General features: G+C 72.9%; 57 protein-coding genes (1 of these 57 only partly in view). 37 read left to right on the forward strand and 20 right to left on the reverse strand.

All coding sequences use genetic code 11. The annotated features are described in order from the left end of the window. The first annotated feature begins 118 nt into the window (after positions 1-118). From mshD to pstB, 8 genes are all read left to right on the forward strand, one after another. A complete protein-coding gene (gene mshD / locus ACFC0B_RS36525) occupies positions 119-1,123 on the forward strand; it encodes a mycothiol synthase (RefSeq protein ID WP_376096306.1) in 1,005 nt (334 codons plus the stop codon). Positions 1,124-1,459: 336 nt separating this feature from the next. Continuing rightward, the gene (locus ACFC0B_RS36530) at positions 1,460-3,637 is read left to right on the forward strand and encodes an RNA degradosome polyphosphate kinase (RefSeq protein ID WP_376096309.1); all 2,178 of its coding nucleotides are present in this window, start codon (positions 1,460-1,462) and stop codon (positions 3,635-3,637) included. Positions 3,638-3,877: 240 nt separating this feature from the next. Then, positions 3,878-4,963, forward strand: coding sequence for a CHAD domain-containing protein (locus ACFC0B_RS36535; RefSeq protein ID WP_376096312.1), 1,086 nt, complete (start codon positions 3,878-3,880; stop codon positions 4,961-4,963). 79 nt (positions 4,964-5,042) lie between these two features. Continuing rightward, positions 5,043-5,516 carry an NUDIX hydrolase gene (locus tag ACFC0B_RS36540; protein ID WP_376096315.1) on the forward strand — a complete coding sequence of 158 codons (474 nt, stop codon included), beginning with the start codon at positions 5,043-5,045 and terminating at the stop codon, positions 5,514-5,516. A gap of 244 nt (positions 5,517-5,760) precedes the next feature. Continuing rightward, entirely contained in the window at positions 5,761-6,900 is a 1,140-nt protein-coding gene (gene pstS, locus ACFC0B_RS36545) for a phosphate ABC transporter substrate-binding protein PstS (protein WP_376096318.1), read from the forward strand. A 148-nt stretch (positions 6,901-7,048) separates the two neighbouring features. Further along, on the forward strand, positions 7,049-8,029 hold the full coding sequence (gene pstC / locus ACFC0B_RS36550) for a phosphate ABC transporter permease subunit PstC (RefSeq protein WP_376096321.1): 981 nt from the start codon (positions 7,049-7,051) through the stop codon (positions 8,027-8,029). After that, the gene (gene pstA / locus ACFC0B_RS36555; protein ID WP_376096324.1) at positions 8,026-9,102 is read left to right on the forward strand and encodes a phosphate ABC transporter permease PstA; all 1,077 of its coding nucleotides are present in this window, start codon (positions 8,026-8,028) and stop codon (positions 9,100-9,102) included. The genes pstC and pstA overlap by 4 nt, the downstream gene beginning before the upstream one ends. Positions 9,103-9,147: 45 nt before the next feature. Then, a complete protein-coding gene (gene pstB / locus ACFC0B_RS36560; protein ID WP_376096327.1) occupies positions 9,148-9,924 on the forward strand; it encodes a phosphate ABC transporter ATP-binding protein PstB in 777 nt (258 codons plus the stop codon). Between the two features lie 135 nt (positions 9,925-10,059). Here pstB and ACFC0B_RS36565 read toward each other — a convergent pair whose 3' ends face one another. Then, the gene (locus ACFC0B_RS36565; protein WP_376096330.1) at positions 10,060-11,058 is read right to left on the reverse strand and encodes an anion permease; all 999 of its coding nucleotides are present in this window, start codon (positions 11,056-11,058) and stop codon (positions 10,060-10,062) included. Positions 11,059-11,063: 5 nt separating this feature from the next. Next, the gene (locus ACFC0B_RS36570) at positions 11,064-11,684 is read right to left on the reverse strand and encodes a DUF47 domain-containing protein (RefSeq protein ID WP_030312623.1); all 621 of its coding nucleotides are present in this window, start codon (positions 11,682-11,684) and stop codon (positions 11,064-11,066) included. A 348-nt stretch (positions 11,685-12,032) separates the two neighbouring features. Between ACFC0B_RS36570 and ACFC0B_RS36575 the strand changes: the two genes are divergently transcribed. Further along, positions 12,033-12,431, forward strand: coding sequence for a metal-sensitive transcriptional regulator (locus ACFC0B_RS36575; RefSeq protein WP_376096333.1), 399 nt, complete (start codon positions 12,033-12,035; stop codon positions 12,429-12,431). Between the two features lie 37 nt (positions 12,432-12,468). Here the strand turns inward: ACFC0B_RS36575 and ACFC0B_RS36580 are convergent, their stop codons facing one another. Next, on the reverse strand, positions 12,469-12,720 hold the full coding sequence (locus ACFC0B_RS36580; protein WP_376096336.1) for a hypothetical protein: 252 nt from the start codon (positions 12,718-12,720) through the stop codon (positions 12,469-12,471). A gap of 209 nt (positions 12,721-12,929) precedes the next feature. Next, complete coding sequence (locus ACFC0B_RS36585) at positions 12,930-13,850, reverse strand: hypothetical protein (protein ID WP_376096339.1); 921 nt, start codon at positions 13,848-13,850, stop codon at positions 12,930-12,932. Between the two features lie 166 nt (positions 13,851-14,016). Between ACFC0B_RS36585 and ACFC0B_RS36590 the strand changes: the two genes are divergently transcribed. Further along, positions 14,017-14,208: a hypothetical protein gene (locus ACFC0B_RS36590; protein WP_376096342.1), complete on the forward strand. Its 192-nt coding sequence runs from the start codon at positions 14,017-14,019 to the stop codon at positions 14,206-14,208. Between the two features lie 22 nt (positions 14,209-14,230). On the opposite strand, the gene ACFC0B_RS36595 is transcribed toward ACFC0B_RS36590, so the two are convergent. Together ACFC0B_RS36595 and ACFC0B_RS36600 are read right to left on the reverse strand one after the other, a co-directional pair. Beyond that, a complete protein-coding gene (locus ACFC0B_RS36595) occupies positions 14,231-14,968 on the reverse strand; it encodes a phosphatase PAP2 family protein (RefSeq protein WP_376096345.1) in 738 nt (245 codons plus the stop codon). A gap of 196 nt (positions 14,969-15,164) precedes the next feature. Beyond that, entirely contained in the window at positions 15,165-16,361 is a 1,197-nt protein-coding gene (locus ACFC0B_RS36600; protein WP_376096348.1) for an NlpC/P60 family protein, read from the reverse strand. 248 nt (positions 16,362-16,609) lie between these two features. Here ACFC0B_RS36600 and ACFC0B_RS36605 point away from each other — a divergent pair, with 248 nt between their 5' ends. From ACFC0B_RS36605 to ACFC0B_RS36630, 6 genes are all read left to right on the forward strand, one after another. Continuing rightward, the gene (locus tag ACFC0B_RS36605) at positions 16,610-16,960 is read left to right on the forward strand and encodes a hypothetical protein (RefSeq protein ID WP_376096351.1); all 351 of its coding nucleotides are present in this window, start codon (positions 16,610-16,612) and stop codon (positions 16,958-16,960) included. 277 nt (positions 16,961-17,237) lie between these two features. Further along, positions 17,238-18,059, forward strand: a complete 822-nt coding sequence (locus tag ACFC0B_RS36610) for a hypothetical protein (RefSeq protein ID WP_376096354.1) — start codon at positions 17,238-17,240, stop codon at positions 18,057-18,059. A gap of 13 nt (positions 18,060-18,072) precedes the next feature. Next, positions 18,073-19,350, forward strand: a complete 1,278-nt coding sequence (locus tag ACFC0B_RS36615; protein WP_376096537.1) for a hypothetical protein — start codon at positions 18,073-18,075, stop codon at positions 19,348-19,350. Between the two features lie 7 nt (positions 19,351-19,357). After that, positions 19,358-20,932 (forward strand): SCO6880 family protein, encoded by a 1,575-nt coding sequence (locus tag ACFC0B_RS36620; protein ID WP_376096357.1) that lies wholly within the window; start codon positions 19,358-19,360, stop codon positions 20,930-20,932. A gap of 38 nt (positions 20,933-20,970) precedes the next feature. After that, on the forward strand, positions 20,971-22,320 hold the full coding sequence (locus tag ACFC0B_RS36625) for an ATP-binding protein (RefSeq protein ID WP_037849452.1): 1,350 nt from the start codon (positions 20,971-20,973) through the stop codon (positions 22,318-22,320). A 178-nt stretch (positions 22,321-22,498) separates the two neighbouring features. Further along, the gene (locus ACFC0B_RS36630) at positions 22,499-24,292 is read left to right on the forward strand and encodes a bifunctional metallophosphatase/5'-nucleotidase (RefSeq protein ID WP_376096360.1); all 1,794 of its coding nucleotides are present in this window, start codon (positions 22,499-22,501) and stop codon (positions 24,290-24,292) included. Between the two features lie 84 nt (positions 24,293-24,376). Here the strand turns inward: ACFC0B_RS36630 and ACFC0B_RS36635 are convergent, their stop codons facing one another. From ACFC0B_RS36635 to ACFC0B_RS36655, 5 genes are all read right to left on the reverse strand, one after another. Then, the gene (locus ACFC0B_RS36635; RefSeq protein WP_376096363.1) at positions 24,377-25,873 is read right to left on the reverse strand and encodes a sensor histidine kinase; all 1,497 of its coding nucleotides are present in this window, start codon (positions 25,871-25,873) and stop codon (positions 24,377-24,379) included. Then, a complete protein-coding gene (locus tag ACFC0B_RS36640; protein WP_376096366.1) occupies positions 25,870-26,646 on the reverse strand; it encodes a response regulator transcription factor in 777 nt (258 codons plus the stop codon). Before ACFC0B_RS36640 ends, ACFC0B_RS36635 begins: the two co-directional genes overlap by 4 nt. 57 nt (positions 26,647-26,703) lie before the next feature. Further along, entirely contained in the window at positions 26,704-27,888 is a 1,185-nt protein-coding gene (locus ACFC0B_RS36645) for a S1C family serine protease (protein WP_376096369.1), read from the reverse strand. Between the two features lie 94 nt (positions 27,889-27,982). Next, complete coding sequence (locus ACFC0B_RS36650; RefSeq protein WP_376096372.1) at positions 27,983-29,029, reverse strand: LacI family DNA-binding transcriptional regulator; 1,047 nt, start codon at positions 29,027-29,029, stop codon at positions 27,983-27,985. A 146-nt stretch (positions 29,030-29,175) separates the two neighbouring features. Continuing rightward, positions 29,176-29,919 carry a response regulator transcription factor gene (locus ACFC0B_RS36655; RefSeq protein ID WP_376096375.1) on the reverse strand — a complete coding sequence of 248 codons (744 nt, stop codon included), beginning with the start codon at positions 29,917-29,919 and terminating at the stop codon, positions 29,176-29,178. A 675-nt stretch (positions 29,920-30,594) separates the two neighbouring features. Here ACFC0B_RS36655 and ACFC0B_RS36660 point away from each other — a divergent pair. The 7 genes from ACFC0B_RS36660 (at position 30,595) to ACFC0B_RS36690 (ending at position 35,500) form a co-directional block, all read left to right on the forward strand. Beyond that, positions 30,595-30,894 carry a MoaD/ThiS family protein gene (locus tag ACFC0B_RS36660; RefSeq protein WP_376096378.1) on the forward strand — a complete coding sequence of 100 codons (300 nt, stop codon included), beginning with the start codon at positions 30,595-30,597 and terminating at the stop codon, positions 30,892-30,894. A 5-nt stretch (positions 30,895-30,899) separates the two neighbouring features. After that, positions 30,900-32,534, forward strand: coding sequence for a hypothetical protein (locus ACFC0B_RS36665; RefSeq protein WP_376096381.1), 1,635 nt, complete (start codon positions 30,900-30,902; stop codon positions 32,532-32,534). Positions 32,535-32,689: 155 nt separating this feature from the next. Next, a complete protein-coding gene (locus ACFC0B_RS36670) occupies positions 32,690-33,406 on the forward strand; it encodes a DUF2993 domain-containing protein (protein WP_376096384.1) in 717 nt (238 codons plus the stop codon). A gap of 260 nt (positions 33,407-33,666) precedes the next feature. Next, positions 33,667-33,747, forward strand: coding sequence for an Ms5788A family Cys-rich leader peptide (locus ACFC0B_RS36675; protein ID WP_353652343.1), 81 nt, complete (start codon positions 33,667-33,669; stop codon positions 33,745-33,747). A 248-nt stretch (positions 33,748-33,995) separates the two neighbouring features. Beyond that, entirely contained in the window at positions 33,996-34,829 is an 834-nt protein-coding gene (locus tag ACFC0B_RS36680) for a sulfurtransferase (RefSeq protein WP_376096386.1), read from the forward strand. A gap of 39 nt (positions 34,830-34,868) precedes the next feature. Further along, positions 34,869-35,159 (forward strand): DUF1416 domain-containing protein, encoded by a 291-nt coding sequence (locus tag ACFC0B_RS36685; protein ID WP_344343425.1) that lies wholly within the window; start codon positions 34,869-34,871, stop codon positions 35,157-35,159. Positions 35,160-35,227: 68 nt separating this feature from the next. Beyond that, positions 35,228-35,500 carry a DUF3099 domain-containing protein gene (locus tag ACFC0B_RS36690; protein WP_376096389.1) on the forward strand — a complete coding sequence of 91 codons (273 nt, stop codon included), beginning with the start codon at positions 35,228-35,230 and terminating at the stop codon, positions 35,498-35,500. On the opposite strand, the gene ACFC0B_RS36695 is transcribed toward ACFC0B_RS36690, so the two are convergent. After that, entirely contained in the window at positions 35,494-35,862 is a 369-nt protein-coding gene (locus ACFC0B_RS36695; protein WP_376096392.1) for a DsrE family protein, read from the reverse strand. The two genes, ACFC0B_RS36690 and ACFC0B_RS36695, sit on opposite strands and share 7 nt — an antisense overlap. A gap of 272 nt (positions 35,863-36,134) precedes the next feature. Here ACFC0B_RS36695 and ACFC0B_RS36700 point away from each other — a divergent pair, with 272 nt between their 5' ends. The 3 genes from ACFC0B_RS36700 (at position 36,135) to ACFC0B_RS36710 (ending at position 38,295) form a co-directional block, all read left to right on the forward strand. Continuing rightward, the gene (locus ACFC0B_RS36700) at positions 36,135-36,737 is read left to right on the forward strand and encodes an FABP family protein (protein WP_376096395.1); all 603 of its coding nucleotides are present in this window, start codon (positions 36,135-36,137) and stop codon (positions 36,735-36,737) included. Positions 36,738-36,848: 111 nt separating this feature from the next. Further along, positions 36,849-37,313 (forward strand): Fur family transcriptional regulator, encoded by a 465-nt coding sequence (locus ACFC0B_RS36705; RefSeq protein ID WP_376096398.1) that lies wholly within the window; start codon positions 36,849-36,851, stop codon positions 37,311-37,313. A gap of 19 nt (positions 37,314-37,332) precedes the next feature. Next, entirely contained in the window at positions 37,333-38,295 is a 963-nt protein-coding gene (locus ACFC0B_RS36710) for a YgfZ/GcvT domain-containing protein (RefSeq protein WP_376096540.1), read from the forward strand. 13 nt (positions 38,296-38,308) lie between these two features. On the opposite strand, the gene dtd is transcribed toward ACFC0B_RS36710, so the two are convergent. Then, positions 38,309-38,749: a D-aminoacyl-tRNA deacylase gene (gene dtd / locus ACFC0B_RS36715; RefSeq protein ID WP_376096401.1), complete on the reverse strand. Its 441-nt coding sequence runs from the start codon at positions 38,747-38,749 to the stop codon at positions 38,309-38,311. A 523-nt stretch (positions 38,750-39,272) separates the two neighbouring features. Between dtd and ACFC0B_RS36720 the strand changes: the two genes are divergently transcribed. The 3 genes from ACFC0B_RS36720 (at position 39,273) to ACFC0B_RS36730 (ending at position 41,220) form a co-directional block, all read left to right on the forward strand. Beyond that, positions 39,273-39,860: an ABC transporter substrate-binding protein gene (locus ACFC0B_RS36720; protein WP_376096404.1), complete on the forward strand. Its 588-nt coding sequence runs from the start codon at positions 39,273-39,275 to the stop codon at positions 39,858-39,860. A 77-nt stretch (positions 39,861-39,937) separates the two neighbouring features. Next, positions 39,938-40,897 carry an asparaginase gene (locus ACFC0B_RS36725; protein WP_376096406.1) on the forward strand — a complete coding sequence of 320 codons (960 nt, stop codon included), beginning with the start codon at positions 39,938-39,940 and terminating at the stop codon, positions 40,895-40,897. Positions 40,898-41,004: 107 nt separating this feature from the next. Continuing rightward, positions 41,005-41,220: a dodecin gene (locus tag ACFC0B_RS36730; RefSeq protein WP_376096409.1), complete on the forward strand. Its 216-nt coding sequence runs from the start codon at positions 41,005-41,007 to the stop codon at positions 41,218-41,220. Here ACFC0B_RS36730 and ACFC0B_RS36735 read toward each other — a convergent pair. Genes ACFC0B_RS36735 through ACFC0B_RS36745 form a run of 3 tightly spaced genes read right to left on the reverse strand, consistent with a single transcriptional unit; the run spans position 41,165 to position 44,159 of the window. After that, on the reverse strand, positions 41,165-42,052 hold the full coding sequence (locus ACFC0B_RS36735) for a heme ABC transporter ATP-binding protein (RefSeq protein WP_376096412.1): 888 nt from the start codon (positions 42,050-42,052) through the stop codon (positions 41,165-41,167). The genes ACFC0B_RS36730 and ACFC0B_RS36735 overlap by 56 nt on opposite strands. Next, the gene (locus ACFC0B_RS36740; protein ID WP_376096415.1) at positions 42,049-43,119 is read right to left on the reverse strand and encodes a FecCD family ABC transporter permease; all 1,071 of its coding nucleotides are present in this window, start codon (positions 43,117-43,119) and stop codon (positions 42,049-42,051) included. Before ACFC0B_RS36740 ends, ACFC0B_RS36735 begins: the two co-directional genes overlap by 4 nt. After that, a complete protein-coding gene (locus tag ACFC0B_RS36745; protein WP_376096418.1) occupies positions 43,116-44,159 on the reverse strand; it encodes a hemin ABC transporter substrate-binding protein in 1,044 nt (347 codons plus the stop codon). Before ACFC0B_RS36745 ends, ACFC0B_RS36740 begins: the two co-directional genes overlap by 4 nt. 148 nt (positions 44,160-44,307) lie before the next feature. Here ACFC0B_RS36745 and ACFC0B_RS36750 point away from each other — a divergent pair, with 148 nt between their 5' ends. Both ACFC0B_RS36750 and ACFC0B_RS36755 read left to right on the forward strand, forming a co-directional pair. Then, on the forward strand, positions 44,308-45,852 hold the full coding sequence (locus ACFC0B_RS36750) for an HtaA domain-containing protein (RefSeq protein WP_376096421.1): 1,545 nt from the start codon (positions 44,308-44,310) through the stop codon (positions 45,850-45,852). A gap of 41 nt (positions 45,853-45,893) precedes the next feature. Continuing rightward, complete coding sequence (locus ACFC0B_RS36755; RefSeq protein WP_376096424.1) at positions 45,894-47,552, forward strand: HtaA domain-containing protein; 1,659 nt, start codon at positions 45,894-45,896, stop codon at positions 47,550-47,552. A gap of 57 nt (positions 47,553-47,609) precedes the next feature. On the opposite strand, the gene ACFC0B_RS36760 is transcribed toward ACFC0B_RS36755, so the two are convergent. Together ACFC0B_RS36760 and ACFC0B_RS36765 are read right to left on the reverse strand one after the other, a co-directional pair. After that, positions 47,610-47,801, reverse strand: coding sequence for a DUF397 domain-containing protein (locus ACFC0B_RS36760; RefSeq protein ID WP_376096427.1), 192 nt, complete (start codon positions 47,799-47,801; stop codon positions 47,610-47,612). Between the two features lie 11 nt (positions 47,802-47,812). Further along, complete coding sequence (locus tag ACFC0B_RS36765) at positions 47,813-48,673, reverse strand: helix-turn-helix domain-containing protein (RefSeq protein WP_376096430.1); 861 nt, start codon at positions 48,671-48,673, stop codon at positions 47,813-47,815. 292 nt (positions 48,674-48,965) lie between these two features. Here ACFC0B_RS36765 and ACFC0B_RS36770 point away from each other — a divergent pair, with 292 nt between their 5' ends. The 4 genes from ACFC0B_RS36770 to ACFC0B_RS36785 all read left to right on the forward strand — a co-directional run bounded on the left by ACFC0B_RS36770 (position 48,966) and on the right by ACFC0B_RS36785 (position 50,551). Further along, a complete protein-coding gene (locus tag ACFC0B_RS36770) occupies positions 48,966-49,331 on the forward strand; it encodes an ATP-binding protein (protein ID WP_376096433.1) in 366 nt (121 codons plus the stop codon). Continuing rightward, a complete protein-coding gene (locus tag ACFC0B_RS36775; RefSeq protein ID WP_376096436.1) occupies positions 49,328-49,558 on the forward strand; it encodes a hypothetical protein in 231 nt (76 codons plus the stop codon). Before ACFC0B_RS36770 ends, ACFC0B_RS36775 begins: the two co-directional genes overlap by 4 nt. After that, positions 49,558-49,794, forward strand: a complete 237-nt coding sequence (locus ACFC0B_RS36780; protein WP_376096439.1) for a hypothetical protein — start codon at positions 49,558-49,560, stop codon at positions 49,792-49,794. Before ACFC0B_RS36775 ends, ACFC0B_RS36780 begins: the two co-directional genes overlap by 1 nt. Before the next feature lie 109 nt (positions 49,795-49,903). After that, entirely contained in the window at positions 49,904-50,551 is a 648-nt protein-coding gene (locus ACFC0B_RS36785; protein ID WP_376096442.1) for a GNAT family N-acetyltransferase, read from the forward strand. Positions 50,552-50,605: 54 nt separating this feature from the next. Here the strand turns inward: ACFC0B_RS36785 and ACFC0B_RS36790 are convergent, their stop codons facing one another. Next, the gene (locus ACFC0B_RS36790) at positions 50,606-51,280 is read right to left on the reverse strand and encodes a heme oxygenase (biliverdin-producing) (protein WP_376096445.1); all 675 of its coding nucleotides are present in this window, start codon (positions 51,278-51,280) and stop codon (positions 50,606-50,608) included. A 219-nt stretch (positions 51,281-51,499) separates the two neighbouring features. Further along, on the reverse strand, positions 51,500-51,991 hold the full coding sequence (locus ACFC0B_RS36795; protein WP_344344657.1) for an inorganic diphosphatase: 492 nt from the start codon (positions 51,989-51,991) through the stop codon (positions 51,500-51,502). A 143-nt stretch (positions 51,992-52,134) separates the two neighbouring features. Here ACFC0B_RS36795 and dacB point away from each other — a divergent pair, with 143 nt between their 5' ends. Both dacB and ACFC0B_RS36805 read left to right on the forward strand, forming a co-directional pair. Continuing rightward, entirely contained in the window at positions 52,135-53,733 is a 1,599-nt protein-coding gene (gene dacB / locus ACFC0B_RS36800; protein WP_376096448.1) for a D-alanyl-D-alanine carboxypeptidase/D-alanyl-D-alanine-endopeptidase, read from the forward strand. 753 nt (positions 53,734-54,486) lie between these two features. Continuing rightward, on the forward strand, positions 54,487-55,470 hold the 5' portion of the coding sequence (locus ACFC0B_RS36805; RefSeq protein ID WP_376096451.1) for a zinc-dependent metalloprotease. The gene runs 201 nt beyond the window's last position; the window shows 984 of its 1,185 coding nt (coding positions 1-984); it begins with the start codon at positions 54,487-54,489; the stop codon falls past the right edge of the window.

Below are 55,470 nucleotides of genomic sequence, written 5' to 3' on the forward strand. Positions count from 1 at the left end.
GTACTGCAGGGGGGACCCTGTGGGAGAGTAGGACGCCGCCGAACAATCATTGTGAAGAACCCCCGCCGGGTTATCCGGCGGGGGTTCTTTGCGTTTGCCGTTGACGTATCGTCGGGTCATGGACGATGGAACGGCAACAACGGGCGACGCGGCCACGGTCCTCGCCTCCGACGTACTGCGGCCGGCACAGCGGGACGCGGCCCTGCGGATCCTGGCGGAAGCCCAGGGCGCGGACGGCCGGGAGGCCGTGTCCGAGCAGGGGCGTCTGCGCCTGCGCTCCTCCGGGACGGCGCGGACCGGTGTGACCCACTTCCTGGAGACCGCCGGACAGGACGTGGAGGCCGGCGGGGCCGTCGGCTACGGCCAGCTGGAGGTGCCCGGGAGCGGCAGTGCCAACCCGGCGGCCGAGCTCGTGGTGGCGCCGGCCGCCCGCGGGCGGGGCCACGGGCGGCCCCTGGTGGACGCGGTGCTGGCCGAAGCGGGGCGCGCGGGCCGGGACCACGTCGACTTCTGGGTGCACGGCGGACACCCGGCGGCCCGGCACCTGGCCGAGGGATACGGCGCCGAGCTGGTCCGCGAGCTGCGGCAGATGCGCCGCACCGGGCCGCAGACCGAGGCCGTCCCGCTCCCGGACGGCATCGAGCTGCGGACCTTCCGGCCCGGTGAGGACGACGCCGAGTGGCTCCGCCTGAACGCCCTCGCCTTCGCGCACCACCCGGAGCAGGGCTCCTGGACCGAGCGCGACCTCGCCGACCGGCTGGGCGAGCCGTGGTTCGACCCGGCCGGCTTCTTCCTCGCCACCCGGGACGGCAAGCCGGTCGGCTTCCACTGGACGAAGGTGCACCCGGCGACCGCGACGGAGCCGGCGCTCGGCGAGGTGTACGTGGTGGGCGTCGATCCGGCGGAGCAGGGCAGCGGCCTCGGCCGGGCGCTGACCGCGGCCGGTCTGCGCCACCTGACGGGCAGTGACGCCTCGGCCGGCGAGCGCGGTCTGGAGACCGTGCTGCTGTACGTCGACGCGGACAATCCGGCGGCGGTGCGGGTGTACGAAAGGCTCGGATTCAGCGTCCACGAAGTCGATCTGATGTATCGCGCCGGGGTCCCCCACCCGAATTTCCGGTGACCGCCTCCCGGTAACCGAGAGTGACTACGCGATCAGGGCGCCCCGGCGGTGCCTAGCGGAGAAAACGGGGCTGCGGCAACGGGCGTGCGCCCGTCGCCGCAGCCCTGACCGCCTCAGCTTTCCTCCTGGCCATGCGGTGTTTACCGTGGATTCAATTAATGCCGTGAAGATCACAGGATGAAGTCCGTAGTGTCTCGCTCGTGCAGCATCGGTCGGCACGTGTCGACCGGTTCTGTGACGACCGCGCCGGGTGAGTGGGCGTCGGTGACGGGCGAGGGCGACGGCCCGAAAAGCATTTCGCGTCCGGACGCCGTCCTGCTGGAGGAGCTGGAGCCCATGAGCATCCCCCGCCCCGTCCCTGCCCCGCTGTCCCCGCCCGCGCGGATGTCCAGCGCGCTCGGGATACCGCCGGAACTGACGGTCGCCGACGAGCAGGACCTCGAGGAACTGCCGCAGGGCCGCTTCCTGGACCGTGAGCGCAGCTGGCTCGCGTTCAACGAACGCGTGCTGGAACTCGCCGAGGACCCGGGGATCCCGTTGCTGGAGCGCGCCAAGTTCCTGGCGATCTTTGCGAGCAACCTCGACGAGTTCTTCATGGTCCGGGTGGCCGGCCTCAAGCGCCGGATCGCCACCGGCGTCGCCCAGCGCAGCGCGTCCGGGCTCCAGCCGCGCGAGGTGCTGGACCTCATCTGGACCCGCTCGCGCGAGCTGATGGCCCGCCACGCCGCCGCGTTCCAGCAGGAGGTGCTGCCGGACCTCGCCGCCGAGGGGATCGAGGTGGTCCGCTGGTCCGAGCTGGCGGAGAAGGAGCAGGCGCGGCTGCACTCCCTGTTCCGGCAGAAGATCTTCCCGGTCCTCACCCCGCTGGCGGTGGACCCGGCGCACCCTTTCCCCTACATATCGGGGCTCTCCCTCAACCTGGCGGTCGTCGTGCGCAACCCGGTCTCCGGGCACAAGCACTTCGCCCGGGTGAAGGTGCCGCAGTCGCTCGCGCGCTTCCTGGAGGCCTCCCCGCAGCGGTTCGTTCCGCTGGAGGACGTCATGGGGGCGCACCTGGAGGAGCTCTTCCCGGGCATGGAGGTGCTCGCCCACCACGCCTTCCGGGTCACGCGCAACGAGGACCTGGAGGTGGAGGAGGACGACACCGAGAACATCCTCAAGGCGCTGGAGAAGGAGCTGATGCGGCGGCGCTTCGGCCCGCCGGTGCGGCTGGAGGTCGAGGAGTCGATCGACCCCTACATCCTGGACCTGCTGGTGCGGGAGCTGAACATCACCGAGGCGGAGGTCTTCCCGCTGCCCGGGCCGCTGGACCTGACCGGGCTGTTCGGCATCGCCGATCTGGACCGGCCGGAGCTGAGGTACCCGAAGTTCGTGGCGGGCACCGCGCGCGGCCTGACCGACGTCGAGTCGGCCTCGCAGCCGGACATCTTCGCCGCGATGCGCGAGCGGGACGTGCTGCTGCACCACCCGTACGACAGCTTCTCCACCTCGGTGCAGGCCTTCCTGGAGCAGGCCGCGGCCGACCCGGACGTGCTGGCGATCAAGCAGACGCTGTACCGGACCTCGGGCGACTCGCCGATCGTCGACGCGCTGATCGACGCGGCGGAGTCCGGCAAGCAGGTGCTGGTGCTGGTCGAGATCAAGGCGCGCTTCGACGAGCAGGCCAACATCAAGTGGGCCCGCAAGCTGGAGGAGGCCGGCTGCCACGTGGTCTACGGCCTGGTCGGGCTGAAGACGCACTGCAAGCTGTCGCTGGTGGTCCGGCAGGAGGGCGACACCCTGCGCCGGTACTCGCACGTCGGCACCGGCAACTACCACCCGAAGACGGCCCGGCTGTACGAGGACCTCGGCCTGCTGACCTCGGACCCGCAGGTCGGCGCGGACCTCTCGGACCTCTTCAACCGGCTCTCCGGCTACTCGCGCCGCGAGTCGTACCGCCGGCTGCTGACCGCCCCGCGCGGGCTGCGCGACGGCCTGGTGGCGCGGATCCACAACGAGATCGCCAACCACCGGGCCGGGCGTCCGGCGCACGTGAAGCTCAAGGTCAACTCGATCGTCGACGAGGTCGTGATCGACGCGCTGTACCGGGCCTCGCAGGCCGGCGTGCCGGTGGACGTGTGGGTGCGCGGCATCTGCGCGATCCGGCCGGGCGTGCCGGGGCTCAGCGAGAACGTCCGGGTGCGCAGCATCCTGGGGCGCTTCCTGGAGCACTCCCGGATCTTCGTCTTCGGCAACAACGGCGATCCGGAGGTGTGGATCGGCAGCGCCGACATGATGCACCGCAACCTGGACCGCCGGATCGAGGCGCTGCTGCGGATCACCGACCCGGCGCACCGGGCCGAGCTGTCCGGGCTGCTCGACCTCGGGATGTCGGACGAGACGGAGTCCTGGCACCTCGGGGCGGACGGGGCCTGGTCCCGGCACGCCCAGGACGACGACGGCAAGCCGCTGCGACACGTCCAGGACCTGCTCATCGACTCGCGTCAGCGTCGTCGGGCCGTCGTCGCCCGATGACCGCCGGTCGCCGCCACGACCCCGCTGACGCCAGACGTGACGACGTGAGCCGCGACACCGCGCGGCGGGCCCGCACCGGACCGACCGGTGCGGGCCCCGCCGCCGGGGGGCACGACCGCACGAGACTCGACGACGAGACCGCGCGACCCACCGACGCGAGCCGCTGAGCGGTAGGGACCCGCTGAGCGGTCGGCCACCAGCCCCGGGGACGGCCCCGGGGGAACGGGGATCTACCTAGCCATGACCGATGCGCCGATGACGGCCCGGGCGGCCTCCACCGCGACCGCCGGGGACATCCTCTCCAGCCATCTCACCGCCCTGGCGGGCGCGTTCCTGCGTGCCCTGCCGCTGGCGGTGGGCGAGGTCGGTGCCAGACCGGGTGCGTCCGTGGTCCCGTCGGAGGGGACGGCCGACCTGCTGCGGGCGGTGCGGCGGATCAGCGGGCTGCTGAACACCTTCTCCGCCTCCTTCGAGCCGGTCTGGGCGCAGGAGTCGCGGACCGAGCTGGCCTGGCTGCTGAACCTGCTGGCGCTGGAGCCGGGGTACGTGCGGCGGTCGGCCCGGCTGCTGGGCGCGCTGGACGGGCTGAGCGGGAGCGAGGCGGAGGGGCCGGGGATGCTGGCCGGCCACGCGGGGGCGCCGAAGGCGCGGGCGCTGCTGGACCGGCAGCTGACCCTGGCCCGGACCAGGGCGCACTCCACGGTGCTGCAGGAGCTGCGCTCGGCGCGGTTGCACGCCCTGGCGGACCGGATGACCCTGCTGGTGGCGGACGCGCCGCTGCTGGAGTCGGCGCACGACCGGGCGGGCGCGGTACTGGTGCCGCAGGCGGCGGCCGTGTTCGGGGCGCTGGCGGCGAGCGCCCAGCAGCTGCCGTTGCAGCGGACGGCGACGCCGTACGGCGGGGACGGGCTGCGCCGGCTGGGGTCGGTGCCGGGTGCGCGGGGCGCGCTGGACGCGGACGCGGCGCTGGCGGCGGACGACGCGCCGTGGCACCGGACGGGGGTGCTGGTGAAGCGGGCCCGGTACGCGCTGGAGGTGTGCGGGCGGCCGTCGGCGGTGCTGGACGAGCTGGACCGGGTGCTGCTGCGGCACCAGGAGGCCTCGGAGGCGGCGGTGACGGCCGCGACGGCGGCGCGCACGCCGCGGATCACCCCGGCGACGGCGTACGTGCTGGGCGTGGTGCACGCCGACCAGCGGCTGGAGGTGGAGGCGGCGCGGTACGCCTTCGGGCGGCGGTGGCCGGAGCTGCCGCCGGGCTCGGAGGCGTGGCTGGAGCTGCCGCCGGCCGAGGGCTGGGGGGCGGCGGCGGAATCGCGGACGGCCTGAGGTGGGCGGGCGGCGGGGGCCGGAGGACGGCCGGCGGGGCGGATCGAGACCGGTCGACCGGACGTCGTCCGGGCGGGCGGTGTCCGGCCGGGCGGGTTCCGACGGGCCGGTGGTGCTGGCGGCGGGGGCGGTGCTCTGGCTGCCGGGCCGCCCGAAGAAGAGCGGCCGGCTGGGCCGGCCGCGGATCGCGGTGATCCACCGGCCGAAGTACGACGACTGGAGCCTGCCGAAGGGGAAGCTGCACCCGGGCGAGGGCGTGGTGGAGGCGGCGCTGCGCGAGGTGCGGGAGGAGACGGGGTTCTGCTGCGTGCTCGGGGCGGAGCTGCCGACCCAGCACTACGTGGCGCAGGGCCGTCCGAAGGAGGTCCGGTACTGGGCGGCGGTGCCGACGGTGGGGGAGTTCCGGCCCAACCGGGAGGTGGACCTCCTGGAGTGGCTGCCGGCGGGGAAGGCGCGGGCGCGGTTGACCCGGGAGCAGGACCGGCGGTTGGTCGACGCCCTGCTGGAGCTGCTGGAGGCCAGGCCAGTGCGGTTGCGGGACGCGCAGGCGTGAAGGAACAGTGGAAGTGATCTCCCCGCGCCCTCGCCGTGACGCAACCGTTACTACCTGACGTAGTTTCCTGTCATCCGTTCGAGGTTCACTCGCCGTTCACTTACGACCGGCTGACGTGTCACCTACCCGGCCTAACTTCGGTACCACCGGCGGGCCGAACGGGCCCCGGACCTCAGCAAAACCCGTGCACCGCCCTGCTCGGCAGGGCCCGCGTGCCGGGCAATGCCACAGAAAGGGACACCCTGTGAAGCTCCAGCGGAACGGCCGCTCCAAGGCCCTCGCGATCGGTGCCATGGCGCTCGTCAGCTCGCTGTCGCTCGCCGCCTGCGGCTCGGACGATAACAACAACAATGCCGCCGCTCCGTCGGGCAGCGGCTCCGCCGCCGCCCCCGCCGCGATCAACTGCGGCTCGAAGCCCACCGCGCTGGTCGCCGCCGGTTCCACCGCTCAGGGCAACGCGATCGACATCCTGAAGAACAACTTCGAGGCGGCCTGCAAGGGCGCCACCGTCAACTACGGTGGCGGCGGCTCCGGCGCCGGTGTCCAGCAGTTCAACCAGGGCAAGATCCAGTTCGCGGGCTCGGACTCGGCGCTGAAGCCGGCCGAGGTCGAGGCCAGCAAGGCCGTCTGCACCGGCGGCCAGGGCATCAACCTGCCGATCGTCGCGGGCCTGATCTCGATCGTCTTCAACGTGGACGGCGTGGACAACCTGGTCCTGGACGCCCCGACCATCGCGAAGATCTTCGACTCGCAGATCACCAAGTGGAACGACCCGGCCATCGTCGCGCTGAACCCGAGCGCCAAGCTGCCGGACGCCGACATCCAGGCCTTCCACCGCACCGACGACTCGGGCACCACCGAGAACCTGACCAAGTACTTCGCCAAGACCTCGGGCGGCGCCTGGTCCTACCCGGCCAGCAAGGCCTGGGCGGGCAAGGGCGGCCAGGGCGCCAACGGCTCGGCCGGCGTCTCGGCCCAGGTGAAGCAGGTCAAGAACTCGATCAGCTACGCCGAGCTCTCCTTCGCGCAGACCAACAACCTGAAGAGCGCCGCCATCAACACCGGTGCCGCCAAGCCGGTCGAGGCCACCGCCGCCAACGCCGCCAACACCTTCGCCAAGGCGCAGATGGCCGGCACCGGCAGCGACCTGGCGCTGACCCTCGACTACGCGACCAAGGACGAGGGCTCCTACCCGCTGGTCCTGGTGACCTACGAGATCGCCTGCGACAAGGGCAACAAGGCCGACACCCTCGACACCCTGAAGGCCTTCCTGGCCTACAGCGCCAGCGACGCGGGCCAGAAGGCGATCGGCGACGCGGGCTACGTCCCGCTGCCGAAGTCGCTGACCGACAAGGTGAACGGCGTCATCGGCTCCCTCGCCTGACCCAGGAGAACCTCCGCTGGGGCGGCCCCGTGAACGAGGGGGGCCGGGGCCGCCCCCGCGGGAAGTACCGACGAAACGCACCACGTCCGGGGCACCGCCGCCAGGGTGCCGCCCCCTCGGGGCCGCACCACCAGACCGGAGAAGACCAATGACTTCATCCACCCCTGCCGCCCCGCGGGGCAGGGAACGCCGCCAGCGCGACAGCCGGGTCGGCGACAAGATCTTCATGAACCTGTCCCGCGGGTCGGGCATCCTGCTGCTGGTGGTCATGGCCGCCATCGCGGGCTTCCTGACCTGGCGCTCGGGCGTCGCCCTGAGCAAGAACGAGGGCAACTTCCTCACCACCTTCGAGTGGACGCCGGACGCCCCGAAGCCGGTCTTCGGCATCGCGGTCCTGGCGTTCGGCACCATCGTCAGCGCGCTGATCGCGATGGTGATCGCCGTCCCGGTGGCCATCGGGATCGCGCTGTTCATCTCGCACTACGCGCCGCGCCGGATCGCCCAGCCGTTCGCCTACCTGGTGGACCTGCTGGCGGCCGTGCCCAGCATCATCTACGGCCTGTGGGGCGCGCTCTTCCTGGTGCCGCACCTCAGCGGCCTGAACAGCTGGCTGGACGAGTACCTCGGCTGGACGTACATCTTCGACCAGTCCAGGGCCGGCACCACCCCGCGCAACCTGTTCACGGTCGGCATCCTGCTGGCGATCATGGTCCTGCCGATCATCACCGCGGTCAGCCGTGAGGTCTTCCGGCAGGTCCCCCGGATGCACGAGGAGGCGGCGCTCGCGCTCGGCGCGACCCGCTGGGAGATGATCCGCACCGCGGTGCTGCCGTTCGGCCGCCCCGGCATCATCTCGGCCTCGATGCTCGGCCTCGGCCGCGCGCTCGGCGAGACCATCGCGGTCGCCGTCGTGCTCTCCTCCAGCAACGTGCTCTCGCTGCACCTGCTCGACCCGGGCGGCGGCACCTTCGCGCAGAACATCGCCCTGAAGTTCAACGAGGCCCAGCCCTTCGGCCGGGACGCGCTGATGGCCTCCGGCCTCGTCCTGTTCGTGATCACCCTGCTGGTGAACGGTGCCGCGCGGCTGATCGTCGCCCGCCGCAAGGAGTACTCGGGGGCCAACGCATGAGTGCCGCTACGACCTCGGTTCCGGCGGACGCCCGCCCGGTGGGCCGCCCGCTGACCGCCAACCGGCTGCCCAAGTGGGCCCCGGCCGGCGTGGCCGTCGGCGCGATCGCCCTCGGCTGCGGCATCGGCCTGGTCGCCGGCCTGGAGAGCAAGCTCCAGTGGGGCCTGATCTCCGCGGCCCTGTTCCTGCTCATCAGCTACGTGCTCGCCGCCCAGGTCGAGGGCCGCCGGCAGGCCAAGGACCGGTTCGCCACCTCGGCGGTCTGGGTCGCCTTCATCCTGGCCGTCGTCCCGCTGCTCTCGCTGACCGTCTACACGGTCCAGAAGGGCATCGGCGTCGTGGACGGCAACTTCCTGACGCACTCCATGATGGGCGTGCGCTCGGCCGGTCCCGGCGGCGGTATCTACCACGCGCTGATCGGCACCCTGGAGCAGGTCCTGCTGGCCACCCTGATGGCCGCCCCGATCGGTCTGCTGACCGCCGTCTACCTGGTCGAGTACGGCCGCGGCACGCTCGCCAAGGCGGTCACCTTCTTCGTCGACGTCATGACGGGTGTCCCGTCGATCGTCGCCGGTCTGTTCATCCTGTCCTTGTGGAACATCGCCCTCGGCTTCAACTACTCCGGATTCTCGGGCAGCCTCGCGCTGGCGATCCTGATGATGCCGGTCGTGGTCCGCTCCACCGAGGAGATGCTCAAGCTCGTCCCGAACGAGCTGCGCGAGGCGTCGTACGCGCTCGGCGTGCCGAAGTGGAAGACCATCCTGAGGATCGTCCTCCCCACCGCCATCGGCGGCATCACCACCGGTGTGATGCTCGCGGTCGCCCGCATCACGGGTGAGACCGCCCCGGTCATGATGCTGGTCTTCGGCGCCGCCTACATCAACAACAACCCGTTCGACGGACCGCAGCAGTCGCTGCCGATGTACATCTGGCAGCAGTACGCCGTGGTGAACAACGACTACGGCTATGCCCGCGCCTGGGGTGCCGCGCTCGTGCTGATCGCCTTCGTGATGGGGCTCAACCTCATCGCCCGGGGCATCGCCCGCTGGCGCTCGCCCAAGGCCGGACACTGAGCGACCGACTGACGTACGACGAAGACTGAGAGAAGACGAACGATCATGGCCAAGCGCATCGACGTCAGCGGACTGTCCGCCTACTACGGCTCCACCAAGGCCATCGAGGACATCTCGATGTCCGTCGAGCCCCGCTCGGTGACGGCCTTCATCGGCCCCTCCGGCTGCGGCAAGTCCACCTTCCTGCGGACCCTCAACCGGATGCACGAGGTGATCCCCGGCGCCCGCGTCGAGGGCAAGGTGCTCCTGGACGACGAGAACCTGTACGGCTCCGCCGTCGACCCGGTCGCCGTCCGCCGCTCGGTCGGCATGGTCTTCCAGCGCCCGAACCCGTTCCCGACCATGTCGATCTACGACAACGTGGTCGCCGGGCTGAAGCTCGCGGGTGTGCGCAAGAAGTCCGTGCTGGACGACGTGGTGGAGAAGTCGCTCAAGGGCGCCAACCTCTGGAACGAGGTCAAGGACCGGCTGAACAAGCCGGGCGCCGGCCTCTCCGGCGGCCAGCAGCAGCGCCTCTGCATCGCCCGCGCCATCGCGGTCGAGCCGCAGGTCCTGCTGATGGACGAGCCCTGCTCCGCCCTCGACCCGATCTCCACCCTCGCCATCGAGGACCTGATCGGCGAGCTGAAGGCCCAGTTCACCATCGTCATCGTGACGCACAACATGCAGCAGGCGGCCCGCGTCAGCGACCGCACCGCCTTCTTCAACCTGGCCGGCGTCGGCCAGCCGGGCAAGCTGATCGAGCTGGACGACACCCAGCGGATCTTCTCCAACCCGTCCGTGCAGGCGACCGAGGACTACATCTCCGGCCGCTTCGGCTGATCGGTCCGCCCGACCCGCGGGCGGCGCTTCACAAGCTGCTTCGCGGTGCTGCATGGCGGTGCCGCCGCGGAGCAAAAGGGCCCGCCCCCCGAGATGTGGGGGGGCGGGCCCTGCCGCGTCCGGACGGTCCGGGCGTCAGCCCCAGAACAGGTGGACGAACCAGTACACCAGCGCCGCGACGAGGGCGGCCGCCGGCATCGTGATGAACCAGCCGAGCACGATGTTCTTGGCGACGCCCCAGCGCACCGCGCGGATCCGCTTGGTGGCCCCGGCGCCCATGATCGCCGAGGTGATCACGTGGGTGGTGGAGATCGGCGCCTTGAAGACGAACGAGGTGATGTACATGACCGTCGAGGCGGTGGCCTCGGCGGCGAAGCCCTGCGGCGGGTCCAGCTCGATGATCTTCCGGCCCAGGGTCCGCATGATCCGCCAGCCGCCCGCGTAGGTGCCCAGCGACAGCATGGTCGCGCAGGAGATCTTCACCCAGACCGGGATCGGGTCCCCCTGGCTCTGGTGGCCCGAGATGACCAGGGCCATCACCACGATGCCCATGGTCTTCTGCGCGTCCTGCAGGCCGTGGGCGAGCGCCATCGCGGCGGCCGAGGCCGTCTGGGCGACCCGGAAGTTGCGCTTGGCCCGGTGCGGGTTGGCCCGCCGGAAGAGCCAGAGGATCGCCAGCATCACCAGGAAGCCGCCGATCAGGCCGACCACCGGAGAGACGATCATCGGGATGATGATCTTGTCGATGACGCCGCTCCAGATCACCTCGGTGCCGCCGGCCAGCGCCGCTCCCACCATGCCGCCGAACAGCGCGTGCGAGGAGGAGGACGGCAGGCCGAAGTACCAGGTGACCAGGTTCCAGGCGATGGCGCCGACCAGCGCGGCGAACAGGATGACCATGCCCTGGTCGCCGGTCGGGGTCTCGATGATGCCCTGCGAGACGGTGTGCGCCACCCCGCTGCCCAGGAAGGCGCCCGCCAGGTTCATCACCGCGGCCATCGCCAGCGCCGCCCGGGGAGTCAGCGCCCGGGTGGAGACCGAGGTGGCGATCGCGTTGGCCGAGTCGTGGAAGCCGTTGGTGTACGTGAAGAAGAAGGCAACGCCGACGACGGCGATGAGTGCTGCCATGTCCACGGGGGTCAGGACTCCTTGACCGCGATGGTCTCCACCGTGTTGGCGACGTGCTCGAAGGCGTCCGCGGCCTGTTCGAGGACGTCCACGACCTGCTTCAGCTTGAGCACCTCGATGGCCTCGTACTGGCCGGAGAAGAGGTGGGCGAGCAGCTTGCGGTGGATCTGGTCGGCCTGGTTCTCCAGCCGGTTGACCTCGATCCAGTACTCGGTGAGGTTGGACATGCTCCGCAGGTTCGGCATCGCCTCGGCGGTCAGCTCGGCGGCGCGGGCCAGGACCTCGATCTGCTGCTCGATGCCCTTCGGCAGGGTCTGGATGTCGTAGAGGACGACCAGGTCGACGGCCTCCTCCATGAAGTCCATGATGTCGTCCAGCGACGAGGCGAGGTTGTAGATGTCCTCGCGGTCGAAGGGCGTGATGAAGGACGAGTTCAGCTGGTGGAAGATCGCATGGGTGGTGTCGTCTCCGGCGTGCTCGGCGGCGCGCATGCGCTCGACGATCTCCGCGCGGGCCGACACGTCTGATCCCAGCAGTTCCAGCAGGAGCTTCGAGCCGACGACCAGGTTCTCCGCGGCTGCGGCGAACATGTCGTAGAAGCTCGTCTCCTTCGGGGTCAGGCTAAAACGCACGGAAATCTCCGATGTGCGGGGTAGGGGACTGAACGATGCTAGGTCCAACCGAGCACCGGGGCGCAAACGGGGTACTCGAAGAGGAGTCGGAACCTCCCCTTCCGTTCGGTTGCCGCAGCAGTGGATCCGATCCGCACCGCAGGTGCGGGCACGAGCCCCCAGTCTGACGGAACCTCGCCCGGATTGCCCCTGTCGTGCGGCGGGAAGAGCGGGGTGTTCCCCGGACGGGGGAACCGCGCCGGACGCGGCCGCTGCCGGTCGGCCCTGCCGGAGGAACACCACGACGGGCCCGGGTGTTGGACACTGGAAGCCGACGCAGCCAGCAGGCACTCAGACGAAGGCGGGCCGATGACCACCACGCAAGCGCGCACCGGGCCGGAGCAGGCGCCCGGCGCGGAACCGCACGGCGAGCACGTTGCACCCGGGACGGCGCCGGTCGCCGAGACCGCCCACGCCGCCCACGGTCCGCACGGGTACAGCGCCCAGAAGGACGCGCACCTCAAGCGGCTGCGCCGGATCGAGGGCCAGATCCGCGGACTCCAGCGGATGGTCGACGAGGACGTCTACTGCATCGACGTGCTCACCCAGGTCTCGGCCGGCACCAAGGCCCTGCAGTCCTTCGCGCTCTCACTGCTGGAGGAGCACCTGCGGCACTGCGTCGCGCTCGCCGCCGAGGAGGGCGGCACCGAGCTGGACGCCAAGGTCGCCGAGGCCACCGCGGCGATCGGCCGGCTGCTGCGCAGCTGACCCCGCCACCGGCCCGTCGGCCCGCCCGTCCGGGGGGCTAGTCCTCCCGGTCCTGCCGGTGCTTCCGGTCCTGCGGGTCCCGTTCCCGGGGGGCCCGGTCCTGCGGGTCCCGGGCGGGACCGGCGGCCGGACCGCCGTCGGTCCGGTCGAGCAGTACCTCGTCGATCCGCTCGGTCGGCAGCCGGTCGCCGCTGCTGGCCGTGGCGGCGATCATCAGCTCGCCGGCCAGCTCGATCTCGTCGAGGGCCGCGTCGTCGTGCCCGCCGCTGCGGCCGCCCGTGGACGCCATCACCTGCACCACCCCTTCAGCGCCTCGCCAGCCCGGGCGGCAGCCACCCGACGTCCAGCCTAGGCACTTCGGAGCCCGTCCACATGGCACGGACGGGCCATCTCGGCGCCGCCGAAACGGGTGGGCCCGGGGGCGTCCGGGCCCACCCGGACCGGCGGCCTCCCCGCGGGTCCGCGCCCGTCGCGCCCGGGCCGGATCGCCGTGGCGGGCTACTTCGGGCTCTCGGAGGGCTTCATCGCGAAGATGTCCGCGGCCGGCGGCTCGGCGGCCTCCACCGGCGCGCCGAAGTCGCTCAGGGTGGTGGTCGAGACCACCTTGACCTGGTCCTTCGCCTCCTTGGAGCCGGCCACCCCGGCGAAGGTGAACACCTCGACCACCTTGTGCAGCCGGCCCTGGTCGTCCAGCCAGACGTCGTAGGGGACCTCCTTCACCGTGAAGGTCTGCGCCCCCATCCGCAGGCCGTCCCCGCCGCGCCCGCCGGTGGCGTCGGCCGCCTTGGCGAGGTCCAGGGTGCCGCGGTAGTGCTTCAGCGCCACCCCGTCGAGCGTCTCCGCGCCGACGAGCTCGGCCTTCTGCGCGCCGCGCAGCGCGCCCGCGGCGGAGGACGGGTCGGTGGCGCCGCCGCTGACCAGGTTGCCGTCCGGCAGTTGGCGGACGTCCAGCTTGACCCACTTGCCCTCGGGCACCTTGGCGCCGCTGTTCTGCAGGTAGACCGTGCCGGGCAGGAGCACCTCGACGATCTTGCCGGTGGTCGCGGCGCCCGGTGGCACCTGCACCTCCAGCCGGCCGATCCGCTTCACGTAGTCGTAGCCGCCGGTGCCGGTGAAGACCGCCTTCTTCTCGGCGGACTCGGTCACCAGTTCGGTGACGGCGTGCGCCGAGCCGGACCGGCCGGTGATGTCGGCGGCGCCGCGGACCGCGGTCAGCGGGTCGGCGGAGAGCTGCTCGGGGGCGCTGCTCGCCTGCTGGTCGGCCGAGGCGGCGTCCACGCCGCCCGCGGCGTCCGGCGAGCAGCCGGCCAGGGCGGCCGCCCCGGCGAGCACGGCGGCGAGCAGGGCGGCTCCGGCCGCCGGACGCGTCCGCCGCTCGGCGCGGCCGCCCGTCCGTCCGGTGCGCTGCTGGTCGGTCATCTTCATCCTCGCGACAACCCCCTCGGGCCCGACTGCCCCGCCGGCCACCACCAGCGGGCGGGCAGAGCTCTTGACGGGCAAACGAGTTGGGGCGCCGGGAGTTACGCGCAGTCCCGCGCGTCACAGGCGTCGCGCACCGGTGCCCCGGCGCGTTACGGTGAAGCACGTGCACAGTGAGCTGCCGGCCGTTCCCGGCACCACCCCGATGCCCGAGCACCGCGTCGCGATCAGCGAACGCGGTTCCTTCTGCTACGCGACCTGCGTCTGCGGCTGGTACTCCCCGGCCCGGCGCTCGCGCGACCTCACCCGGCGCGAGGCGGACGACCACCTCGCCGGCGAAGGGGCGGACCCGGGGTAGGCCCCCGCGCCGGACGCCCGCCTCACGCGGCCAGGTCGGACTCCCGCGGCTGTTCCTCGGCGCGGACCGCGCCCCGGCCGCCGCCGCGCCGACCCCGCCGGCCGGAGCGGCCCCCGCCCGGTCCGGAACCCCGCTCGGCGCCCCGTCCGGCGCGGATCAGCGGGGCCAGCGGCGTACGGGCGATCGCGTGGCAGAGCGGCACCAGCACGGCCATCGCGATCGGCGCCAGCAGCAGCACCACCGCGGTGGCGAGCGCGAAGCCGCCGATCACGTCGGTCGGGTAGTGGACGCCCATGTACATCCGGCAGAAGCCCTGCAGCAGGGCCAGCCCGCCGGCGATCCAGCCGAGCCGCCGGTTGACCAGGAAGAGCGCCACCGCGATGCCCATCGACATCGTGGAGTGGTCGCTGACGAAGGAGTGCGTGCCGGCCTTGCCCTCGACCAGCACCTCCAGGCCGGAGTGGTCCACGAAGGGCCGCGGGCGGTCCACGATCGCCGAGATCGGCAGGTTGGCCAGCTCGGCGATGGCGACCGCGAGCGGGGCCCAGAGCAGCCCGGCGACCGCCACCGGGGCGTCCGGGCGCCGCCGGGCCTGCAGCCAGCCCGCCAGGCCCAGCAGGGCGAGGCCGATCAGGATGCCGTACTCGCCGGTCCAGGAGACCAGCCGGTCCAGCGAGGCCGGGGCGTGCCGGGCCAGGCCGTTGACGGCGTAGAGCAGGCCGAGGTCGGGGTTGGTCGTGTCGGCAAGCGGCGTCGACACGCCGCACCTCCTTCTGGGTCCGCTGCACCTGGTCGTTGCGCCGTGGCCCCGCGTGCCGCCGCCCGGCGCGGGGCGGTTGACGGGGGACCAACGGACACAACGTCATCACCGGTGTACAGCGTTCCACGGAAACGCGCGGTTATCGAAACTTGACTCAGCGTCCACACCGCGCGCACACCCGGCGGGCGGGCGGGGCTCAGTTCTTTGCGGGGAGTTGACCTGAACCTGCCGTCCCGGCGCCGGTCGCGGTGGCCGCGGCGGCGGCGGTGGGGCGGCCGGGCGGGGCGGCCTGGACCGCCGCCTGCGCCGCCGGGGCGGGCGGGGCCGGGGTGGGCGTCGGGGCCGGTTCGCCGGGGCGGCTCGGGGCGATCACCGTGCCGTTGTCGTTGCGGTCCGGCAGGGCCTGGGCGCCGTCCGAGGTGACCCGGGTGGCGCCGATGTACTCCCGGGTGTCGATCTTGTCGTAGCGGATCACCGCGCCGGTGTGCGGCGCGTTGATCATGTATCCGCCGCCCACGTAGATGCCGACGTGGTGGATGCTGCGCGGATCGGTCAGGTCGGTCGCCCAGAACACCAGGTCCCCCGGGCGCAGCTGGTCGCGCGACGGGTGCGGCCCGGCGTACCACTGGTCGTTGGCGACCCGCGGCAGGATGATGCCCACGCTCTCGAACGCGGCCCTGGTGAGCCCGGAGCAGTCGAAGCGCCCGTTCTGCCACGGCTTCCCGTCGCCGCCCCACAGGTACGGGGTGCCGAGCTTGGTCTGGGCGAAGTAGATCGCGGCCGCCGACTGCGCCGAGACCTCCACCGGGGCGGCCGGATTGGCCGGGGCGGCGAAACTGCGGGCCGTCGCCAGGATGTTCCGCACGTACCCCTGGGTCTCCCGGTACGGCGGCACGCCCTGGTACTTCGCCACCGCGCCCGGCCCGGCGTTGTAGGCGGCCAGCATGTTGGACTGGCGGTCGCCCGGGACCTTGGCGACGTCCCTGGCGAGCGCGCAGTCGAAGGTGGCCGCCGAGGCGATGGCGTCCAGCGGGTCCCAGGGGTCCCGCCGGCCGTCGTTGTTGCCGTCCGTGCCGTACGACGCCCAGGTGCCCGGCATGAACTGCGCCAGGCCCTCCGCCCCGACACCGGAACGGGCTCGCGGGTCGAAACCGCTTTCCTGGTACAACTGCGCGGCGAGCAACGGGGGGGAGAGATCGGGGCAGAGCCGACCCCACTGTTCGATCGGCCCCTGGTACGCGGCCGGAACGGTTCCCGGCGAGAGTCCGGCGGCATTGCCCTGCTGCTGTGGCGTCCCGCTCGCCGCATACGTCCCGAGGGTCACCAGGCCGACGAAGCCGGCGAGGACAACTCCCGCAGCAGCGGCGGCCGTACCGCCCTTCCGGAGTACCATCAGCACCATCCCGACGAATCGTCAGTCGAAGTGTCCCGGAAGGCGTTGCTCACCGCAATCATCAGAGATACAAAGAGTGAGCGCTATCCTTCGTACGGTGGACATCCTCGCGTACGTGTCCGATGCCTCACGACCAATCCGCGAGAAGTAGCCAAGTCGACATCAGATCTGGCCAAGAATAGGTATCGACCCTTCGCGCGGGCGGGGTCTGGGCCCTTGAATTTGCCTGATCGGGCGGTGAGATGGAAATGAACCAGAGCAGCGTGCACAGCATCGCGATCGGCCACCTGGCCGAGGACCCTCCAAAGAAGCCGAATATCGACACCATCATCGGCGGGATCGCCCCGGACTGGGGCCCGTTCGCGAGCCTCGGGTCGGAGGCCCGGGTGATGATCGAGGTCGTCATGGCCGTGGCCATCCTGGGCTGCCTCGGCATCGCCGTCTGGGGTGCGGCCAAGCAGCGGATCGGCGCCACCGCGATGCGCGACAGCTTCGGCGCCGAACAGGGCAAGGGGCTGATCATCGCCGGGCTGACCGGCGTGTTCATCATTGGATCACTCGGCACTCTGTTCACCATTGTGTACGGCATGGCGATCTGACGGTCGAACAGTTCAGGCAGATCTGGCAGATCTGGCAGATCGGGCGGACAGGGCGGATCGGACATTCGGGCGCCGTGACGTGACGTTGCGGTGGACGGCGGGATGTTCGTGCCCGCGGGCCTGTCCGATCGTCTGACCGTCCGACCTCCTGTCCGGGCACGTGTGAATGTCCGGAGCCCCGCCGGGAATCCATCCATCACCCCTTCCCTCCGCGCCCGCCCACGGCCGGAGGGGCCCCCGGAGCCGCCAGCCGGCTCCCCGCACCAGGAGGGCCGCCGTGCCGTTGTCCGACGACCAGCCGCACACCCGTACGCGGCTGCCGGTCGGCGAACAGCCCTCCTCCCAGCCGAGCCCCCGTCAGGCGCGCCCGCTGCGGACCCTGCTGACCGTCGTGCTGGTCATCGCCCTGCTCGTGCTGGCCATCTCGATCGCCAACCGGGGCAAGCCCGACCCGGGCAACGGCAGCGCCGGTCGCTCCGCCGACCGGGCCGCCGCCACCGCCGCCTCCGGCGCGGGCCCCGCCCCCAGCGGCGACCAGCCCGTCGCCACCACCGTGAACGGCATCGCCTCCGGCTTCCCGCACACCGACCAGGGCGCCCAGTCCGCCGCCGCCAACTACGCGGTCGCCATCGGCTCCGCCGACATGTTCCGCACCGACACCCGCCACACCATCGTCACCACCATCGCCGACCCCGCCGCCGCCCCGACCCTGCAGTCCCGCTTGGACCAGGGGTTCTCGCCGGAGACGGCGGCCAGGTTCGGAGTGGACGCGCAGGGGCGCGCTCCGAAGGGGATGACCTTCGTCAGCCGGACCGTGCCGGTGGGGACGAAGAGCAGTGCCTACTCGGCCGAGAACGTGAAGGTGGAGGTCTGGTGCACGGGCCTCTACGGGATCGCCGGTGAGCGCTCGGTCCGCCCCGTCTCGGAGGAGTGGTTCACGCTCACCCTCAGCCTGCGGTGGGTGGGCGAGGACTGGAAACTCACCGACTACAGCCGGGCCTCGGGCCCGGCACCTGTCCCGCCGGACCAGCAGGCCGCGACCGCTGAGGAGATCACAGGTGCCGTCGAGCAGTTCGGAGGCTTCCGCTATGCGCGCTGACGGTGGCCGGACGATGATTCCGCGTGCGCTGGCGAGGGTCTCCGGTGGGGCGGCCTTGGGCCTGCTGACGGTCGTCCTGACGGCACAGCAGGCGTTTGGCGAGCCCTCACCCACGGCGACCCCGACCCCGACTCCCAGTACCCCGAACTCGAACTGCCCCGGGATCCCCCTCCCCGGCAACGACGTCTACTGCTCCCCTGGTGGCGGTGGGGCGTCGCTCCCCGGGAGTGGGACAGTGGGGACGGTGGCGGATCCGCTGGGGGCGCTGGCGAAGGGGTGTGCGCAGGCGGCGTCGTGGGTGGTGCGGAAGTTGTCGGGGGCGATCGACGGGACGACGGAGGTGGACTTCACCAATGCGTCGTTCCTGCAGCAGTACGCGGTGGTGTTCGCCGCGTCGACGATCGTCACGCTGGTGCTCTGGCTGCTCGCGGTGACCAAGCGGGCGGTGCGCGGGGCGCCGTTGACGACGGCGATCTCGGAGGCGATCGGGTTCCTGTGGCTGACGGTGATCGCGTCGGCGTTCACGCCGTTGATCCTGTACACGGTGGTGAGCGCGACCGACGGGCTGACCAAGGCGATCGCGGTGGGGACGAAGTCGGACACCGGGACGTACCTGGGCGGGTTCGCGGACACCCTGGAGAAGGGCGACATCGGCGGCGGGCCGCTGATCCTGATCATCACCTCGCTGGTGGCCGTGCTGGCGGCGGCGGTGCTCTGGATCGAGCTGTTGATCCGGGCGGCGATGCTGTACGTGGGCGCGCTGCTGGGGACGGCGGTGTACGCGGGGCTGGTGGACAAGCAGTTGTGGAAGCACGTGCGCCGCTGGGCGGGGGTGATGGTGGCGGTGGACCTGGCGAAGCCGATCATCGTGATCATCCTCGGGCTGGCCGGCGCGGTGTCGGCCGGGGCGGGGGCGGGCGACGACTTCGCCCGGGTGCTCTCGGGGCTGGCGATCCTCTTCCTGTCGATCTTCGCGAGCGCTGCCGTGTACCGGTTCGTGCCGGGCTTCGGCGACGAGATCATGAACATGCGCAGTGCCCGGGCGAGCGCGGTCTCGGCCGGATCGGCGATGATCAACGGGACCGCGAACTTCATGCGGCAGGGCATCAGCACGCACGGCGACCGCGGCCCGCAACCGGGCGGCGGGGGCGGGGGCGGTGCGGGCGGCGGCTCGGTCGCCCCGGGCATCGCCGCCCACGCGGCGCGCACGCCCGCGCCGCCGCCGCAGGCCGGGCCGCCGGCCCAGGCCGCGGCTCCGATCCGCGACAGCAATCCAGCGAAGGGAGGGTGACGGGTAAGTGAGCAGCGAACCACTCGGCCAGTACGGCGGCCCGTACGCCCAGCCGTACGTGCACCAGCGCCGTACCTACCTGATCGGCAAGGCCCGCCCGAACGCGCCGATCGGCCGGAACCGGGAGTCCGGCGAGATCGTGCTGATCATCTTCGGGGCCTTCCTCGGCATGGTCTGGGGCCTGATGATGCCGATCCTGCCGTTGCGCATCGCCGGCCTGGTCGGTCTGCCCGCGCTGGCGATCGCGGCGGTGTACGTGCCGTACCGGCGCCGGACGTTCTACAAGTGGGTGGAGATCAACCGGACCTACCGCCGGACGGTCCGCAGCGGCCGGGCGGTGTGGAAGTCGGACGCGATGGACGCCGGGACGCGGTTGGACGGCCGCGAGGTGGAGATCGGGCCGCCGCCCGGGGTGGGGCGGCTGCGCTGGCTGTCCGCGCCGTTCGGGCCGGACGAGGTCGGGGTGCTGATGCACCTGGAGCGGCGCACGGTGACGGCGGCGATCGAGATCGAGGGGCCGGGCGTCGGGCTGCGCGACTCGGAGGACCAGGAGGCGCTGGTCGACCGGTTCGGGACGCTGCTGAAGCACGTCGCGAACGGGGACGGCTTCGTGACCCGGCTGCAGATCCTGGCCCGCACCCTGCCGGCCGACCCGGACGCGCACGCCAAGGACGTGGAGCGGCGCGGGGACCCGGACGCGCCGCGCTGGCTGATGGAGTCGTACGACCAGCTGCAGTCGATGGTGTCGACCTCGTCGGAGCAGCACCGGGCGTACCTGGTGGCGTGCATGCACTACACCCGGGACCTCGCGGCCGAGGCGCACGCGATGGGCCGCACCGCGACGGACCGGCGGGCCCGGGACGACGAGGGGCTGGCCGCGGTGATGGCCCGTGAGCTGACGGACATCTGCGCGCGGCTGGCCGAGGCGGACATCCGGGTGCGGCAGCCGCTGGGCCAGGCCCGGCTCTCCTCGCTGCTGCACTCGATGTACGACCCGGACCACCCGATCGACCACATCCAGGCGATGTCGAAGCGGAACGCCTGGCCGGCCGAGCTGGACGCCACCAACCCGCAGTACCTGGAGGCGAAGACCCGCGAGTCGGCGACCCGGGAGCCGTGGTGCCACGCCACCGCGTGGATCAAGGAGTGGCCGCTGACCCCGGTCGGCGTCAACTTCCTGGCGCCGCTGCTGGTGCACACCCCGGACGTGATCCGGACGGTGGCGGTGACGATGGACCTGGAGCCCACCGACGTCGCCATCGAGCGGATGCTCACCGAGAAGACCAACGACGAGGCGGAGGCCAGCCGCGCCGCCAAGATGAACCGCACGGTCGACCCGCGCGACCTGGCCCACAGCGGCCGGGTGGACCAGCGCGGTGACGACCTGGCGTCCGGCGCGGCCGGCGTCAACCTGGTCGGGTACATCACGGTCTCCTCGCGCAACCCCGACGCGCTGGCCCGGGACAAGCGGACCATCCGGGCGTCGGCGGGCAAGAGCTACCTGAAGCTGGAGTGGTGCGACCGCGAGCACCACCGCGCGTTCGTCAACACCCTGCCGTTCGCCACCGGTATCCGCCGCTGAGCGGGCACCGGCCGAGCGACTGATCTGGAGGCCCCCGTATGGCGATCGGCAACCTCACCGACGCGTTCACCAGCCTGATGTTCGGCAAGGTGGAGACCACCCGGCTGCCGGTGCGCACGTCCACCGGCCAGGCGCAGGCGGTGTACCTGCCGACCGCCGCGCCGGGGCTGGGCGACTCCGGGGTGATCATCGGGCGGGAGGTGTACAGCGGGAAGGGGTACGTGTACGACCCGTTCCAGCTGTACGGCCAGCAGCTGCCGGCCCCGCACTGGCTGGTGCTGGGGGAGTCCGGCAACGGCAAGTCGGCGCTGGAGAAGACCTACGTGCTGCGCCAGCTGCGGTTCCGGGACCGGCAGGTGGTGGTGCTGGACGCGCAGGGCGAGGACGGGGTCGGCGAGTGGAACCTGATCGCCAACGCGCTGGGCATAAAGTCGATCCGGCTGGACCCGATGGCGGCCCGGGACGGCGGGGTGAAGCTCAACCCGCTGGACCCGGCGATCACCCAGACCGGGCAGCTGTCGCTGCTGCGCACCATCGTCGAGGTGGCGATGGGGCGCGGGCTGGAGGAGCGGGCCGGCTTCGCGCTGAAGGCCGCGCACGCGCACGTGGTGGCGACGGTGCGGGACCGCCAGCCGGTGCTGGACGACATCATCGACACCCTGCGCAGTCCCGAGCTGTCCTCGGTGGAGTCGCTCGGGGTCGCGGTGGACGAGGTGCAGTCCTGGGGCCTGGACGTCGCCCTGGTGCTGGACCGGCTGGTCGACGGTGACCTGCGGGGCATGTTCGACGGGTCGACCACCGAGGGCATCGACCTGGACGCGCCGCTGATCGTCTTCGACCTGTCGCACATCGACCGCAACTCGATCGCGATGCCGATCCTGATGGCGATCGTCGGGGTCTGGCTGGAGCACACCTGGATCAGGCCGGACCGCAAGAAGCGGATCTTCCTGGTCGAGGAGGCCTGGCACATCATCAACAGCCCCTTCGTGGCGCAGCTGTTCCAGCGGCTGCTGAAGTTCGGCCGCCGGCTGGGCCTGTCCTTCGTCGCGGTGGTGCACCACCTGTCGGACGTGGTGGACGGGGCGGCGGCCAAGGAGGCGTCGGCGATCCTCAAGATGGCCTCCACCCGGACCATCTACATGCAGAAGGCCGAGGAGGCGCGGGCCACCGGGAGGGTGCTCGGCCTGCCGCGCTGGGCCGTGGAGATCATCCCCACGCTCTCGCCGGGCATCGCGGTCTGGGACGTGAACGGCAACGTCCAGGTGGTGAAGCACATCATCACCGAGGCGGAGCGTCCGCTGGTCTACACCGACCGCGCGATGACCGAGGACGCGGTGGCCGAACGGGTGCGCGCAGACCGGCAGTTGGCGGCCGAGCCGGGCGTCTGAGGGCGGCCCGGCGGAGAAAGTCCGACGACGATTCGTCCGTAGGTAACCCTGTCGTTACGTCCGGGGTCCTGACAGCTACGCGCGTTGACTCTAGGCTGCACTCGCGCAACGACACTCGTCTCGCGCGCCCGGGCCTGTCCACAGCTGGGCGCTCTCACAGGTGCAGGGGACCCCCTACATGCTCTCCGTCAGAACCCGACGGTCGGCGCTGGCCGTCGTCGCCGCGGCCGGTCTCGTCGGCACGGTGGCCATGCCGTCCGCGGCCCAGGCCGCGACCGCGAAGAAGCCCAAGACCGTCAACCTCCAGTTGCTGGCCATCAACGACCTGCACGGCAACCTGGAGCCCCCGGCCGGCTCGTCCGGCACCATCCGGGAGATCGACCCGGCCACCGGCCAGCCGGTCAGCACCCCGGCCGGCGGCGTCGAGTACCTCGCCACCGCGCTGCGCCAGGCCCGCGTCCCCGCCGACGACTCGATCACCGTCGCGGCCGGCGACCTGGTCGGCGCCTCCCCGCTGACCTCGGCGCTCTTCCACGACGAGCCCACCATCGAGGCGCTGGACAAGCTCGGCCTGGACGTCACCTCGGTCGGCAACCACGAGTTCGACGAGGGCTCGGCCGAGCTGCTCCGCCTCCAGAACGGCGGCTGCCACCCGACCGACGGCTGCTACGAGGAGGGGCGCACCTTCAAGGGCGCCAACTTCAACTACCTGTCGGCCAACGTCACCAGCGAGAAGACCGGCAAGCCGCTGCTGGCCCCGTACTGGGTGACCAAGTCCCAGGGCGTGAAGATCGGCTTCATCGGCGTCACCCTGGAGGGCACGCCGAACATCGTCACCGCCGAGGGCGTCAAGGGCCTCAAGTTCGCCAACGAGGTCAGCACGATCAACAAGTACGCCGCCGAGCTGAAGGCCAAGGGCGTCAACTCGATCGTCGCGCTGATCCACGAGGGCGGCCTGCCGGCCAGCAGCACCTACAACTACGACTGCGGCGCGGCCGGCCAGGGCATCTCCGGCCCGATCGTCGACATCGCCAAGAACATCGACCCGGCGGTCGGCGCCATCGTCACCGGCCACACCCACAACGCGTACGCCTGCACCATCCCGGACCCGCAGGGCGTGCCGCGCTCGGTCACCAGCGCCGCCTCCTTCGGCCGGCTCTACACCGAGATCGACCTGAAGCTCGACAAGACCAGCGGCACCATCGTGCGCCCGTCGGTCAAGGCCGAGAACCACATCGTGCGCCGGACGGTCGAGAAGGCCCCGGACATGACCCAGCTGATCAACCGCTACTCGAAGCTGGCCGCGCCGATCGCCAACCGTCCGATCGGCTACATCGCCTCGGACATCAACGGCCGCGGCAACAACGACCCGGAGAAGCCGCTCGGCGACGTCATCGCCGACGCCCAGCTGGCCGGCCTCGCGCCCGCCGACAAGGGCGGCGCGCAGGTCGCCTTCATGAACCCCGGCGGCATCCGCTCCGACCTCGTCCACAAGGCGAGCGGCGCCGAGGGCGACGGCGTGGTGACCTACGGCGAGGCGTTCACCGTCCAGCCGTTCACCAACATGATGCAGGTCAAGACGCTGACCGGCGCCCAGCTGGTCCAGCTGCTCCAGCAGCAGGTCAGCGGCTCCAACGAGGCCTCGCCGAAGATCCTCCAGCCGTCCAAGTCGCTCAGCTACACGCTGGACATGCGCAACAAGGGCGCGGACCGGATCGTCGTCGACTCGATCCGCCTCAACGGCGCGCCCGTCGACCCGGCCGCCAAGTACCGGGTCGCGGCCAATGAGTTCCTGGCCGGCGGCGGCGACGGCTTCCCGGCCTTCGCGGCCGGCACCGACAAGCTCGTCGGCGCCTCCGACCTGGACGTCTTCGCCGCCTACCTCGGCGCCAACAGCTCGGCCGCCGCGCCGCTGAAGGCTCCGGCGCAGGACCGCATCAAGGTCATCACCGCGGGCAGCACCACCGGCTGAGCCGGGGGTCGCCGGCCGTGAGCCGGTCGGGGGCGGGACGCTGTCGGGGCGCCCCGCCCCTTCTCCGTTCCCCCGGCGGGCCTCCTAGGCGGGCGCCGGGCCGCCCGGCAGGCGGACGGTGGCCAGGGTGCCCGGGCCGCCGTCCGGGGCCGGGCCGAGCGACACCTCGCCGCCGGCCTCCCGGACGCTCTGCGCGACGATCGACAACCCCAGGCCCGAGCCGGGGAGCTGACGCGAGGACGGGGAGCGCCAGAAGCGGTCGAAGACGTAGGGGAGTTCGTCCGGCGGGATGCCCGGGCCGTGGTCGCGGACGGTCAGCACGCCCCCGTCGAGCCGGACGTCGATGGTGCCGCCGGGCGGGCTGTACTTCACCGCGTTGTCCAGCAGGTTGATCACCGCACGCTCCAGGGCGGCGGCGTCGGCGTGCACGTACCAGGGCGCGGCGGCGGTCTCGAAGACCAGCCCCGGGCCGCGCAGCTTGGCGCGCTCCACGGCCCGCTCGGCGATCTCGTGCAGGGCGACCACGGCGAGCGTGCGGACCGGCTTGGGGGAGTCCGGGCGGGAGAGCTGGAGCAGGTCGCCGATCAGCACGGTGAGCTCCTGCATCTGGGCCTTCATGTTGCCGAGCAGCTTGGTGCGGGTGGCGGGCGGGAGCGGGCGTCCGGTGTCGTCGCTGCGGATCAGCAGGTCGACGTTGGTGCGCAGGGAGGTGAGCGGGGTGCGCAGCTCGTGGCCGGCGTCGGCGATCAGCCGGGTCTGCCGCTCGCGGGAGTTGGCGAGCGCGGTGCTCATGGAGTTGAACGAGGTGGAGAGCCGGGCGATCTCGTCCTCGCCCTGCACGGGGATGGTGGTGCCGACCTCCTCGGTGCGGGCGATGTGCTCGACGGCGTCGGTCAGCTGGTCGACGGGCTTGAGGGCGGAGCGGGCGACCAGCCGCCCGGCGACGGCGGCGAGGATGATGCCGCCGAGGGCGACTCCGCCGAGGAGGAAGGCGAGCTGGCGCAGGGATTCGTCGACGGCCTTGGTGGAGGCGGCGACCATGACCAGGGTGGGCGGGAACGCCTGGGGCTTGATCCAGGAGATCCGGACGAGGGCGGGTTCGCCGTTGGTGTAGTGGCCGTCGCGGATGACGAACTGGTTCTGCTGGAGGTTGAGGACCGCGGTGTCGTCGGGATCCGGGACGATGGCCTTGGCGGCGATGTCGGGCAGGCAGTACAGCGGGATCTGGCCGGTGATGACGTACTGGGTGTCCCGGGGGGCGGCGGCGCCGGCCGGTGGTTGCGGGGCGAAGTTCTGGATCTTCTTGAGCGCGCTCTGCGGGGTGGTGGAGCAGTTGTCGAGGGCGGCGGGCGGACCGAATCCGCGAGCGTTCTCCAGATCGCTGCGGACCACGCCGTACATCCGCTCCTCCACGATGAACCAGCACGCCAGCGCCGACAGCGCGATCGCCACCGCCACCGCCGCCGCCGTCAGGAAGGTGAGCCGGGAGCGCAGGGAGCGGGCGCGGTACCAGGTGGTGAGGCGGCCGCGGCGCGGGATGCGGGGCGGGGTCAGCGGGGGCGGGGGGACGGTGGGGCTCACGCGGTGGTGCCGGCGGCGGGGCGGAGCGCGTAGCCGACTCCGCGGACGGTCTGGATGAGCCGGGGCAGGCCGCCCTGCTCGGTCTTGCGGCGCAGGTACATCACGTACACGTCCAGCGAGTTGGACGAGGGCTCGAAGTCGAAGCCCCAGACCGCCTTGAGGATCTGCTCGCGGGTGAGCACCTGGCGGGGGTGGGCGAGGAACATCTCCAGCAGCATGAACTCGGTGCGGGTCAGTTCGACCGTCCGGCCGGCCCGGGTGACCTCGCGGGTGGCGGTGTTCATCCGCAGGTCGGCGAAGGCGAGGACGTCGGTCTCCTCCTCGACGGCGGCCGCCCGGGCGGCGGCCTCGGTGGCGAGCGCGCTGCGCCGCAGCAGGGCGCGCACCCGGGCGAGCAGCTCGTCGAGTTCGAAGGGCTTGGCGAGGTAGTCGTCGGCGCCGACGTCCAGACCGGTCACCCGGTCGCCGACGGCGTCCCGGGCGGTGAGCATCAGTACCGGGACGGTGTCGCCGCGCGAGCGCATCCGGCGGACGGTGGTGAGGCCGTCCATCCGGGGCATCATGATGTCGAGCAGGATGAGGTCCGGTCGGTCGCGTTCGACGGACTCCAGCGCCTCGTAGCCGTCGGTGGCGGTGGCGACCTCGTAGCCCTCGAAGGCGAGGCTGCTCTCCAGGGCGTCCCGGAGCGCGGGTTCGTCGTCGACCACGAGGAGCCGGGCGGTGGTCTGCTGCCCGGGCTCGGCGGGGGTGCGGTCGTCGGCGGACGGGGTCATCGGCGGTTGCCCTTTCTGGTGGCGGGAGGGCCTGCTCGGGTCAATTGTCGGACGTGCTCAGACGTTCTGGCCGGACTGCAGCTTCGGCAGCACCTGCTTGATGTCGTCGATCGGGATGGCGAAGCCGAGGCCGACGCTGCCGGCTCCGCTGCCGCCGGCGGTGGCGCTGGACCCGCTGGGCGAGTACATGGCCGAGTTGATGCCGATCACCTGGCCGTTGGCGTTGATCAGCGGGCCGCCGGAGTTGCCGGGGTTGAGCGCGGCGTCGGTCTGGAAGGCCTGGTAGGTGGCGGTCTCGCCGCCGCTCGGCGGGGTGCTGCCGCGCAGTCCGGGCAGGTTGGGGAAGCCGAAGCCGCCGTTGCCGCTGGTGGTGCCCTCGTCGAGCTGGACGGTGACCTCGCGGTGCTCGGCGCTGATGATGCCGGAGGTGACGGTGCCGGTGAGGCCCTCGGGGTTGCCGATGGCGACGACCGGGTCGCCGACCGCGACGGCGGAGGAGTCGCCGAGGACGGCGGGGGTGAGGCCCTTGGCACCGGTCGCGGTGATCACGGCGGCGTCCAGGGCCTTGTCGGTGCCGGTGAGGGAGGCCGCGGCGGTGGAGCCGTCGTGGAAGGTGACGGTGATCCGGCCGCCGCCGGCCGCGCCGGAGACCACGTGGTAGTTGGTGAGGATCTGCCCGCCCGTCGTGAGCACCACGCCGGTGCCGGTGGCGGTGCCGTTGGCGGTCTGCACGGCGATCTGGACGGCGCTGGGCGCCACGGCGGCCGCGACGGCGGCGACGTCGGCGCTGCCGTCGGTGCGGGCGGCGACCGGGCCGGCGACGGTGCCGGTGCGGGTGGCGGAGCCGTGGTCCCGGGCGGCGACGACGCCGCCGGTGACCCCGCCGAGGACGGCGGCGATCGCGGCGACGGCGGTGACCAGGGCGAGCCGGCCGCGCAGCAGGCCGTTCCGGGCGCGGTGGCCGGGGCCGCCGGGGGTGCCCGGTGTGCCCGTCTCGGGCGGGAACGGCGGGGCCGGGGGAGGGGGCGTGCCGGCGGCGGGGTGGGCGGCGCTTCCGTGCCCGGTGCTTCCGTAGCCGGTGCCGTCGTACCCGTCGTACCCTTCGTTGCCCTCGTACCCGGCGTGGTCCTGCGGGGTGCTGTCGAGGACGGTGCCCGGGATGATCCGGGGCTGCGGGGACCCGTACGGGCCGTCGTACTGCTCGCCGTCGGTGCGGTGCCGCCACTGCTGGTGATCGCTCATGGCGACCAACGTCCGCCCGGCGGATGAGAATCCGATGAGAGCCCGCTCAGAAGGCCCCGAGAAGCCCGTTGACTTCTCATAAAGCCTGGTCAGGCTAGGAGCCGGCGCCGTCCGGCGAGCAGCCGCAGGAACGCCGCACGACCAGGCGCGACGGGAAGATGCGGACCCGTTCGGTGTCCGAGCCGGGCACCATCAGCGAGTCGTCCAGCACCAGGTCCACCGCGGCCCGGGCCATCGCGTCGCGGTCGGAGGCGACGGTGGTCAGCGGCGGGTCGGCGAGCGCGGCCTCCGGCACGTCGTCGAAGCCGGCCACCGCGAGGTCCTCCGGCACCCGCAGGCCCAGCTCGCGGGCGGCCCGCAGCACGCCGATGGCCTGGTCGTCGGTGGAGCAGAAGATCGCCGGCGGGCGGTTCTCGGAGCGCAGCAGGTCGAGCGCCACGTCGTAGGCGCCGTAGCGGTGGAAGGGGGCGTCGACGAGGTGCGGCTCGGTGGGCAGGCCGTGCGCGTCCATCGCGCGCTGCCAGCCCTCGACGTGGTCGATGACCGGGTCGCCGGGCGCGGGGGACTCGACCGGGCCGCCGAAGCAGGCCACGTACGGGTGTCCGTGCACCTCCAGCAGGTGGCGGACGACCGTCTCGGCGCCGGCCACGTCGTCGGTGACCACCGCGACGTCGTCGATCGCCTCGGGCCGGCGGTGCAGCAGCACCACCTTCGCGCCCTCCATGGCGGCGAACTCCTCGGCGGCCCGCTGCGAGGGGCCCTGGCTGACCAGGATCAGGCCGGAGACCCGCATGCCGAGGAAGGCGCGGACGTAGTGGACCTCGCGGTCGTCGACGTAGTCGGAGTTGCCGATCAGCACGAGCTTGCCGCGCTCGGAGGCGGCCCGTTCCACGGCGTGCGCCATCTCGGCGAAGAAGGGCTGCCGGGCGTCCGGGACGACCATGCCGATCAGGTTGGTGCGGCGGGAGGCCATCGCCTGCGCGACGCTGTTCGGCCGGTAGCCGAGCTGCTCGATCGCGGCGAGCACCTTCTCCCGGGTGGCGGGCGCGACCGGGCGCGGTCCGTTGTTGATCACGTAGCTGACGACCGCGGTCGAGGTACCAGCCAGTCGGGCTACATCGTCGCGCGTCACTTTGGCCACGGGGGGAGTCTACGCGTGTGGCGTGCGCCCGGGCAGTGGGGGACCCCGCGCCCGGCGGGTGCGGCGCGGGCGCCGGAGGCGCGGTCGGGGCGAATCCGGGCAGACCGGACGGGGCGGCGCGACGGCGGCCCCGCCCGGTCGGCCGGTCACGTGTCCAGGACGGCCGGGGAGCGCCGGGCGGGCGGCTCGGCCCGCTCGGCGCGCTCCCCCTTGTCCCCCTTGTCGGGGATGACGAAGCGGTAGCCGACGTTGCGCACGGTGCCGATCAGGCCCTCGTGCTCGACGCCGAGCTTGGCGCGCAGCCGTCGGACGTGCACGTCGACCGTCCGGGTACCGCCGAAGTAGTCGTAGCCCCAGACCTCCTGCAGCAGCTGCGCCCGGGTGAAGACCCGGCCGGGGTGCTGGGCGAGGTACTTGAGGAGCTCGAACTCCTTGAAGGTGAGGTCGAGCACCCGGCCCTTGAGCTTGGCCGAGTAGGTGGCCTCGTCGACCGAGAGGTCGCCGCTGCGGATCTCCATCGGACTGTCGTCGGTGGTGACCTGGAGCCGGCCCAGGGCGAGCCGCAGCCGGGCCTCGACCTCGGCGGGGCCGGCGGTGTCGAGCAGGACGTCGTCGATGCCCCAGTCGGCGGTGACGGCGGCCAGGCCGCCCTCGGTCACCACCAGGATCAGCGGGCAGCCGATGCCGGTGGAGCGCAGCAGCTGGCAGAGGCTCCGGATCTGCGGCAGGTCGCGCCTGCCGTCCACCAGGATGACGTCGGCGCTGGGCGTGTCGACCAGGGCGGCACCCTCGGCGGGGGCCACCCGGACGCTGTGCAGCAGCAGGCCGAGTGCGGGCAGGACCTCCGCGGAGGGCTGCAGCGCGTTGGTGAGGAGGAGCAGAGAACTCATACCCGGTAGTCCCCTTTCCGGGTCGTCGCGGTCGCGTTCCGGCCGCCACAGCCGGAGGGCGCACGTGCTGGTAGGGGGGAGGAGGACGTCCGAGGGGAGGCGGGGGACACGGTGGCGCGCGCGGCCGAACGGGGCACGCCCTGGGGGTCCCGCAACCCCCGGTGCACCGTTTCTGCCCTGCTCATCCGCGAACCTTCCGGTCCTGGCCCGTCCCGGGCGGCGGCCCGGAGCCGGGGGTGTCCGACGCCCCGGCCCGGTCCCGGCACATCGTCGTGCCGCGTCTGGCGGGGCGGTCCCTGCGACACGCCGGGGGTGGGCCGACGATTCGCAAGGACGTCCGTACTGGCGTCCTGAAAGCACAAAAGGATCCGGGGGCGACTCTGCCCGGATCCCTCGGGGACCGAGGATAGCCGACCGGCCCCCGCACCGGGAGGGCTCGAATCCGGCGGTTCGGCCTTTTCGGGCGCGCCCCGGGTGAGCCCCGCCACAGCTTCGCGACGGCGCCGCCGGGCGTCGGGCCAGGGCGATTGCCGCTCGCGCGGGCGAACACGCCATCATGGGGGACGCATCGGCGGCACCGTGCGCGTCCACCTTTCGGGGGAGGCGGGGGTGCCTCCGGTGGTGGACCCGGCCGGGACACCCGGGCCCGGGCGAGGACGACGAGAAGGGGTTGCCATGGGCGCGACCACCGGGCACGACCCGGCGGCCGCCGTTCGGGTGAGCGGGACGATCCGCTACTGGGCGGCGGCGAAGTCGGAGGCCGGGGTGGCCGAGGAGCCGTACCTGGCGGCGACCCTGGCCGAGGCGCTGGCGCAGGCCGCGGAGCGGCACGCGGACCGGCCGAAGCTGGTCCGGCTGCTCGGCCACTGCTCCTACCTGGTGGACGGCTCGCCGGTGGGTGGCCGTGACCGCGCGACCGTGGCCCTCACCGAGGGCGGGACGGTCGAGGTCCTTCCCCCGTTCGCGGGCGGGTGAGCGGGATGACCGGAACTCCCGAGGGGCAGCAGCCGCAGCCGCCGTACCAGCCGCAGTACCCGTACGGGCAGCCGCAGCCGCAGCCGCAGCAGGCGCAGCCTCAGCAGCAGCCGCCGCAGGGCTACCAGCCCGGGCAGGCGCCTTATCCGTACGCCCCGCCGCAGGCGTACGCGCCGGATCCTTATGCGCAGCAGGGGCACGCGGCGCAGCCGCACGCCCCCGGCGCGGGCCACGCGCCCTACGGTCAGCAGCCCTACGGTCAGCAGCCGTACAGTCAGCAGCCCTACGGCCAGCCGTACGGCCGGCAGCCCTACCCGCAGCCGTACGGGGCCGGGCCGGGCGTGGACGACGCCGCCACGGCGCTGCTCCCGCCGGTGCCGGCGCTGGACGACGCGGCGGCGACGACGCTCCTGCCGCCCGTCCCGCCGCTGGACGACGTGGCGGCCACCACGCTGCTGCCGCCCGTTCCGGCGTCGGGCCCGATGCCGCCGGTCGCACCGGGGCAGCCGCCGGCCGGGCAGCCGGGCCAGCCGTCGCCCCAGGGGCCGACCGGCCCCTCCACCGGGCCGCGGCGCGGCCGCTCGCACCGCCGGGCGGAGCCCGCCCCGCCCGCCGGGTCGCACGCCCCCGCCGAGGCTCCCGCCCAGGCCTACGCCCAGGCCCCCGTGCCGACCCCCGACCAGGGGCAGGGCCTGGACCAGCCGACCATGACGCTGAAGCGCCCGGAGCCCCCGGCCCCCGTGCTGACCGACCCGGCTGCGGCCCGCGCCGCCCGGGCCGCCCGGGCCGCGCAGAACGCCCACGCCGCGCCCGCCCGACCGGCCGCGCCGTTCCCCGGCCCGGCCCCGTCGCTGGGTGCGCAGCCGTTCCCGGCCGCGGCCCCGGCCGTCCAGCCGTCCCCGGTGCGGGCGCCGGCCCCGGCCGCGCCCGTCCGGACCGGTTCGCCGATCAACGACCCGGGCCTCCAGCCGGCCCTGATCACCGCCGGCGCCGCCGCCCTGCTGGCCGGCGGCGCGGCGCTCGGCCAGGTGGCGCTCGCGCTGGTGCTCGTCCTGCTCCAGGGCCTGACGGCGGCCGGCTGGTTCCGGCTGAACGGCATGTGGCCCGCCCGCCAGGGCATCGCGCTGGCCGCGCTGTCCGGTGTGGTGGCCGACGTGTCGGTGCTGCTGGCCGACGAGGACGGCGGCACGGCGGCCGTGGTGGGCACCCTCGGCGGGTTCTTCCTGCTGGTCCTGGTGCTGCAGACGTTCCGGCCGGCCGATCCGAAGGAACGGTTCTACGCGCTCACCGTGCTCGGCTCCGCCACCGTCGTGACGGTGCTCTGCACCACGCTGCTGCTGGCCGACTGGGTGCCGGCGGCGGTCGGCGCGGTCGCCCTGGCGACCCTGCTGGCGGCCGCGCCGCTGCCCGGACCGCGCTGGGCGGGCCCGCTGCTGGGCCTGCTCGCGGCGGTCGGCCTGGGCTTCGCGGTCGGCGCGCCGCCGTTCCTGGGCGTGGCGGCCGGCCTCGGCGCGCTGATCGGCCGCCGGGTGGCGGGGTACGACTTCCCGTCCCGGTTCGTGCACATGACGGCGGGCGTGGCCCTGCCGCTCGCGGTGTCCGCGCCGCTGGTCTGGATCGCCACCGCGCTGCTCGGCTGACCGCCGCCCCGTCCCGCCCCGGAACCATGCTCCGGGGCGGGACGTCGTACGGTCGTGCGGAAGCGGCCGCACCGGAAGGCCCGGCCCGCCGTGGCGGCGGCACACCGGGACCGGCGAGGACGGACGACGGCGACCGGCGACGACGGGGGAGAGCGATGCGCGGCTGGCTGAAGGCGACGATCGGCGTGGTGGTGCTCTCGGGAGTGCTGGTGGGCGCCGACCGGATCGCCGTCGGCGTCGCCGAGGACGAGGCGGCCGAGCAGATCCTGAAGAGCGGCCGGATGAGCGGGAAGCCGGACGTCTCGATCGAGGGCTTCCCGTTCCTCACCCAGGTCGTCTCGCGGAAGCTGGACGACGTGCGGATCTCCTCGGACGGGCTGACCGTCGGCGAGGGCAAGGACAAGGTGGCCCTGCACGCGTTCCGGGCCGAGCTGTCCGGGGTCGAGGTGAGCGGCAACATGAGCAGCGCCGTCGTGGACCGCGGGAGCGGTTCCGCGCTGATCACCTACGAGGACCTCTCCCGGCTGCTGCCGCCGGCCTCGGAGCTGGTGCCGAACGCGGGCCGGCTCTCGCTCGGCGCCGGTACCCGGCTGAGCCTCTCCTACGGCGGCCCGGGCAAGGTCAAGGCCTCGATGGGGCCGTTCCCGGTCGGCGACGCGGCCGTGCACAGCCAGGGCGACACGGTGACGGTGGACGGCTTCAAGCTGAGCTCGATGGCCTCGCTGCTGGCCGGGGTGTCCGACCAGAGCCTGGCCCCGATCAGCTTCACCCTCTCCGCCCTGCCCGCCGGGCTGGACCTGTCCTCGGTCACGCCCCGGGAGGACGGCCTCCAGCTGGCCTTCGACGGCAAGGGCGTCAAGCTCATCGGCTGACGCCACCGCCTTCCCGCAGCCCTTCCCGCAGCCCTTTTTCTCGTCCTTCCCTCCGTTCCGCTCCGCGAGACGCGCTGTCCAGCGCCGGCCGCGGAGCGGTGCCGTTCCCGCCCGTCGGCCGCCCTCCGGGCCCCCGCCGTCCGTCCCCCGGCCGGTTCCCGACGCCCATGAAATGGTCAAATCCCACGATGCGAGCCATCTGGTCTCGCCATTCGATACGCTGATGACAGCGGGCGCCGGGTGTCCCTAGCATCGTCCGCATGAAGCGACAGACGGACCTCACCAAGCGGCGGGCGGTAGACCTGTGCCGCGTGTCCGCCTGTCTGTGTCGAATGCGCTGACTCGGCGTTCAGGCAGGGCAGTTGCCCCCATCGCCGAATTCCCCGGTGACCGCCGAGGGCCCTCCGGGCCGGGCGTCGCCGCCGTACTCCGCCACATCTCGCCCGGTCGCGCCGCGCACCGCCGTCCGTCCCACCATTCGGACAGGAATTCGGACCGATGGCCGACGGGCACCCGCACCACCGCTGAGCAGCAGCACCCGAAGCAGCGAGCACCTTCCGCCAACCGCCCCCGGATGGAGAACATCACCATGAGCCGCAGCGACGTCCTGGTCGACGCCGACTGGGTCCAGGCCCGCCTGGACGACCCGAAGGTCGTCATCGTCGAGGTCGACGAGGACACCTCCGCCTACGAGAAGAACCACATCCGCAACGCGGTCCGGATCGACTGGAAGACGGACCTCCAGGACCCGGTCCGCCGCGACTTCATCGACCAGGCCGGCTTCGAGGCGCTGCTCAGCGCCAAGGGCATCGCCAACGACGACACCGTGGTGCTCTACGGCGGCAACAACAACTGGTTCGCCTCCTACGCCTACTGGTACTTCAAGCTGTACGGCCACGGCGACGTCCGCCTGCTCGACGGCGGCCGCAAGAAGTGGGAGCTGGACTCCCGCGACCTGGTCGTCGAGGTGCCGCAGCGCGCCGCGACCGAGTACAAGGCGCAGGCCGCCGACTCCTCGATCCGCGCCTTCCGCGACGACGTGATCGCCGCCATCGGCACCCTCAACCTGGTCGACGTCCGCTCGCCCGACGAGTTCTCCGGCAAGCTGCTCGCCCCGGCCCACCTCCCGCAGGAGCAGTCGCAGCGCCCCGGCCACGTGCCGACCGCGCGCAACGTCCCGTGGGCGAAGAACGCCAACGACGACGGCACCTTCAAGAGCGACGACGAGCTCAAGGCCCTGTACGAGGCCGAGGGCGTCGACCTGGCGACGGACACCATCGCCTACTGCCGCATCGGCGAGCGCTCCGCGCTCACCTGGTTCGTGCTGCACGAGCTGCTCGGCCAGGAGAACGTGAAGAACTACGACGGTTCCTGGACCGAGTACGGCAGCCTCGTCGGCGTGCCGATCGAGCTCGGCAACTGAGCACCGGCTCCACCCGTAAGGCAGAAGGGAAACAAGACAATGTGCGGTGCGAAGGCCGGCGGCCCGGACCTGGCAGGAGTTGACGTGGCGAACGAGACGATCATCCAGGGTTCGGTGACCCGCGACGGCGAGCCGGTCAACGGCTACGTCCGACTGCTCGACGAGAACAACGAGTTCACGGCCGAGGTGCCCACCTCGGCGACCGGCCAGTTCCGGTTCTTCGCCCGCCCGGGCAAGTGGACCCTGCGCGCGCTCATCCCGGGCCAGACCGTGGACCGCCAGGTGGTCGCCTCCCAGGGCAACCTGACCGAGGTCGCCATCGCCGTCTGACCGGCGACGACCGACAGCAGTACCGGGGGCCCCTGCCGCGCGGGGGCCCTCGGGCATACCGTGGAGGGGTGCAGTCCCGACGGCGGCGCCGCTACTACTACGCCATGATGGGCGTCTGCCTGGGCCTCTTCGTGCTGGCCTGGGGAGCGGTGCGGTTCGTCTCCGTCCCGGCGGCCGTGGCGCTGTGCGTGTTCGCCATGGTCATCCCGCCGGCCGCCGCGGTGTTCGCCAACAAGCGCGACCCCGAGGACGACTGGTGGAACGACCCGCGCTGGGAGGACCCGAAGTGGGACGACCCCGGCCACGACCGGGACCGCCCCGACCACGAACCCCGTCAGTAGACGAGCGCCTGCACGCCGTCGGCCATGACCTCGCTGACGAAGACCTGCGCGCCCGCGATCCGGGCACCCTCGATGAGGTCCTTCTCCTCGATCCCGCGCCGGGCCGCGCACTGGGTGCAGACGGTGATGACGCCGCCGCCCGCCAGGATCCCCTCGATGAGGTCCGGCAGCGGCGCGGCGTGCGGCAGCTCGAACTCCGCCGCCCGCCCGGGCAGGGCGAACCAGGACGACTCCCCGGTCAGCCAGAGCGACACCTCGACACCGCTGGCGACGGCCACCGCCGCCACCGTGAACGCCTGCGAGCACCGCTCGGGGGCGTCCGCCCCGGCGGTGACCTTGATGACGAGCTTCTTCGAAGACATGCCGACACCCTAGATCGCCGACGTGGCGGGGCTCACCGAGACCCTTCCCCACCCGCCGGATAGAGTGAGCGGCAGCAAAATCCACCACACTGTCGCCGCAATGGGAGCCACCCGTGTCCGGTCTGGAAATCTTCTTCGACGGTCTGCTGGCCCTCATGGCCGTGCTGATCACCTGGTTCGCCATCTTCTCCGTGATGAAGCTCTACCAGGGCCAGCGCTGAGCACTGCCGTACGGTTGAAGTACTCCCGCACCGACGACAGCGACCAGGAACATGATCGAGATCCCCTCTGACCTCCACAAGGACGTCGTCCCGCTCGCCTTCCTCCTCGGCACCTGGGAGGGCGCGGGCGTCTACGCCCCTCTGCCGGGCGAAGGGGGTCCGGGCGCCGAGAAGTGCAACTTCGGCCAGGAGATCGTCATCCGCCACGACGGACGGCCCTTCCTGGAGTTCCGCTCCCGCACCTGGGTGCTGAACAGCGAGGGCGAGAAGGTCCGCCCGCTGGAGAACGAGCACGCCTTCTGGCGCATCACCAGCAACCAGCACGGCACCAGCGGTGTCCGCGGGGTCGAGATCTCGTCCGTCCGCGACGACGGCACGGTGGAGATCTGGTACGGCGAGCTGGCCGACGGCAAGCCGCAGATCGACGTCTCCACCGACGCGGTGGCCCGGATCGAGGGCTCGCCGGAGTACTCGGGCGGCAAGCGGCTCTACGGCTTCGTCAACGAGGAGCTGCTCTGGGTGGGTGAGAAGGCCGCCCCGAACGTCCCGCTGCGTCCGTACATGTCGGCCCAGCTGAGGAAGGTGCTCTCGCCGGCCCAGCTGGTCAAGGACATCAACGACCTGCCGGACGACGGCATCGCCTTCTTCAAGTAGGCCGTCGAACGGGCGCGGCCGCCCGCGGCGGCGCGCACACGGGTAGGGACCGGCCCCCGGCCGGTCCCTACACTTGGTCCAGGACCCCCGACGTATGGCAGGGACAGGACCGTGGCGGACACCGGCACCACCGACTGGCAGCTCTCCGGCGACTGGAAGGCCGACCTGCGCGAGCGCGGGTACCGGCTGACCCCGCAGCGGCAGCTCGTGCTGGAGGCGGTCGACGCGCTCGACCACGCCACCCCGGACGACATCCTCTGCCACGTCCGGCAGACCGCCAGCGGCGTCAACATCTCCACCGTCTACCGGACCCTGGAGCTGCTGGAGGAGCTGGGCCTGGTCTCGCACGCCCACCTCGGCCACGGCGCCCCGACCTACCACCTGGCCGGCCGCCACCACCATCTGCACCTGGTCTGCCGGGACTGCGAGAAGGTCACCGAGACGGGTACCGAGATCGCCCAGCCGCTGATCGACAGCCTCCGCGCCCGGCACGGCTTCGACACCGACCTCAAGCATTTCGCCATCTTCGGCCGCTGCGCCGACTGCACCGCCGAGCGCGCCTCGGGGCGGTCGTAAGCTTGCCGGTATGACCGGTCTGAAGAGCCCGCTGCTTGCCCTGCCCGGAGCCGTCCCCGCCGAGGGGGCCGACGAGGGCGTGGCCGCCCACTACGGCGACCTCTTCCGCGAGCAACGGAACCTCTCCCGAGGCACCGGCTTCGTGGACCTCTCGCACCGCGGCGTCATCACCGTCACCGGGGCGGACCGGCTGAGCTGGCTGCACCTGCTGATCACCCAGCACGTCAGCGCGCTGCCGCCGCAGCAGGCCACCGACGCGCTGGTGCTCTCCGCGAACGGGCACGTCGAGCACGCGCTCTACCTGGTCGACGACGGCACCACCACCTGGGCGCACGTCGAGCCGGGCACCCAGGAGGCGCTGGTCGGCTACCTGGACAGCATGAGGTTCATGTACCGGGTCGAGGTCGCCGACGCGACCGCCGACTACGCGGTGGTCCACCTGCCGGCCGGCTCCACCGCCTCCGCCGAGGGCGCGGCCGCCGTCCGCGAGCTGCCGTACGGGCGGGACCTCTTCCTGCCGCGCGCCGAGCTGGCGGAGCGGACGGCGGGCTACGGCCCGGCGGCCGGCGTCTGGGCGTACGAGGCGCTGCGGATCGAGGGCCACCGGCCGCGGCTCGGCTTCGAGACCGACCACCGGACCATCCCGCACGAGGTGGACTGGCTGACCAGCGCCGTCCACCTGCAGAAGGGCTGCTACCGGGGACAGGAGACGGTGGCCCGGGTGCACAACCTGGGGCGGCCGCCGCGCCGGCTGGTCTTCCTGCACCTGGACGGCACCGAGGAGGTGCTGCCCCCGCACGGGGCGGAGGTGCGGCTCGCCTCGGACCCGGAGGGGCGGGCGCTCGGCTTCGTCACCTCCTCGGCGCGCCACCACGAGCTGGGGCCGATCGCGCTGGCCGTCGTGAAGCGCAACGTCGCGGTGGACGCGGTGCTGCTGGCCGGCACGGTGCCGGGGACCCAGGACGTGATCGTCCCGCAGTAGGGCCGGGCCCCGGTCAGACCTCGACGAGCACGGTGAACGGGCCGTCGTTCACCAGGGCGACCTTCATGTCGGCGCCGAAGCGGCCGGTCTCGACCTTGGCGCCGAGCGCGCGCAGCTGGGCGACCACCTCGTCCACCAGCGGCTCGGCGACCGGGCCGGGCGCGGCGGCGTTCCAGGTGGGGCGGCGGCCCTTGCGGGCGTCGCCGTAGAGCGTGAACTGGCTGATCACCAACAGCGGCGCCCCGATGTCCGAGCACGACTGCTCCACGCCGTTCCCGTCCGCGGGAAGCAGCCGCAGCGTCCACAGCTTGCGGGCCAACTGGGCCGCCTTGGCGGGGGTGTCGTCGTGGGTGACGCCCACCAGGACGCAGAGCCCGGGCTCCTCGATCGCGCCGACGGTCTCCCCGGCCACCGTCACCCGGGCCTCGGTCACTCGCTGCACCACTGCTCGCATGCGGCCATTCTGCCGGAGCCGGCGAGGGGCGTGAGCAGGCACCCGGGGCGCGCAAAGCCGTAGCCCACGCCGGGTAGCGTGCGCCTGCGTGCGGCATGGCGGTGTTCTCCCGGCGAAAAGCTTCGGTCGTATCAACCACCCCTCTTCGCCAGGGGGCCGTTCGGGTGCACGGGCGGTGCGGCGGCGGCGGGCGGGGTGGCACGCTGGGGGACCGTACGAGGGCGGTCCCGCCGCTCCGCCGCACAGGGCGGGGGCGGTCGGACGCGTCCGAGGTCCGGGGCGCCGAGGTCCGCCGCGCCGGGCCCGGTTCGGCCCGGGCGGCCGAGCCGGTAGGGCAGGCGTTCTGGTCGTGTCGCCCCGGCGGGTGGCCACGGCCGGGGGCGGGAACCTCCGCGGGCGTCCGGGCGTGCCTCCGGACGGGAACGCGCCACCGGCGCGCGCGGCGGTTGACGGGCCGGACCGGCGGCAGGCGACGGGGCGCCGCGAGTGGGTGGGATCGGGACGACGGCAGGTGGGTTGGTTGATGGACGCGATCAGCGCGGCGCAGGACCGGTACGGGCGGCTGCCCGAGGGGCCCGGGGCCGGCCCCGAGCCGGACCTCGGACGGTTGGGCCTGGAGCAGCTGCGGACCCTGCGCCGGGACACCCTGGAACAGGAGGCCGACCTCTCCTACCTGCGGCGGCTGCTGCACGGCCGGATGGACATCCTGCTGGCCGAGCTGGACCGCAGGCCGGGAGCCGGGGCCGCCCGCCCGGCGGACGCGGCGGAGCCGGCCGGCGCCCTGCTGGAGCGGCTGCCGGCCATCCTGACGGACGCGCCGTCCACGGTCCGCCGCTCGGCCCGGCACGTCACGCTGGGGCCGCCGCGCGGGCAGCAGTCCCAGCTGGAGGCGGACGCGTTGATGGGCGACGTCCAGCTGGCCGACCTGGCGGCGCACCCGGCGGAGGAGCTGCTGGCGGCCCTGGAGCGGCTGCGGGAGCACGAGCGCGAGGTCTCCGGCCGGCGGCAGCGACTGCTGAGGACGGCGGACGGCTGCAACGCCGAAATCACCCGCAGGTACCGTGATGGGGAAGCACGGGTCGACGACCTGCTCGCAGGCGGCCCGCTCTGACAGGTGCGAGGGCCGCCGGGGGCGGGGACGGGCCCGGCTCGCCCCCGGTTCACCCTCACCTCCGGAAGGCTTTCGCCATGTCCAATTCCGCCCCTCTGCCCGTGCTCGCCGAAGCGGTTCGCTCGGGTTTCGTCGAGGGCCGGCACCACGGTTCGCTGGTGCTGCTGGCCGCCGACGGCTCGGTCGACTTCACCCTGGGCGCGCCGGACGCGCCGGTCTTCCCGCGGTCCTGCGCCAAGCCGTTCCAGGCGGTGGCCATGCTGCGGGCCGGCCTGGCGATCGAGGGGGAGCTGCTGGCGCTGGCGGCCTCCAGCCACTCTGCGGAATCGTTTCACCTTGACGGCGTGCGGCGGATCCTCGCCGACGCCGGGCTGGACGAGTCCGCCCTGCGCACCCCGGCCGACCTCCCCCTCGACGGCACCGAGGCGGAGCTGCACCTGCGCTGGGGCGGCGACCACGAGCCGATCCTGATGGACTGCTCCGGCAAGCACGCCGGCTGGCTGGCCGCCTCCGTGGCCAACGGCTGGCCCACCGACAGCTACCTCGACCCGGAGCACCCGATCCAGCGGCTGGCCCGCGAGGCCCTGGAGGAGGCCGTCGGCGAGCCGGCCGCGCACGCCGGGGTGGACGGCTGCGGCGCGCCGCTGCTGGCCGTGAGCCTGACCGGCCTGGCCCGCGCCTACCGCGGCCTGGTGCTGGCCGAGCCCGGCACCCCGCAGCGCCGGGTCGCCGACGCGATGCGGGCGCACCCCGAGTACGTGGCCGGCACCCGCCGGGCCGACACCCGGCTGATGCGGGCGGTGCCCGGGGCGCTGGCCAAGATGGGCGCGGAGGCCGTCCAGGTGGTGGCGCTGCCGGACGGCCGGGCGCTCGCCTTCAAGATCGAGGACGGTGCCGAGCGGGCCCGCGGCCCGGTGCTGGCCGCCGCGCTGCGTCGACTCGGGGTGAGCACCGGCGACGGCACGCTGGAGCGGATCGCCACCGTCCCGCTGTTCGGCGGCGGCGTGCCCGTCGGCGAGGTCCGCGCGGCGTTCTAGCCGCCACCCGCTGTCGGCCGCTACTCGCGCGCCCGTCTCCGCATGCGGACGGACGGCCCCCGGTGCACGGTGGACCGGGGGCCGTCGCACAGCTGAGGGAGTCCGCCATGAGCGAGCACGTGTACCGGGTGACCGAGATCGTCGGGTCCTCGACCGAGAGCATCGACGCCGCGATCCGCAACGGCGTCGAGCGCGCCTCCCGGACGCTGCGCCACCTCGACTGGTTCGAGGTCTCGCAGGTCCGGGGCCACCTCGCGGACGGGCAGATCAAGCACTTCCAGGTGTGCATGAAGGTCGGGTTCCGGCTGGAGGACGAGAGCTGACCTCCTGGCCGCGCTCCGGCAGCACCAGCGGCAGCCCCGTGCGCGGGTGCGGCAGCACCTCGACCGGGTGCCCGTACACCTCGCTGAGCAGCGGCCCGCGCAGCACCTCGGCGACCGGCCCGTCGGCGACGGTCGCGCCGTCGGTCAGCAGTACCACCCGGTCCGCGTAGGCCGCCGCGAGCGACAGGTCGTGCAGCACGACGACCACGCCGTCCCCGGCGGCGGCCCGGGTGCGGGCGAGGCGCAGCACCAGTTCCTGGTGGCGCAGGTCGAGCGCGGCGGTGGGTTCGTCGAGCAGCAGCAGGGCGGTGCGCTGGGCGAGCACCCGGGCCAGCGCCACCCGGGCCCGTTCGCCGCCGGAGAGCGCGGTGAACGGCCGGCCGGTGAAGCCGGCGGCCTCGGTCGCGGCCATCGCCTCGGCGACCACCCGCTCGTCCTCGGCGGCGGCCGCGGTGCCGGCCCAGGGGGCGCGGCCCATCCGGACCACCTCGTCGGCCGGGAACGGGAAGGAGATCGCGGCCGCCTGCGGCAGCAGCGCCCGGCGCCGGGCGAGGTCGGCGGGCCGGTAGCCGGCGAGCGGGCGGCCGTCCAGCCGGACCTCGCCGGCGGTCGGCAGGAGGTCGCCGGCCAGGACGGAGAGCAGCGTGGACTTGCCCGCGCCGTTCGGCCCGAGCAGGGCGACCACCTCGCCGGCGGTGACCCGGACGTCCGCGCCGGCCAGCAGGTCGCGCCCGCCGACGGTCAGCCGGACGGCCTCGGCGGTGAGCAGTTCGGTGCCCGGGGCGGGCCGTTCGGGTACCTCGGGGCGGCCGCGCAGCGTACGGAGCCTCATGCCCAGCCTCCCTGCTTGGTCCTGGTGCGGCGCAGCAGCCAGAAGAAGAACGGGCTGCCGATCAGCGCGGTGAGCACACCGAGCGGGAGCTCGGCCGGTTCGGCCAGGGTGCGCGCGGCGAGGTCGGCGGCGACCAGGACGAGCGCGCCGCCGAGCGCGGAGGCGGGCAGCAGGAAGCGGTGGCCGGGGCCGGCGACCATCCGCAGCAGGTGCGGGACGACCAGGCCGACGAAGCCGATGATGCCGCTGACGGCGACGGCGGCGGCGGTGAGCAGGGCGACCAGGGTGATCAGCACCAGCCGCATCCGCTCGACGTCCACGCCGAGGTGGCGGGCGGGCCGTTCGCCGAGCGCCAGCAGGTCCAGCGGGCGGGCGTAGCGGGGTGCGACGGCGAGGCCGACGAGCGCGAACGGGAGGACGGCCAGCACCTTGCCCCAGGTGGCCTGGGAGAGCGAGCCGAGCTGCCAGAAGGTGACCTGGCTGATCGCCGCGGAGTCGGCGGTGAACAGGAACAGGCCGATCAGGGCGCCGCAGAAGGCGTTCACCGCGACGCCGGTGAGGATCAGCGTGACCACCTCGGTGCGGCCGCCGGAGCGGGACATCGCGTAGACCGCGAAGACCGTCAGCAGGCCGGTGGCGAAGGCGGAGGCGGTCACCGTCCAGGTGCCGAGCGCGTCCAGGCCGAGCACGATGCAGCCGACCGCGCCGACCGCGCCGCCGGAGGAGACGCCGATGACGGCCGGTTCGGCGAGCGGGTTGCCGAACACGCCTTGCATCAGCGCGCCCGCGCAGCCGAGCGAGCCGCCGACCAGCAGGGCGAGCACCACCCGGGGCAGCCGGACGTTCCAGAGCACCGACTCGGGGACGCGGTCGAGCGCGTGGCCGCCGAGGCCGAGCCGGTGGCCGACGGAGGCGAGGATGTCGCCGAGCGGGATGCGGTAGGCGCCGATGCCGGCCGCGAGCAGGGCGCAGAGCAGCAGGGCGGCGGCGAGGCCGGCGGTGATCAGGGCGGTGCGGCTGGTGCGCCCGGGCGCGGGAACGCTCCGGTCGGTGACGGCGGCGGTCACCGGGCGGCCTTCGGGTAGAGCTGCTTGGCGATCTCGCGGATCACCTGCGGGGTGCGCGGGCCGTAGCTGAGCAGTTGGCCGTCCTCGATGGAGACGATCCGGCGGTCGAGTCCGGCGGGGGTCTGGGCGACGCCGGGCAGCTTGAGCAGGCCGTCGACGCCGCCGACGGAGTCGAGTCCCTTGCTCATCACCAGGATCGCGTCGGGGGCGGCCTTGACCAGGGCCTCACTGGTGAGCGGGGTGAAGTCGCCGCTGAGCCCGGCGGCGGTGCCGGCGTCCTCGCCGCCGACGGCCTCGATCAGCGAGCCGGCGCCGGAGGCCGGGCCGCCGAGCAGGTAGACCGAGGCGCTGCCGCGCAGGTAGAGGAAGGCGACCTTGGGGCGGCGCTCGACGGCGGGCAGGGCGGCCCTGGCCTCGGTGATCCGCTGCTCGGTGCGCTCCTTCAACTGCCGTCCGGCGTCGGGGACCCCGAGGGCGGCGGCGACGGTGTCGATGCGCGGGCCGACGTCCTCCAGCCGCTTGGCGTCGTCCAGGACGAGCAGCGGGATCCCGGCCGAGCGGATCTGCGCGATCGCCTCGGCCGGACCGGTGGAGCGGTCGGCGAGGACGACGGTCGGGTGCAGGGAGAGCACGCCCTCGGCGGAGACGTCGTGGGCCTGGGTGATCACGGGCAGGGCCGAGGCCTGCTCGAAGGTGGTGGAGACGTCCCGGGCGACGACCTTGGGGCCGAGGCCGAGGCTGAAGACGATCTCGGCCAGGCTGCCGTTGAGCGGGATGATCCGCTCGGCGCTGGTGACGGTGGCCGTGCGGCCGTCGGCGGAGGTCGCGGTGGCGGGGAGCTGTGGGGTCGGCGCGTCGGGCAGCGGTTCGACCGTGTCCGGGGCGCGCGAGGCGCCGGGCCCGGAGGCCGAGCCGGCGGCGCCGATGGCCGAGCCGCAGGCGGTCAGGGCGAGCAGCAGACCGAGGAGGAGCAGCAGGATCGCGGGGCCGCGGGCGGCCCGATGTCGGGTGGTACTGCTGCTCAACGTCGTTCCCTTCATTGGGAGTTGTCGCCGCCGGTAGGTGGGGTGCGGGGGTGCCCGGCGGGGCTCTTGACTCATATATTAGGTTAGCCTTACCTAAAGACCGCAAGGGGGTCGGCGATGCGCCGACCCCGCTTTCCCCCTGTCGCGCCGAGGAGTGATCCGCGTGCCTCTGCCCCATCGGCTCCGCCGTCTGACCGCCGGCCTGGTGGCCGCCCTGGCGGCCCTGCTGACGGTCGCCCTGCTGCCCGGCCAGGCGGTGGCGGCCGAGGGGCGGGTGTCCGGCGGGCGGCTCGACTGGGGGATCAAGCAGTCCTTCCTGACGTACGTCACCGGGCCGATCGCCCAGGGGAGGTGGTCGCTGACCGGCGGCGCGGCCACGGTCGCCGGCAGCGGCTTCCGGTTCCACTCGGCGGCCGGCACGTACGACCCGGCGAGCGGTGCGCTGAGCGCCGCGTTCTCCGGCGGGGTCCGGTTCACCGGGCACCAGGAGAACGGCGCCGACGCGCTCGACCTGAGCATCGGTCGGCTCACCTTCCGGGCCGCGGCGGGCGGCTCGGCCGGGCTCTACGCGGACGTCAGCAGCAAGTCCCGGGAGACCGGACAGGTCAGCAGCGCGAGCCAGGCCAAGCTGGCGGACCTCTCGCTGGCCGGCGTCGACCTGCGCGGCGCGTCCGGCACCCTGACGCTCAGCAACGTCCCGGCGACGCTGACCGACGCGGGCGCCAAGGCCTTCAGCGGGTTCTACACCGCGGGGACGGCGCTCGACCCGGTCAGCCTGTCGGTCAACCTTCCGGCGGCGCAGCCGACCCCGGCCGCGCCGAGTGCCACCGCGACGCCGACCGCCGCCCCGAGCGCGACCGCGACCGCGTCCGCGTCCGCCTCCGCCTCCGCCTCCGCGTCGCCGAGCGCCGCACCGTCGACCGCTCCGGCGGCTCCGACCGACACCCCGGCCCCGACCGGCGCTCCGGCCGCCGCCACCGAGTTCGGCAACGGCGCGCTCGACTGGGGCGTGCGCCGCACCTTCCGCGACTACGTCACCGGCTCCATCGCCCAGGGCCGCTGGGAGCCCACCGCCGGCGCGGCGGACGGCGGCGCGTTCTTCCGCTGGACGCCCGCCAAGGGCAGCTACGACCCGGCGAGCGGTGCGCTGAGCGCCGCGTTCTCCGGCAGCGTCCGCTTCACCGGCCTGAAGAACGGCGACGCCTACGACCTGGACCTCACCCTGGCCAACCCGGGCGTCACCGTCGCCGACGGCAAGGGCGTGCTGCGCGCCGACGTCTCCGGCCGCACGCCGGACGGCGCCGCGCAGCAGCTCACCGGCGTCGAGCTGGCGACCTTCGACCCGGCCGGCCTCAAGTCCGAGGGCGGGCTGCTCAAGGCCGTCGAGCTCCCGCTCACGCTCACCGAGCCGGGCGGCAAGGCCTTCGGCGGCCTCTACCCGGCGGGCACCGAGATGGACCCGCTGAGCTTCGCCGTCGCCCTGGACCCGGCCGCCGCCCTCCCGCCGCTGCCCGACATCGGCAGCGCCCCGGCCGTCGCGCCGAGCCCGTCCACCACGCCGGTCGCCGCCACCACCGACGCCGGCGGCTCGGACGGCGTGCCGACGGCGGCCGTGGTGGCCGGAGGCCTGGCCGTCGCCGCGCTGGCCGTGGCCGGTGGCCTGTTCGTCGTCCGCCGTCGTCGCGCCACCCCCACCGACGCGGCCTGACCGCTCCCCCTTCCCCCCTGTTCATCGATCGGAGTTCCCCCATGTCCCGCAACCGCACCCGGATGGCCGCCCTGGCCGCCGTCACCGCCGGCCTCGGTCTGACCGCCTTCGGCGCCCCGGCCCTGGCCTTCGGTGCCGGCGCGCCGAGCAGCGTCACCTACGACACCGGCGCGCTGGACTGGGGCGTGAAGGCCAGCTTCCGCACCTACATCGAGAGCCCGGCCTCCCAGGGCGGAGCGATCGAGCTCACCGACGGCGCGACCCGCAACGCCGACGGCACCTTCCACTTCGGCCTGGCGAGCGCCAAGTACGACCTCACCACCCACACGCTCAGCTCCTCCTTCACCGGCGGCGTGCACTTCACGGCCCACCACGGGGCGCTGGACGTGGCGCTCAGCGATCTGAAGATCACCACTGCGGGAACGGCCGGCACGCTCACCGCCGACACCGCCTCCAAGGAGTCGATGGGTGCGACGGAGGTGACCAAGCGGGACGACGTGCCGCTGGTGACCTTCACCGTGGGCCGGGACACCACGACGGGCGTGCCGACGGCGGCGAAGCTGACGGAGGAGGGCGCCAAGGCGTTCGCGGGCTTCTACCAGGCCGGGGCGGACATGGACCCGCTGGCGCTGCTGCTCAAGCAGAGCCCGGCCACCCCGTCGCCGACCGCCACGCCGTCCACCACGGCCACGGCCACGGCCACGGCCTCGCCGTCGGCCACGGCCACGCCGTCCGCGACGCAGTCCCCGTCCGCGACCGCCTCGCCCACGGCGACCGCCACGCCTTCCGCGACGCAGTCCCCGTCGGCCACCTCCTCGCCGTCCGCGACCTCGTCCCCGACCGCCAGCGCCACCGCGACCACCACGCCGTCTGCGACCGGCAGCCCGTCCACCGCGCCGAGCGGCAACGGTGAACTCGCCGTCGTCAACGGCACCCTGGACTGGTCGGTCAAGGAGAGCTTCCGCAAGTACCTGCAGAGCCCGGTGGCCAACGGCAAGGTCGAGTTCGGCGGCGGCGCGGCCGACTACCGCTTCGGCGGCGCCAACGGCAGCTACAACACCAAGAGCCACGCCCTGTCGGCGGGCTTCGCCGGCTCGGTGCGCTTCCTCGGCCACCCGGCCGAGGGCGGCGGCTACCAGCTGGACACCACCTTCTCCAAGCTGGGCCTGAGCATCGACAAGGACGGCGCGTTCCTGACGGCCGACGTCAACGCCAAGTCCCTGGACGGGAAGACGACCACGCTGTCCGCCGCCCGGATCGCCAAGCTGGACGTGTCGAAGGCGAGCCTCGCCCCGGTCAACGGCGTGGTGACGCTGAACGCCGTCCCGGCCACCCTGACCGCCGAGGGCGTCCCGGCCTTCGCCAACTACAAGGCGGGCGAGGCCCTCGACCCGGTCACCGTCTCGCTGGCCTTCGACAAGAACGCCCAGCTGCCCACCACCCGGCCGAGCACCGGTGGTTCGGCGGGCGGAACCACCACCGGCACGGCCGGAGGCACCGGTTCGGCCGGGGGCGCCGGTTCGGTCGGCGGCGCCTCCCTGACCACCACCGGCGGCGCTGCGGTCGGCGGCTCCGGCATGCTGGCCTCCACCGGCTCCTCCACCCCGGTGGCCCCGCTTCTCGCTACGGCCGGCGGCCTGCTCCTCCTCGGCGGCGGCGCCACCGCCCTGGCCCGCCACCGCAAGTCCACCACCGCCTGATCAAGAACGCCGGAGTGGGAAGTCGGACCGGCCGACTTCCCACTCCGGCTTTTTGGGCTATGCGCCGCAGTCGAGTTCGCCGGCCTTGATGGCGCCGAGGAGTCCGGTGAAGGCGGTCGCGGTGGTGCGGAGGACGACGTGGCCGTCGTCGGACTCCCGGAGTTCGATCAGACCGGCTCCCGTGCGGATCTCGACACAGTTGGAATCATCTCCGCTGAAGCTGGATTTCTGCCAGTCGATCCGTGACATGTGCGCCTTCCTTAGAGGGTGTAGCGGAGGTGTTGAACCAGTCCCCAGGAGTCGGGTTCGACACGAGATCGTAGAGGGCGGGATGCATCCAGCGCGGGGAGCGCAAGGGACTTGAGCCGCTCGAACTTTGAGTGGTAAGCCGTGATGTCCGCCGGCTCGCTCAAGTAGGAAGTGCCGCTGGGATGCTCCGTCAGCACTGTGTCCAGATCCCGGTGCGGACCGTGCAGGATCATGAACGGCGTTCCTGTGGAGACGTAGTCGGTGCAGCGGAAGGGGAGGATCTGGATGGTGACGTGAGGGAGTTCGCTGACCTCGACCAGATGGTCCAGCTGATCCCTCATTGCGTCCCGGCCGCCGAATCGGGTGCGTAGAGCGGCCTCGTGGATCACTGCATGAAAGGGAACAGCTCCGGTTCCCTCCAGTGCCCGCTGGCGACCTTGGCGGAACGCCACCTTCTTCTGGTCGCTGCTGAGTATGACCTCGCTGTAGCTGGGAACCTGAAGCAGCCCAGGAATCAACAAGGTCTCGTAGTTGGAAAGCAACGTAGCGGTCGACTCGGACTCGGCCAGATCGAGGGCCGGTTGGTTGACGAAGCCCTTGAAGGCACTCCACCAGCCCTTCCCGTTGCTGAGCCCCATCTGATGGAGAGCGCTCACATAGGTCTCATCCGTGAGACCGAAAGCTTCCAGCAGGATCGCCAGCCGGTCCGGATCCAGCCCCGTTCGCCCGGCTTCGATGTGGCTGAGCTGCGGGCCGCCCATGCCGACGAGCGCGCCGGCATCTTTGACCGCCAACCCGGCGCCCTCGCGCAGGCGCCTCAGTTCAGCGCCGAAGCGCCGCTGCCTCTCACTGATGTGGGTCCTGAGTGCCAAGGGATTCCCTTCCGTGTCCGAGCAGTCTCCCGCCGTAAGGGCTCGGGATGCCACTCGTGCGGGTGAGGCCCCTCGCCTTGCGGGTCAATCTCCCCGGATTGTGTTGCACGCGTGGAACCTAATGACTTACCGTCAGTGTTGCCTCGATCACTTAGCGGATCGTCAGTGGCGCTTGTTCCCAGGGCAGTAGGCGCATGCTGCCCTTTCGCGCCGGGAGCGGCCAGGTCCGGGCCGGCCTCGTCCGCGGCGACGTTCCCTCTGCTCCCCCCTCCCACTCCCATGGAGGTCTGTCATGCGTGCCCTCAACCCGCCGGACTGCTCCATCGCCCGCACCGAACTCCGTGCCATCCTCCGGTCCGCCGGCTGGCCGCCCGACGTCATCGCCGACGCCGAACTCGCCTTCCACGAGCTCTACATCAATGCCTGGCAGCACGCGGGCTCCCCGTCCCCGGCGGTCCTGGTCTCCCTCCAGCCCGCCGTGCTCCGCGTCGCCGTCTGCGACGGGTGCCCCGACCTGCCGGAGTCCAGCGCGAGCGCCGATCCCTACGCCGTCTCCGGACGAGGACTTGACCTCGTGCGCGCCCTCACCGACCGCTTCGGTGTCGACCCCGTGAAGTCCGGCAAGGTCACCTGGTTCGAGCTGGACGCCGCCGCGTGAAGATGCCCCTCGAACCCCACGACACCTACCTGCGCACCTACACCGAGCCGGAGGTCACCGCGCTCCTGCGCGAACTCCACGACCGTGGCAAGCCCTTCGGCGTCCAGTGGGGCTCCGCCCGCGTCAACGGCGCCACCGTTGACGGCCGTCTCCTCGTCGACTTCGGGGACACCTCCGTCGCCACCCTCCTCAACCTCCTCGAACTCCTCCGTGAAGCGAGCCGGTGATGACCACCCTCTGCATCGGCGCCCTCGCCGTCCTCCTCGCCCTCGCCCTCGCCACCGTGATCACCGGAGTCCTCACCACCCTCAAGATCGGCCCGCCCCCGCCGCCCATCACCCGCCACGGCCGCTGGGAACTCCGCACCTCCCCCGAAGGCACCCCCGAATACACCTGGATCGCCCGCCAGGCCCGCCACTTCAGCCCCGAAACCAACCCCGACAACCGCCGCGCGCGCCGGTGACAACGACCCCGGAGCAGGAAGTCGGAGCAGCCGACTTCCTGCTCCACGCCGCTTCGTGCCGGCGATATCCAGTGGTCCCGGGCGCGATGGATCGGGAGAATCGCCCTGCATGAGCCTGATGACGCACTGGCCGCTCGCCGGACTGCGGCTGACCACCCCGCGCCTGGAACTGCGGCTGCCGAACCCCGACGAGCTGTCCGCGTTGGCCTCGCTGGCGGCCGAGGGTGTGCACGACCCGGCCGTGCAGCCCTTCACCGTCGCCTGGACGGACGTCGAGCCCGAGCAGCGGGCCCGGAGCGTCCTGCAGTACCACTGGCGCTGCTGGGGGGTGTGGCAGCCGGAGGACTGGGAGTTGAACCTCGTGGTGCTGCGGGACGGCGTCGTCGTCGGCACCCAGGGCATCAGCGCGCGGGACTTCGCGATCCGTCGCGAAGTGCACACCGGGTCGTGGCTCGGCCGGAGCCACCACGGGCAGGGCCTGGGGACCGAGATGCGCGCCGCCGTCCTCCACCTGGCCTTCGCCGGACTCGGTGCGCGGCACGCCGTCTCCGGCGCCTACGCGGACAACGCGGCTTCGCTGGGGGTGTCGGGCAAGCTGGGGTACCGCGAGGACGGCATCGAGCACCACGTCGTCCGCGGGAAGTCCGTCGTCCTGCGCAGGCTCCGCCTCACCGCCGACCGGTGGCGGGAGGGCGAGCGGGTCGCGGTGAAGACCGAGGGGCTGGGGGAGTGCCTTCCCTGGTTCGGCCTGGGCTGATACGCAAGGAGCAGGAAGTCGGCCGGGCCGACTTCCTGCTCCCGTTCAGCTGCTTCAGGCGCTCAGCGGGTACCGGGTGTCCAGGTCGCGGAAGAGGGCGCCGTTCAGCTGGAAGGCGCGCTTGCACTCCTCGACCACCCGGCGGCGCTCGACCTCGTCCAGGGCCAGGCCGGCGGCGTCCAGCTTGGCGCGGTAGTCGCGCTTGAAGGCGGCCGGGTTGTCCACGCCCTCGAAGACGTAGAACCGCACGCCGTCGCCCTTGCGCTCGAAGCCCCAGGTCTTCTCGGCGATGCCGCGGATGATCTGGCCACCCGACAGGTCTCCCAGGTAGCGGGTGTAGTGATGGGCGACGTAGCCCGCCGGCCACTGCTCCGCGAGCTCCTCCAGCCGGGTGACGTACGCGGCGGTGGCGGGCAGCGGCGCGAGCCCCTCGCGCCAGTCCGGGCCGCGCAGGTGGGCGAGGTCGCGCTCGATGGCCTCGGTCCGCAGCACCGCGGGGTCGATGAACGGCCCGGCCACCGGGTGCTCCGACAGCTCGGCGGCCCGCTCCTCCAGGGCGCGGTAGACGAACCAGAGCTGGCCGGTGAGGTCGGCGTAGGCCTCGACGCCGAGGTGCCCGCCGAGCAGCCTGCTCATGAAGGACGACTGTTCCGCGGCCTCGTGCTCGGCACTGCTGGCGGTGCGCAGCACGGTGGAGAACGGGACGACGGGCTGCTCGGGTATGGGCATGCGGGCCTCCAGAGATCGAGTACACCCCCGATTGCTTTGGTTAGCCTAACCTAATCTCCCGTCATGCCGACAGGGTGTCGGGAAGAATCGCGCGCCCCCGGGAACGGCGAAGGCCGGGGTCCGCGGAAAACTCCGCGAACCCCGGCCTCCGACTGCCTCGACCTACCTCGAAGCGCCCCGGCGGACGGACCGCCGGACGGACGAGACGGGTACGACGGCTCAGTGACCGCCCTGCTCCGCCAGACGCTTGATCGACGCGGTGACCTCGGCCTCGGCCTCGGTGCGGCCGACCCAGTTGGCACCCTCGACGGACTTGCCGGGCTCCAGGTCCTTGTAGACCTCGAAGAAGTGCTGGATCTCCAGGCGGTCGAACTCCGACACGTGGTGGATGTCCTGCAGGTGCTCCCAGCGCGGGTCCGTCGCCGGGACGCAGAGCAGCTTGTCGTCGCCGCCGGCCTCGTCCGTCATCTTGAACATGCCGATGACGCGGCACTTGATCAGGCAACCGGGGAAGGTCGGCTCGTCCAGGATGACCAGGGCGTCCAGCGGGTCACCGTCGTCCGCCAGGGTGCCCTCGACGTAGCCGTAGTCGGCCGGGTAGCGGGTCGAGGTGAAGAGCATCCGGTCGAGCCGCAGACGGCCGGTCTCGTGGTCGACCTCGTACTTGTTACGAGAGCCCTTCGGGATTTCGATAAGGACGTCGAACTCCAACGGTTCCTCCAAGGTAGGGACTGACAGAATCCAAGTGTCTCCTACGGGAGTGAGTGCTCAGGAAAGGGGCCGGGTCGGTGCGTGCAGGGGCTGGGTCGGGAGACCGACGCGGGGGGACGGCCGCCGGGCTGTTCGGGGCGGCGTTGCTGGTCGCCGGAACGGTGCTCGGTGCGGGCGGTGCGTACGCGCAGCCGTCCCCGACGCCGACCGGATCGGCCTCGCCGGGCGGCCGGACCGCCGGGAACGCCCACGGGGACGAGGACGAGGGCAACGGCCGGCGGGACGACGGCAAGGGTGACAAGGGGGACCGGAACGGCAACCGGCCGGGGCACCGGACCGGCGAGTCGCCCCACCCGACCGCGAGCGCCACCGGCACCACGCCCGCCGCCACCGGCACGGCGGGCCCCACCGGCACCGCCGCCAACCCGCCCGCCGCCAAGTCCACCGGGGCTGCCCAGCCGGCTCCCGCCGGGACGGTGCTGGCCGCCGCCGGGGCGGGGCCGGACACCGGCCTGCCCACCGCCCAGGGCCTCCAGCAGGCGCTCGCCGCCGTGCTCGCCGACAAGAACCTCGGCACCGTCGGCCTCGCCGTCGCGGACGCCGCCGACGGCCAACTCCTCTACGGGAACGGTGAGAACACCGCCGCCACCCCGGCGTCCACCACCAAGCTGGCCACCTCGATCGCGGCCCTGTCGCTGATCCCCGGCGACACCCGGCTGACCACCAGGGTCGTCAAGAACGCGGCCACCGGCGGGATCACCCTCGTGGGTGGCGGCGACCCGACGCTGACCGGGCTGCCCGCCGACCAGGTGCAGATCGGCGGCGTCCCCGCCGACCCGGACACCGCCCCCGCCTCGCTGGACGCGCTGGCCCGGCAGACCGCCGCCGCGCTGAAGACCGCGGGAACCACCACCGTCGCGCTCGACTACGACGTCTCCCTCTACACCGGTGCCCCGCTGCACAAGAACCACGACAACGAGAACATCGCCGCGGTGACGCCGCTGATGGTCGACGAGGGCAAGGTCGACCCGAAGAGCCGCGACGACGCGCCGGCCCGGGTCGGCGATCCGGCGTCGGCGGCCGCCGAGGCCTTCGCCAACCTGCTCAAGGCCCAGGGCATCACCGTCCAGGGCAAGCCGAAGCAGGCCACCGCACCGGCCGCCGCCGACGCGCCGGTGCTCGGCCGGGTCGAGTCGCCGACCGTGGCCCGGCTGGTCGAGCGGCTGCTGACCACCTCCAACAACACCCTGGCCGAGGCGATCGCCCGGCAGGCCGCGATCGCCGCCCACCAGCCGGCCAGCTTCGAGGGCGCCGCCACCGCCGTCACCCAGGAACTCGCCCGGCTCGGCGTGCCGACGGCCGGCGTGGTGATCAACGACGGCAGCGGCCTGCACACCGGCAACGCGATCCCGCCGGTCGTCCTGGTGAAGCTGCTCGCGCTGGCCGCCTCCGCGCAGCACCCCGCGCTGCGTCCGGTGCTGACCGGCCTGCCGATCGCCGGATTCACCGGCACCCTCGGCAAGCGCTTCGGCTCCGCCTCGGGCGCCGCCGACGCGGCCGGGCTGGTCCGCGCCAAGACCGGCAGCCTGAGCGGCGTCAACACCCTGGCCGGCACCGTCGTGGACGCCGACGGCCGTCTGCTCTCCTTCGCCCTGATGACCCGCACCACCGCCCCCGCCGACACCGCCCGCACCGCGATGGACCGCGTAGTGGCCCGCCTGGCCGCCTGCGGCTGCCACTGACCCCTGCAGTCGGCCCACCACACCCGAGCGAGGGTGGCCGGGAGATCCCGGCCCCTGGCCTTCGGCCTTCGGCTGAGAAGCTTCGCCCTGCGGTGCAGTTGCCCAGCGAGAAACTCCCTGGCCGGCCCGCCCTCCGGGCGGGGGGCGGGAGTCCAAGGCGGCTCGCCCAGGCCCGGATTCGCACAGCGCGGCCGGCGGGTCGGGCGTGGGCGCCGGGTGAGGTGTGCGGAGGATGGCGTGACTCCATTGCGGCTCTCGGGTGTGTGGTCGCCGGCGGCCTCGGTGCGGTGGTGCGTGCAGGAGGCGGGGGCTTTGCCGCGGTGCTCCGGGGGAGAGGCGGCTCGGTGTGTGCGGCGGGTGGGGCGGCCCGTTGCGCTGTGGTTCGGGGTGGCGCCTTGGTGGCGGCGGAACTCTCAGGAGACGGGGCGACTCCTTTCCACGGCTTGCGTGGCCGGTAGCGAGGCCCGGGTGGGGACGTTTCGCGTGGGAAGTGCGGCAACTTCGCTGCGGCCTCGCGACGGGGTGCCTCGGGGTGGGCGCTTCGCGTGCGGTGTCCCGCTGAGGCCGGGTCGGCCCGGGTGGGGACGTTCCGCGTCGGAAGTGCGGCAACTCCGCTGCGGCCTCGCGACGGGGCGCCTCGGGGCGGGCGCTTCGGGCGCCGGGGCGGGTGCGGCGTTGCCGGGCGGCCATTGACCGGCCATTGACCGGCCGTTCCGGCTCCCCCAGGCGGGCGGGAGCACGTACGGTGAGGGCATGACGAGCGCGAGCGGCGGTGCCGACATGGTCGACTGGAATCTCGCGGTCGCGACCGCGACCAGGTTGGTGCGGCCGGGGCCGGAGGTGAGCCGGGCCGAGGCGGCCGCGGTGGTCGCCGAACTGCGCCGGCACGCTCTGGCGGCCGAGGAGCACGTCCGGGGGTTCACCGGCATGCGCTCCAGCAGCCTGGCCGAGGCGGCCGCGACCCCGGTGCTGATCGTGGACCGGCCCGGCTGGGTGCGGGCCAACGTGGCGGGCTTCCGCACCATCGTGCAGCCGCTGGTGGAGAAGCTGCAGGCGCGCCGGACGAACGGGTCGGCCTCCGCGGTGTTCGGCACGGTGGGGGAGAAGGCCACCGGCATCGAGGTCGGCGCGCTGCTGGCGTTCCTGGCCACCAAGGTGCTCGGCCAGTACGAGACCTTCGCCCCGGGGGAGCCCTCGCTGGAGGCGCCGGACAGCCCGGCCGCGCTGTTCGACAAGCCCCGGCTCGGCCCCGAGGGCCCCGGCCCCGGGCGGCTGTTGCTGGTGGCGCCCAACATCGTGCACGTGGAGCGGGAGTTGGACGTCGACCCGGCCGACTTCCGGCTCTGGGTCTGTCTGCACGAGGAGACCCACCGCACCCAGTTCACCGCGGTGCCCTGGCTGCGCGACCACATCCAGTCCGAGGTGCAGTCCTTCCTGGCCGAGACGGACGTCGACCCGGGCGCGCTGCTGGAGCGGCTGCGCGACGCCGCCGGCTCGCTGGGCGCCGGACTGCCGGGCCTGGGCGGCGGCCGGGGCGACAGCGCGGCGTCGTCGGCCGGCCTGCTGGAGATCGTCCAGTCGCCCGCCCAGCGGGAGATCCTCGGCCGGCTGACCGCCGTGATGTCCCTGCTGGAGGGGCACGCGGACGTGGTGATGGACGGTGTGGGCCCGGCCGTGGTGCCGAGCGTCGCCGAGATCCGCGAGAAGTTCCAGCAGCGCCGGGACCGCGGCGCCAAC

The organism is Kitasatospora sp. NPDC056184, from assembly GCF_042268405.1.
Lineage (GTDB): Bacteria > Actinomycetota > Actinomycetes > Streptomycetales > Streptomycetaceae > Kitasatospora.

Bases quoted from the DNA above. Each gene is read 5' to 3' on its own strand.
- ACFC0B_RS36685 (WP_344343425.1), top strand. From the start codon at position 34,869: ATGTGCGGTGCGAAGGCCGGCGGCCCGGACCTGGCAGGAGTTGACGTG.
- mshD (WP_376096306.1), top strand. From the start codon at position 119: ATGGACGATGGAACGGCAACAACGGGCGACGCGGCCACGGTCCTCGCC.
- pstC (WP_376096321.1), top strand. From the start codon at position 7,049: ATGACTTCATCCACCCCTGCCGCCCCGCGGGGCAGGGAACGCCGCCAG.
- ACFC0B_RS36625 (WP_037849452.1), top strand. From the start codon at position 20,971: ATGGCGATCGGCAACCTCACCGACGCGTTCACCAGCCTGATGTTCGGC.
- dtd (WP_376096401.1), bottom strand. From the start codon at position 38,749: ATGCGAGCAGTGGTGCAGCGAGTGACCGAGGCCCGGGTGACGGTGGCC.
- ACFC0B_RS36680 (WP_376096386.1), top strand. From the start codon at position 33,996: ATGAGCCGCAGCGACGTCCTGGTCGACGCCGACTGGGTCCAGGCCCGC.
- ACFC0B_RS36580 (WP_376096336.1), bottom strand. From the start codon at position 12,720: ATGGCGTCCACGGGCGGCCGCAGCGGCGGGCACGACGACGCGGCCCTC.
- ACFC0B_RS36575 (WP_376096333.1), top strand. From the start codon at position 12,033: ATGACCACCACGCAAGCGCGCACCGGGCCGGAGCAGGCGCCCGGCGCG.
- ACFC0B_RS36755 (WP_376096424.1), top strand. From the start codon at position 45,894: ATGTCCCGCAACCGCACCCGGATGGCCGCCCTGGCCGCCGTCACCGCC.
- ACFC0B_RS36725 (WP_376096406.1), top strand. From the start codon at position 39,938: ATGTCCAATTCCGCCCCTCTGCCCGTGCTCGCCGAAGCGGTTCGCTCG.
- ACFC0B_RS36735 (WP_376096412.1), bottom strand. From the start codon at position 42,052: ATGAGGCTCCGTACGCTGCGCGGCCGCCCCGAGGTACCCGAACGGCCC.
- ACFC0B_RS36630 (WP_376096360.1), top strand. From the start codon at position 22,499: ATGCTCTCCGTCAGAACCCGACGGTCGGCGCTGGCCGTCGTCGCCGCG.
- ACFC0B_RS36785 (WP_376096442.1), top strand. From the start codon at position 49,904: ATGAGCCTGATGACGCACTGGCCGCTCGCCGGACTGCGGCTGACCACC.
- ACFC0B_RS36615 (WP_376096537.1), top strand. From the start codon at position 18,073: ATGATTCCGCGTGCGCTGGCGAGGGTCTCCGGTGGGGCGGCCTTGGGC.
- ACFC0B_RS36605 (WP_376096351.1), top strand. From the start codon at position 16,610: ATGAACCAGAGCAGCGTGCACAGCATCGCGATCGGCCACCTGGCCGAG.
- ACFC0B_RS36655 (WP_376096375.1), bottom strand. From the start codon at position 29,919: ATGAGTTCTCTGCTCCTCCTCACCAACGCGCTGCAGCCCTCCGCGGAG.
- ACFC0B_RS36790 (WP_376096445.1), bottom strand. From the start codon at position 51,280: ATGCCCATACCCGAGCAGCCCGTCGTCCCGTTCTCCACCGTGCTGCGC.
- ACFC0B_RS36760 (WP_376096427.1), bottom strand. From the start codon at position 47,801: ATGTCACGGATCGACTGGCAGAAATCCAGCTTCAGCGGAGATGATTCC.
- ACFC0B_RS36645 (WP_376096369.1), bottom strand. From the start codon at position 27,888: ATGAGCGATCACCAGCAGTGGCGGCACCGCACCGACGGCGAGCAGTAC.
- ACFC0B_RS36700 (WP_376096395.1), top strand. From the start codon at position 36,135: ATGATCGAGATCCCCTCTGACCTCCACAAGGACGTCGTCCCGCTCGCC.
- ACFC0B_RS36675 (WP_353652343.1), top strand. From the start codon at position 33,667: ATGAAGCGACAGACGGACCTCACCAAGCGGCGGGCGGTAGACCTGTGC.
- ACFC0B_RS36730 (WP_376096409.1), top strand. From the start codon at position 41,005: ATGAGCGAGCACGTGTACCGGGTGACCGAGATCGTCGGGTCCTCGACC.
- ACFC0B_RS36530 (WP_376096309.1), top strand. From the start codon at position 1,460: ATGAGCATCCCCCGCCCCGTCCCTGCCCCGCTGTCCCCGCCCGCGCGG.
- ACFC0B_RS36665 (WP_376096381.1), top strand. From the start codon at position 30,900: ATGACCGGAACTCCCGAGGGGCAGCAGCCGCAGCCGCCGTACCAGCCG.
- ACFC0B_RS36770 (WP_376096433.1), top strand. From the start codon at position 48,966: ATGCGTGCCCTCAACCCGCCGGACTGCTCCATCGCCCGCACCGAACTC.
- ACFC0B_RS36660 (WP_376096378.1), top strand. From the start codon at position 30,595: ATGGGCGCGACCACCGGGCACGACCCGGCGGCCGCCGTTCGGGTGAGC.
- ACFC0B_RS36670 (WP_376096384.1), top strand. From the start codon at position 32,690: ATGCGCGGCTGGCTGAAGGCGACGATCGGCGTGGTGGTGCTCTCGGGA.
- ACFC0B_RS36780 (WP_376096439.1), top strand. From the start codon at position 49,558: ATGACCACCCTCTGCATCGGCGCCCTCGCCGTCCTCCTCGCCCTCGCC.
- ACFC0B_RS36695 (WP_376096392.1), bottom strand. From the start codon at position 35,862: ATGTCTTCGAAGAAGCTCGTCATCAAGGTCACCGCCGGGGCGGACGCC.
- ACFC0B_RS36600 (WP_376096348.1), bottom strand. From the start codon at position 16,361: ATGGTACTCCGGAAGGGCGGTACGGCCGCCGCTGCTGCGGGAGTTGTC.
- pstB (WP_376096327.1), top strand. From the start codon at position 9,148: ATGGCCAAGCGCATCGACGTCAGCGGACTGTCCGCCTACTACGGCTCC.
- ACFC0B_RS36640 (WP_376096366.1), bottom strand. From the start codon at position 26,646: ATGACCCCGTCCGCCGACGACCGCACCCCCGCCGAGCCCGGGCAGCAG.
- pstA (WP_376096324.1), top strand. From the start codon at position 8,026: ATGAGTGCCGCTACGACCTCGGTTCCGGCGGACGCCCGCCCGGTGGGC.
- ACFC0B_RS36720 (WP_376096404.1), top strand. From the start codon at position 39,273: ATGGACGCGATCAGCGCGGCGCAGGACCGGTACGGGCGGCTGCCCGAG.
- ACFC0B_RS36585 (WP_376096339.1), bottom strand. From the start codon at position 13,850: ATGACCGACCAGCAGCGCACCGGACGGACGGGCGGCCGCGCCGAGCGG.
- ACFC0B_RS36745 (WP_376096418.1), bottom strand. From the start codon at position 44,159: ATGAAGGGAACGACGTTGAGCAGCAGTACCACCCGACATCGGGCCGCC.
- ACFC0B_RS36535 (WP_376096312.1), top strand. From the start codon at position 3,878: ATGACCGATGCGCCGATGACGGCCCGGGCGGCCTCCACCGCGACCGCC.